This window comes from Mesorhizobium sp. WSM4815 (assembly GCF_055811575.1).
The window spans coordinates 417,661-473,994 of the sequence record NZ_JBVVQS010000102.1; the positions used below are offsets into that span (position 1 = coordinate 417,661).

At 62.5% G+C, this 56,334-nt stretch carries 54 protein-coding genes, 1 tRNA gene and 1 pseudogene (1 of these 56 only partly in view); 28 read left to right on the forward strand and 28 right to left on the reverse strand.

Translation table 11 applies throughout. The features are described 5' to 3' along the window. A protein-coding gene (locus AC0L2B_RS30775) for a MarR family winged helix-turn-helix transcriptional regulator (RefSeq protein ID WP_473748047.1) crosses the window boundary here: on the forward strand, positions 1-22 show its 3' portion. The gene continues 449 nt to the left of window position 1, outside the view; the window shows 22 of its 471 coding nt (coding positions 450-471); its start codon lies beyond the left edge, outside the window; the stop codon is at positions 20-22. A gap of 16 nt (positions 23-38) precedes the next feature. Here AC0L2B_RS30775 and AC0L2B_RS30780 read toward each other — a convergent pair whose 3' ends face one another. Then, entirely contained in the window at positions 39-917 is an 879-nt protein-coding gene (locus AC0L2B_RS30780; protein ID WP_473748048.1) for an AraC family transcriptional regulator, read from the reverse strand. Positions 918-952: 35 nt separating this feature from the next. Between AC0L2B_RS30780 and AC0L2B_RS30785 the strand changes: the two genes are divergently transcribed. The 5 genes and pseudogenes from AC0L2B_RS30785 (at position 953) to AC0L2B_RS30805 (ending at position 4,121) form a co-directional block, all read left to right on the forward strand. Beyond that, positions 953-1,360, forward strand: coding sequence for a DUF2000 family protein (locus AC0L2B_RS30785; protein ID WP_128168385.1), 408 nt, complete (start codon positions 953-955; stop codon positions 1,358-1,360). 50 nt (positions 1,361-1,410) lie between these two features. After that, a pseudogene (locus AC0L2B_RS30790) lies at positions 1,411-1,518 on the forward strand (EamA/RhaT family transporter); the annotation flags it as partial. Between the two features lie 122 nt (positions 1,519-1,640). Continuing rightward, a complete protein-coding gene (locus AC0L2B_RS30795) occupies positions 1,641-2,663 on the forward strand; it encodes a LacI family DNA-binding transcriptional regulator (protein ID WP_077375012.1) in 1,023 nt (340 codons plus the stop codon). Further along, positions 2,660-3,643, forward strand: a complete 984-nt coding sequence (locus tag AC0L2B_RS30800) for a 2-hydroxyacid dehydrogenase (RefSeq protein WP_473748049.1) — start codon at positions 2,660-2,662, stop codon at positions 3,641-3,643. Before AC0L2B_RS30795 ends, AC0L2B_RS30800 begins: the two co-directional genes overlap by 4 nt. A gap of 82 nt (positions 3,644-3,725) precedes the next feature. Then, positions 3,726-4,121, forward strand: coding sequence for a hypothetical protein (locus AC0L2B_RS30805; RefSeq protein ID WP_473748050.1), 396 nt, complete (start codon positions 3,726-3,728; stop codon positions 4,119-4,121). A gap of 17 nt (positions 4,122-4,138) precedes the next feature. Here AC0L2B_RS30805 and AC0L2B_RS30810 read toward each other — a convergent pair whose 3' ends face one another. After that, positions 4,139-4,912, reverse strand: a complete 774-nt coding sequence (locus tag AC0L2B_RS30810) for a gamma-glutamyl-gamma-aminobutyrate hydrolase family protein (RefSeq protein ID WP_473748051.1) — start codon at positions 4,910-4,912, stop codon at positions 4,139-4,141. Between the two features lie 288 nt (positions 4,913-5,200). Here AC0L2B_RS30810 and AC0L2B_RS30815 point away from each other — a divergent pair, with 288 nt between their 5' ends. After that, the gene (locus tag AC0L2B_RS30815; RefSeq protein ID WP_287239040.1) at positions 5,201-6,310 is read left to right on the forward strand and encodes a TRAP transporter substrate-binding protein; all 1,110 of its coding nucleotides are present in this window, start codon (positions 5,201-5,203) and stop codon (positions 6,308-6,310) included. A gap of 60 nt (positions 6,311-6,370) precedes the next feature. Here AC0L2B_RS30815 and AC0L2B_RS30820 read toward each other — a convergent pair whose 3' ends face one another. The 4 genes from AC0L2B_RS30820 to AC0L2B_RS30835 form a co-directional block, all read right to left on the reverse strand. Further along, positions 6,371-7,393 (reverse strand): zinc-dependent alcohol dehydrogenase family protein, encoded by a 1,023-nt coding sequence (locus AC0L2B_RS30820; protein ID WP_473748052.1) that lies wholly within the window; start codon positions 7,391-7,393, stop codon positions 6,371-6,373. 19 nt (positions 7,394-7,412) lie between these two features. Next, entirely contained in the window at positions 7,413-9,182 is a 1,770-nt protein-coding gene (locus tag AC0L2B_RS30825) for a TRAP transporter large permease (RefSeq protein WP_473748267.1), read from the reverse strand. Beyond that, positions 9,182-9,766, reverse strand: coding sequence for a TRAP transporter small permease subunit (locus tag AC0L2B_RS30830; protein ID WP_287239047.1), 585 nt, complete (start codon positions 9,764-9,766; stop codon positions 9,182-9,184). The genes AC0L2B_RS30825 and AC0L2B_RS30830 overlap by 1 nt, the downstream gene beginning before the upstream one ends. A 273-nt stretch (positions 9,767-10,039) precedes the next feature. After that, entirely contained in the window at positions 10,040-10,945 is a 906-nt protein-coding gene (locus AC0L2B_RS30835; RefSeq protein WP_473748053.1) for a branched-chain amino acid ABC transporter permease, read from the reverse strand. A 100-nt stretch (positions 10,946-11,045) separates the two neighbouring features. Here AC0L2B_RS30835 and AC0L2B_RS30840 point away from each other — a divergent pair, with 100 nt between their 5' ends. The 10 genes from AC0L2B_RS30840 to AC0L2B_RS30885 all read left to right on the forward strand — a co-directional run bounded on the left by AC0L2B_RS30840 (position 11,046) and on the right by AC0L2B_RS30885 (position 23,130). Then, the gene (locus tag AC0L2B_RS30840) at positions 11,046-11,654 is read left to right on the forward strand and encodes a CGNR zinc finger domain-containing protein (protein ID WP_473521348.1); all 609 of its coding nucleotides are present in this window, start codon (positions 11,046-11,048) and stop codon (positions 11,652-11,654) included. Beyond that, positions 11,647-12,186 carry a hypothetical protein gene (locus tag AC0L2B_RS30845; protein ID WP_473521349.1) on the forward strand — a complete coding sequence of 180 codons (540 nt, stop codon included), beginning with the start codon at positions 11,647-11,649 and terminating at the stop codon, positions 12,184-12,186. Before AC0L2B_RS30840 ends, AC0L2B_RS30845 begins: the two co-directional genes overlap by 8 nt. 220 nt (positions 12,187-12,406) lie before the next feature. Continuing rightward, positions 12,407-15,886, forward strand: coding sequence for an indolepyruvate ferredoxin oxidoreductase family protein (locus AC0L2B_RS30850; RefSeq protein ID WP_473748054.1), 3,480 nt, complete (start codon positions 12,407-12,409; stop codon positions 15,884-15,886). A gap of 119 nt (positions 15,887-16,005) precedes the next feature. Then, positions 16,006-18,315 carry a putative bifunctional diguanylate cyclase/phosphodiesterase gene (locus tag AC0L2B_RS30855; protein ID WP_473748055.1) on the forward strand — a complete coding sequence of 770 codons (2,310 nt, stop codon included), beginning with the start codon at positions 16,006-16,008 and terminating at the stop codon, positions 18,313-18,315. Between the two features lie 154 nt (positions 18,316-18,469). Beyond that, positions 18,470-19,240, forward strand: coding sequence for an N-acyl amino acid synthase FeeM domain-containing protein (locus tag AC0L2B_RS30860; protein WP_236473769.1), 771 nt, complete (start codon positions 18,470-18,472; stop codon positions 19,238-19,240). Positions 19,241-19,368: 128 nt separating this feature from the next. After that, entirely contained in the window at positions 19,369-19,518 is a 150-nt protein-coding gene (locus tag AC0L2B_RS30865) for a DUF3096 domain-containing protein (protein ID WP_023796799.1), read from the forward strand. Between the two features lie 200 nt (positions 19,519-19,718). Beyond that, complete coding sequence (locus AC0L2B_RS30870; protein ID WP_023796798.1) at positions 19,719-19,943, forward strand: aa3-type cytochrome c oxidase subunit IV; 225 nt, start codon at positions 19,719-19,721, stop codon at positions 19,941-19,943. Positions 19,944-20,029: 86 nt separating this feature from the next. After that, positions 20,030-21,301, forward strand: a complete 1,272-nt coding sequence (locus AC0L2B_RS30875) for a Re/Si-specific NAD(P)(+) transhydrogenase subunit alpha (protein ID WP_473748056.1) — start codon at positions 20,030-20,032, stop codon at positions 21,299-21,301. Next, positions 21,301-21,726, forward strand: coding sequence for an NAD(P) transhydrogenase subunit alpha part 2 (locus AC0L2B_RS30880; protein ID WP_029347614.1), 426 nt, complete (start codon positions 21,301-21,303; stop codon positions 21,724-21,726). Before AC0L2B_RS30875 ends, AC0L2B_RS30880 begins: the two co-directional genes overlap by 1 nt. 6 nt (positions 21,727-21,732) lie before the next feature. Next, on the forward strand, positions 21,733-23,130 hold the full coding sequence (locus AC0L2B_RS30885) for an NAD(P)(+) transhydrogenase (Re/Si-specific) subunit beta (RefSeq protein WP_473521352.1): 1,398 nt from the start codon (positions 21,733-21,735) through the stop codon (positions 23,128-23,130). A 45-nt stretch (positions 23,131-23,175) separates the two neighbouring features. On the opposite strand, the gene AC0L2B_RS30890 is transcribed toward AC0L2B_RS30885, so the two are convergent. Then, positions 23,176-23,595: a DUF1284 domain-containing protein gene (locus AC0L2B_RS30890; RefSeq protein ID WP_473748057.1), complete on the reverse strand. Its 420-nt coding sequence runs from the start codon at positions 23,593-23,595 to the stop codon at positions 23,176-23,178. Then, positions 23,592-24,170 carry a biotin transporter BioY gene (locus AC0L2B_RS30895; RefSeq protein WP_473748058.1) on the reverse strand — a complete coding sequence of 193 codons (579 nt, stop codon included), beginning with the start codon at positions 24,168-24,170 and terminating at the stop codon, positions 23,592-23,594. Before AC0L2B_RS30895 ends, AC0L2B_RS30890 begins: the two co-directional genes overlap by 4 nt. Before the next feature lie 351 nt (positions 24,171-24,521). On the opposite strand from AC0L2B_RS30895, the gene AC0L2B_RS30900 reads away from it, so the two are divergent. After that, positions 24,522-26,021 (forward strand): hypothetical protein, encoded by a 1,500-nt coding sequence (locus tag AC0L2B_RS30900; protein WP_473748059.1) that lies wholly within the window; start codon positions 24,522-24,524, stop codon positions 26,019-26,021. 193 nt (positions 26,022-26,214) lie between these two features. Continuing rightward, positions 26,215-27,870, forward strand: coding sequence for a DUF4166 domain-containing protein (locus AC0L2B_RS30905; protein ID WP_473748060.1), 1,656 nt, complete (start codon positions 26,215-26,217; stop codon positions 27,868-27,870). A gap of 310 nt (positions 27,871-28,180) precedes the next feature. Here the strand turns inward: AC0L2B_RS30905 and AC0L2B_RS30910 are convergent, their stop codons facing one another. Both AC0L2B_RS30910 and gyrB read right to left on the reverse strand, forming a co-directional pair. After that, the gene (locus AC0L2B_RS30910; RefSeq protein WP_473748061.1) at positions 28,181-29,095 is read right to left on the reverse strand and encodes a hypothetical protein; all 915 of its coding nucleotides are present in this window, start codon (positions 29,093-29,095) and stop codon (positions 28,181-28,183) included. A 246-nt stretch (positions 29,096-29,341) separates the two neighbouring features. Next, complete coding sequence (gene gyrB, locus AC0L2B_RS30915; RefSeq protein WP_091592734.1) at positions 29,342-31,813, reverse strand: DNA topoisomerase (ATP-hydrolyzing) subunit B; 2,472 nt, start codon at positions 31,811-31,813, stop codon at positions 29,342-29,344. 346 nt (positions 31,814-32,159) lie between these two features. Between gyrB and AC0L2B_RS30920 the strand changes: the two genes are divergently transcribed. Next, a complete protein-coding gene (locus tag AC0L2B_RS30920) occupies positions 32,160-33,530 on the forward strand; it encodes a cytochrome P450 (protein WP_128172918.1) in 1,371 nt (456 codons plus the stop codon). Positions 33,531-33,543: 13 nt separating this feature from the next. Here the strand turns inward: AC0L2B_RS30920 and AC0L2B_RS30925 are convergent, their stop codons facing one another. The 7 genes from AC0L2B_RS30925 to AC0L2B_RS30955 all read right to left on the reverse strand — a co-directional run bounded on the left by AC0L2B_RS30925 (position 33,544) and on the right by AC0L2B_RS30955 (position 39,771). Continuing rightward, entirely contained in the window at positions 33,544-34,518 is a 975-nt protein-coding gene (locus AC0L2B_RS30925) for a complex I NDUFA9 subunit family protein (protein ID WP_473748062.1), read from the reverse strand. A gap of 117 nt (positions 34,519-34,635) precedes the next feature. Beyond that, positions 34,636-35,088, reverse strand: coding sequence for a DoxX family protein (locus AC0L2B_RS30930; protein WP_473748063.1), 453 nt, complete (start codon positions 35,086-35,088; stop codon positions 34,636-34,638). Positions 35,089-35,320: 232 nt separating this feature from the next. Further along, positions 35,321-36,322, reverse strand: coding sequence for an Ldh family oxidoreductase (locus AC0L2B_RS30935; RefSeq protein ID WP_473748064.1), 1,002 nt, complete (start codon positions 36,320-36,322; stop codon positions 35,321-35,323). A 108-nt stretch (positions 36,323-36,430) separates the two neighbouring features. After that, on the reverse strand, positions 36,431-37,240 hold the full coding sequence (locus tag AC0L2B_RS30940; protein ID WP_023796783.1) for an ABC transporter permease: 810 nt from the start codon (positions 37,238-37,240) through the stop codon (positions 36,431-36,433). Beyond that, complete coding sequence (locus AC0L2B_RS30945; protein ID WP_473748065.1) at positions 37,240-37,962, reverse strand: ABC transporter permease; 723 nt, start codon at positions 37,960-37,962, stop codon at positions 37,240-37,242. Before AC0L2B_RS30945 ends, AC0L2B_RS30940 begins: the two co-directional genes overlap by 1 nt. A 154-nt stretch (positions 37,963-38,116) precedes the next feature. Next, a complete protein-coding gene (locus AC0L2B_RS30950; RefSeq protein WP_128188052.1) occupies positions 38,117-38,911 on the reverse strand; it encodes a transporter substrate-binding domain-containing protein in 795 nt (264 codons plus the stop codon). 47 nt (positions 38,912-38,958) lie between these two features. After that, positions 38,959-39,771: an ABC transporter ATP-binding protein gene (locus AC0L2B_RS30955; RefSeq protein ID WP_473748268.1), complete on the reverse strand. Its 813-nt coding sequence runs from the start codon at positions 39,769-39,771 to the stop codon at positions 38,959-38,961. Positions 39,772-39,989: 218 nt separating this feature from the next. Here AC0L2B_RS30955 and AC0L2B_RS30960 point away from each other — a divergent pair, with 218 nt between their 5' ends. The 3 genes from AC0L2B_RS30960 to AC0L2B_RS30970 all read left to right on the forward strand — a co-directional run bounded on the left by AC0L2B_RS30960 (position 39,990) and on the right by AC0L2B_RS30970 (position 43,289). Beyond that, a complete protein-coding gene (locus AC0L2B_RS30960) occupies positions 39,990-40,838 on the forward strand; it encodes a dimethylarginine dimethylaminohydrolase family protein (RefSeq protein WP_473748269.1) in 849 nt (282 codons plus the stop codon). Next, positions 40,835-42,415: a 5-guanidino-2-oxopentanoate decarboxylase gene (locus AC0L2B_RS30965; RefSeq protein WP_473748066.1), complete on the forward strand. Its 1,581-nt coding sequence runs from the start codon at positions 40,835-40,837 to the stop codon at positions 42,413-42,415. The genes AC0L2B_RS30960 and AC0L2B_RS30965 overlap by 4 nt, the downstream gene beginning before the upstream one ends. Positions 42,416-42,581: 166 nt before the next feature. Further along, complete coding sequence (locus AC0L2B_RS30970) at positions 42,582-43,289, forward strand: SDR family NAD(P)-dependent oxidoreductase (RefSeq protein WP_091592748.1); 708 nt, start codon at positions 42,582-42,584, stop codon at positions 43,287-43,289. A gap of 147 nt (positions 43,290-43,436) precedes the next feature. Here AC0L2B_RS30970 and rpsA read toward each other — a convergent pair whose 3' ends face one another. From rpsA to aroA, 4 genes are all read right to left on the reverse strand, one after another. Then, on the reverse strand, positions 43,437-45,134 hold the full coding sequence (gene rpsA, locus AC0L2B_RS30975; RefSeq protein ID WP_473748067.1) for a 30S ribosomal protein S1: 1,698 nt from the start codon (positions 45,132-45,134) through the stop codon (positions 43,437-43,439). 205 nt (positions 45,135-45,339) lie between these two features. Continuing rightward, the gene (gene cmk / locus AC0L2B_RS30980) at positions 45,340-45,990 is read right to left on the reverse strand and encodes a (d)CMP kinase (RefSeq protein ID WP_473748068.1); all 651 of its coding nucleotides are present in this window, start codon (positions 45,988-45,990) and stop codon (positions 45,340-45,342) included. Next, positions 45,987-46,313, reverse strand: coding sequence for a hypothetical protein (locus AC0L2B_RS30985; protein ID WP_473748069.1), 327 nt, complete (start codon positions 46,311-46,313; stop codon positions 45,987-45,989). Before AC0L2B_RS30985 ends, cmk begins: the two co-directional genes overlap by 4 nt. A gap of 3 nt (positions 46,314-46,316) precedes the next feature. Continuing rightward, positions 46,317-47,675 carry a 3-phosphoshikimate 1-carboxyvinyltransferase gene (gene aroA, locus AC0L2B_RS30990; RefSeq protein ID WP_473748070.1) on the reverse strand — a complete coding sequence of 453 codons (1,359 nt, stop codon included), beginning with the start codon at positions 47,673-47,675 and terminating at the stop codon, positions 46,317-46,319. Between the two features lie 196 nt (positions 47,676-47,871). Here aroA and AC0L2B_RS30995 point away from each other — a divergent pair, with 196 nt between their 5' ends. The 3 genes from AC0L2B_RS30995 (at position 47,872) to AC0L2B_RS31005 (ending at position 49,246) form a co-directional block, all read left to right on the forward strand. Next, a complete protein-coding gene (locus AC0L2B_RS30995; RefSeq protein ID WP_023796772.1) occupies positions 47,872-48,258 on the forward strand; it encodes a TIGR02300 family protein in 387 nt (128 codons plus the stop codon). A gap of 170 nt (positions 48,259-48,428) precedes the next feature. Beyond that, positions 48,429-48,504 (forward strand) — tRNA-Ala (locus AC0L2B_RS31000). A gap of 652 nt (positions 48,505-49,156) precedes the next feature. Next, the gene (locus AC0L2B_RS31005; RefSeq protein WP_128181921.1) at positions 49,157-49,246 is read left to right on the forward strand and encodes an excalibur calcium-binding domain-containing protein; all 90 of its coding nucleotides are present in this window, start codon (positions 49,157-49,159) and stop codon (positions 49,244-49,246) included. Positions 49,247-49,402: 156 nt separating this feature from the next. On the opposite strand, the gene AC0L2B_RS31010 is transcribed toward AC0L2B_RS31005, so the two are convergent. From AC0L2B_RS31010 to AC0L2B_RS31030, 5 genes are all read right to left on the reverse strand, one after another. Continuing rightward, positions 49,403-49,753: a Crp/Fnr family transcriptional regulator gene (locus AC0L2B_RS31010; RefSeq protein ID WP_473748071.1), complete on the reverse strand. Its 351-nt coding sequence runs from the start codon at positions 49,751-49,753 to the stop codon at positions 49,403-49,405. A 793-nt stretch (positions 49,754-50,546) separates the two neighbouring features. Then, positions 50,547-50,993: a potassium channel family protein gene (locus tag AC0L2B_RS31015; protein WP_287220681.1), complete on the reverse strand. Its 447-nt coding sequence runs from the start codon at positions 50,991-50,993 to the stop codon at positions 50,547-50,549. Between the two features lie 625 nt (positions 50,994-51,618). After that, positions 51,619-52,086, reverse strand: a complete 468-nt coding sequence (locus AC0L2B_RS31020) for a hypothetical protein (RefSeq protein ID WP_473748072.1) — start codon at positions 52,084-52,086, stop codon at positions 51,619-51,621. Further along, positions 52,083-52,316 (reverse strand): hypothetical protein, encoded by a 234-nt coding sequence (locus AC0L2B_RS31025; RefSeq protein ID WP_473584624.1) that lies wholly within the window; start codon positions 52,314-52,316, stop codon positions 52,083-52,085. The genes AC0L2B_RS31020 and AC0L2B_RS31025 overlap by 4 nt, the downstream gene beginning before the upstream one ends. Before the next feature lie 398 nt (positions 52,317-52,714). Further along, the gene (locus AC0L2B_RS31030; RefSeq protein WP_128171165.1) at positions 52,715-52,966 is read right to left on the reverse strand and encodes a hypothetical protein; all 252 of its coding nucleotides are present in this window, start codon (positions 52,964-52,966) and stop codon (positions 52,715-52,717) included. A 219-nt stretch (positions 52,967-53,185) separates the two neighbouring features. Here AC0L2B_RS31030 and AC0L2B_RS31035 point away from each other — a divergent pair, with 219 nt between their 5' ends. After that, positions 53,186-53,599: a hypothetical protein gene (locus tag AC0L2B_RS31035; protein WP_473748073.1), complete on the forward strand. Its 414-nt coding sequence runs from the start codon at positions 53,186-53,188 to the stop codon at positions 53,597-53,599. Between the two features lie 292 nt (positions 53,600-53,891). Here AC0L2B_RS31035 and AC0L2B_RS31040 read toward each other — a convergent pair whose 3' ends face one another. After that, positions 53,892-54,365: a hypothetical protein gene (locus AC0L2B_RS31040; protein ID WP_473748074.1), complete on the reverse strand. Its 474-nt coding sequence runs from the start codon at positions 54,363-54,365 to the stop codon at positions 53,892-53,894. A gap of 452 nt (positions 54,366-54,817) precedes the next feature. Further along, positions 54,818-55,039, reverse strand: a complete 222-nt coding sequence (locus AC0L2B_RS31045) for a KTSC domain-containing protein (RefSeq protein WP_473748075.1) — start codon at positions 55,037-55,039, stop codon at positions 54,818-54,820. Positions 55,040-55,369: 330 nt separating this feature from the next. Between AC0L2B_RS31045 and AC0L2B_RS31050 the strand changes: the two genes are divergently transcribed. After that, a complete protein-coding gene (locus AC0L2B_RS31050) occupies positions 55,370-55,924 on the forward strand; it encodes a DNA-3-methyladenine glycosylase (RefSeq protein WP_473748270.1) in 555 nt (184 codons plus the stop codon). Positions 55,925-56,334 lie beyond the last annotated feature (410 nt).

Sequence of the window (56,334 nt, forward strand, 5' to 3'; positions counted from 1 at the left end):
CGAGATCGACGCCGACGAATGATCCGCGGCTGACGCCATCAGGCAGCGGCTGCCGACGATCCATGCACCAATGCCGACCAGCGGCCCGGCGTGACACCGAACGCCTTCTTGAAGTGCCTGCTGAAATGACTTTGGTCGTTGAAACCGGCCGTTATTGCGATCTGCGCCAATGACTCGCTCGCCTCTATCATGCGGCGTGCTCGTTGAAGCCGGCGCATCAAGAGAAAGCGGTGCGGACTGGTGGAGAAAGCGGCACGGAAATGCCGCGATAGGGCGTAGCGATCGAGCCCGGTGATCGCCTCCAGCTCCTCGGAACGGACGGTACGGAAAACATTTTCTTCCAGATAGTCGCGTGCCAGGCTGACAGCCCGCCACGCTGTCCTTGGGATCGGTTTCGCCGGCCGGCCCGAATGTCGTGTCAGGCTTTGCATCAATTGCGCAACGAAGTCGGCGACAAACAGATCGTCCAGCTTCTGGTCCAACGGCCCGAGCGCCGCAAGCAGCCGCGTGCGGAAAACAGGATCCGTCACCACGGCATTCCTGACGAAAGGCAGCGACGCGCCTGTCTGATCGAGGCAGTCCAGCACGATGGACGGCTCCAGATAAAGCATCCTGTAACGCAAACCGTCTTCAGTGCCGGCGCCGCCATCGTGCAATTCGTCGGGATGGAGCACGATAATCTGGCCGGGCAGGCTGTGATGCATCGCGCCGCGATACCGGAAAGTCTGGACGCCATGCAGCGTCACGCCGATGGCGTAGGTATCGTGACGATGGAGATCGAAGGCGCTGCCGTGGAACCGGGCCTCGATACGCTCCATTCCGACGCAATCGGGCGCCGAGATGACGCAGTTCTCAGCCGCGTCAACGCACAAACGTCCAAGACCCTGAAAGGCCTCGCCATCTAGACCGTGTGACATCGCTTCATTCACAAACCTCGAATGGCAAATGTCTCATGTTCGACACGAAATTTGCAATCGTGCTGCAGGATAACCTTCCCGTCTGGCAAAAGCTCAACGTAACCGCGTTCCTGACCAGCGGCATCGTCGCGCAGTATAGCGACATCATCGGCGAACCCTATCGCGACCGCGCCGGCAATATCTATAATCCGCTCTCGATCCAGCCGATCATCGTGCTTTCGGCCGATCGCTCGACGCTAAGTGCGATCCACCGGCGGGCGCTGGAGCGCGGTGTGACGACCTCGCTCTACGTCGACGAAATGTTTTCGACCGGCCACGACGCGGCGAACCGCGCCGTCTTTGCCGAATTCGCACCCGACGATGCGAAGGTCGTCGGAATCGCGCTGCGCGCCGAAAAGAAGCTTGTCGACAAGATCACCAAAGGTGCCCGCATGCATCCCTGATGCATATCGACACTGGTTCATCCTGCTGACGCTCGGTGTCCTCGGTGCTCGTCATCGTCGCCAGCGGCTTTTATATCGTTCATCGCGAGCACCGGCTTCGCGTGCGCAACCGCGCTACCCTCGACGTCGAGGTGGATGCGCTGGCAAAAAAACTTTGATTTGTTTCGGAAGGGTGGCATAAGGCCGCGTTTAAACTGTTTAGACCATGATCCCGAAAACGGGCACCCGGTTTCGCTGGAGATCATGGATCAGCTCTGGATCGTCGGGGGAGCGCAAGGCGCTGGCACAGAAGATCAAGCTTTCGACGATCGCGGATGCGCTCGGTGTGTCCACGGCCACGGTGTCGCTGGCCCTGCGCGACAGCCCGCTGGTTGCTGGAATCACCCGCGACCGCATCAAGGAACATGCCCGCGCCATCGGCTATATCTACAATCGCCGCGCCGCCAGCCTGCGCACCTCGCGTTCGGGCATCGTCGGCGTCGTCGTCCACGACATCATGAATCCCTTTTTCGCCGAGATCCTGCGCTCGATCGAAAGCGAGCTCGACCGCAGCCGGCAGACCTTCATCCTGTCGAACCATTACGACCAGCTCGAAAAGCAGCGCACCTTCATAGACACGCTTCTGCAGCTTGGCGCCGACGGCGTCATCATGTCGCCGGCCATCGGCACGCCGCCCGAAGACATCTTCATGGCCGAGGAAAACGGCCTGCCGGCGGTGCTGATCGCACGCACCGTCGAAGGCGCTGACGTGCCGGTGTTTCGCGGCGACGATGCCTATGGCACCGGGCTAGCCACCAACCATCTGATCTCGCTCGGCCATAAACGCATCGCCATGATCGGCGGCACCGACCAGACCTCGACCGGCCGCGACCGCTACCAGGGCTATCTCAACGCCATGGAGGCGGCAGGGCTGGAGGTCAGGCCGTCCTGGCGCATCCCCGGCCCGCGCACCAAACAGGCTGGCTTCGAGGCCGCCGGGCAGTTCCTGGCGCTGAAGGACAAGCCGACCGCGGCCTGCTGCTGGAACGACCTCGTCGCCATCGGCCTGATGAACGGCATTGCACGCGCCGGGCTGGTGCCGGGCATTGACATATCCGTGACCGGCTATGACGATCTCGAGGAAGCGGCGATCGCGACGCCGGCGCTGACCACCGTGTGGAACGGCCAGCGTGAAGTCGGCCGCCGCGCCGCCAGCGCGCTGCTCGACAAGCTCAATGGGCAGATGGTGCGGCCGTCGCAGGAACTGATCAAGCCGGAACTGCATGTGCGCCAGTCGACCGGCAAACCAGTGGAACGTGCATGACAAAAGCCGAACAGCAGCAAGCAGTCGCCATTCTGGTGCCGGGCCAATTCAACGACCACGCGGTCGGCCGCATCGACCGGACGTTCAGCCGCGCCTGGATCGAACGGCCGGATGCGTCGCTGGTCACCGACGAGATGCGCCGGACGGTGCGCGGCATTGCCGCCTTTGGCGGGATCAACGCAGCCCTCATCGACGCGCTGCCGAATCTCGAGATCATCGCCAATTTCGGCGTCGGCTATGATTCGGTCGATGCCCGTCACGCAGCGCAGCGCGGCGTCATGGTCACCAACACGCCGGATGTGCTGACCGAGGAGGTCGCCGATACGGCGATCGGGCTTTTGATCAACACCGTTCGCGAGCTGCCGCGCGCCGAGACCTGGCTGCGCGACGGCAGTTGGGCACGCGATGGCAACTATCCGCTGAGCCGGCTGACCTTGCGCGGCCGTCGTGTCGGTATTTTCGGCATGGGCCGCATCGGTCTCGCCATTGCGCGCCGGCTGGAGGCCTTTGGGCTGCCGATCGCCTATCACAACCGGCGCCAGGTCGAAGGCTTGCCCTACGAATACCACGGCACGCTGAAAGGCCTTGCCGAGGCGGTCGATACGCTGATCTCGGTGGCGCCCGGCGGCGCCTCGACGGAAAAGGCGGTCAACGCCGAGATCCTGTCGGCGCTCGGCCCGAATGGCGTCTTCGTCAACATCGGTCGCGGCAGCACGGTCGACGAGGCAGCACTTGCCGCGGCGCTTGCCGGCGGCACCATCGCCGCTGCCGGGCTCGACGTCTTCGCTGACGAGCCGAACGTGCCGCCGGCGCTGCTCGCCGCCCCCAACACTTCACTTTTGCCGCATGTCGGCTCGGCTTCGGAACATACCCGCCGCGCCATGGCCGATCTGTGCGTCGACAATCTGATTTCCTGGTTTTCGAAAGGGAGGGCGTTGACGCCGGTGCCGGAAACGGAAAAGCTCAAGGCGCGCAGCTGAGCGGCACGCTTTCCTATTTGTTAACCACGGTTTAACGCTTTGAAATCATCTTTATCTATCGCCAAACACCCGGAGAACGCAGATGAAAGCACTTGCTGCATTGATAGCGGTGGTCGCGCTGTTCGGCAGCGTTCAGCTGTTTCACAGCGGCGCAGGCGAAGGCCGCACAGCCGATGAGTCATCGCAGTCGCCCGGCGACTACCGGCTGGTGGCCAATGGTGACGAAGCGTCCTGCGCGGTCAAGCGCGGCACTGAGGTTGCGCATGGCCTGTCGCTGTTGACAGTCACTGCGAATTGCCACCGGGTCTTGCCCGGCATCGAGCGCGCGAAATTCTGGCGCGAGCAGGATGACGGCACGGTCACCTTCAGCGCGAACGGCATCGACCCGATCGTCACTTTCGGCGTCGCCGACGGCGACGGTTATGAATCCTACGCACCAGCCCTGCCGCTGCTGTCGCTGGCGGCCAGCAGCGATTGACGTTGACGTCCGACGAACTATTCCGCGGCGGCCCACGCGCCGGATTTCGCCGCGGCGTGCAGGCGCACCGCGTCGCCAAAGGCGCGGAATATCCTTGCTGAGACGCTGTCCGACTTGACCCAGTATTCGGGATGCCACTGGACGCCGACTGCGAACGCGCGGGCGTCGCGCACCGAAACCGCCTCGACCGTGCCGTCGCTGGCTACCGCCTCTATCTGCAGCTTCGGGCCGAGCCGGTCGATGGCCTGGCGGTGCACCGAATTGACCATGATGTCGCCTGCCCCGAACACGCCGGCGAGGCAGCTTCCGGGCTTGATTGAAATGGTCTGGCGGATGGCGAAGCGTTCGTCCTGATTGTCGCTCGCCGGTGCGCGATGGTCCAGCGACCCCTCGCGCTCCTGGATTTCTGCGGCCAGCGTGCCGCCCAGCGCCACATTCATCTCCTGGATGCCGCGGCAGATGGCGAGCAGCGGCACGCCGCGCTCGACTGCCTTGCGGATCAGCGGCAGCGTCGTGGCGTCGCGGGCCGGATCGTAGGGGCCGTTGGCCTCGCTGGCATCGCCGCCATAGTGCGAGGGATGAACATTGGACTTCGAGCCGGTGATCATGACGCCGTCGACCGATGACAGGAGTTCATCGAAATCGAGCCGGTCGCCGAAGGACGGCACCAGCACCGGGAACACGCCGGCCGCCGAAAGCGCCGCCTCCAGATATTGCTGCGGAGCGGCATGCCAGGTGTAGTTGTCGAACTGGCGGACGTCGGTCGATATGGCGACTAGCGGCTGCTGCATTTTTGATCCGGGTCCATTCAGTGCAAGGATATGTTCTGCCTTTAAAATAGGCGATCCGACGGCGCTTTGCCATGACAAGTTCGGCATGTCGCATGGGCCACGGAAGGGCGTTAGACTTAAGTTGCAGTAGGTGTGTTCGCGCCCGCGTTTTTCGCGAAAACGCCGCCGGCAAAACCGGCTCCCATGGCTGGACTCGACTTCTTGCCCGTGTATTGTTTGCCGCGAAGCCGATCCGGGGCACAGAGCATCTCCCGAACGTCGGTCTGTTGATCCAATAGGGAGGACTTCATGGATCGTCGATCATTCATCCGCAAGGCCGGTGTGACCGGTGTCGGCGCTGCGGCGGCTACGGCGGCGCTTGCCGCGCCGGCTATCGCCCAAACCAACCCGAAAGTGACATGGCGCCTGGCGTCGTCCTTCCCGAAGTCCCTCGATACGATCTATGGCGGCGCCGAGGTCTTTTCCAAGATGCTCTCAGAGGCGACCGACGGCAACTTCCAGGTGCAGGTCTTCGCTGCCGGTGAACTGGTGCCCGGCCTGCAGGTCGCGGATGCCACCACCGCCGGCACCGTCGAGGCCTGCCATACGGTGGCATATTATTATTGGGGCAAGGACCCGACCTGGGCTTTGGGTGCCGCGGTTCCGTTCTCGCTCAACGCGCGCGGCATCAATGCCTGGCACTACCACGGCGGCGGCATCGACCTGTTCAACGAGTTTCTCGCCACGCAGGGCCTTTTTGGCTTGCCCGGTGGCAATACCGGCGTGCAGATGGGCGGCTGGTTCCGCAAGGAAATCAACACCGTCGCTGACCTTTCGGGCCTCAAGATGCGCATCGGTGGCTTTGCCGGCAAAGTGGTGCAAAGGCTCGGCGTCGTGCCGCAGCAGATCGCCGGCGGCGACATCTATCCAGCGCTGGAAAAAGGCACCATCGACGCCGCCGAATGGGTCGGCCCTTATGACGATGAGAAGCTCGGCTTCTACAAGGTCGCTCCCAATTATTATTATCCTGGCTGGTGGGAAGGCGGGCCGACCGTCCATCTGATGTTCAACAAGGCGAAATACGAGGAGCTTTCGCCGGCCTACAAGGCGCTGGTGCGCACCGCCGCGCAGGCCGCCGACGCCAACATGCTGCAGAAATACGACTTTCTGAATCCGGCGGCCGTCAGGCGGCTGGTGTCAGCGGGCGCCAAATTGCGTCCGTTCAGCCCGGAAATCCTGGCAGCCTGCTTCGAAAAGGCAAACGAGGTCTATGCCGAGATGGAAGCCTCAAACGCGCCGTTCAAGAAGATATGGGACTCGATCAAGGCGTTCCGCAAGGAGCACTATCTCTGGGCGCAGGTGGCCGAGTACAATTACGATACCTTCATGATGGTCCAGCAGCGCTCCGCCAAACTCTGACGACAGTTCGGCGCCACGCGTTCTTCGGACGCGTGGCGCCGAAGCGCTTCTATTTGCTGATCAGCGCGGCAGCACCAGCACCTTGACCTCGCCTGGCGCAGGCGGATTGGCGATCACCGCAGCCGCCTCCTCAAGCGTCACCTGCCGGGAGATAAGCTTGTCGATCTCGATCGCACCCGAGGCTATGAGATCGGCAGCTCGGCGATGCGTAAACGGATTGAGGAAAGAGCCCAATACCCTCAATTCCCGGAACAACAGGTCGAAAGGTTCGAATTCTGCTTTCATGCCTTGAGGCATCACGCCGACAACGACAACCGTGCCACCGGCCCTGGCGAGCCGCATCGATTGCTCGACCGTCTCTCTTACGCCAGCACATTCGAACACCACATCGACGCCGCCCGGCATGAGGCCCGACGGACCGACGACCGTGTCGATGATATCGCAAGCGATTGGATCGACCGTTGCCGTCGCGCCCAATTCTTTGGCAAGGGCACGCCGCGAGGCCTGACGCGTCGACAGGATGATTGTCGTCGCGCCGGCAAGCCTCGCCAGTTGCACGGTGAGCAGGCCGATCACGCCGCCGCCCAGCACGGCGACCGAGGAGCCGGGTCTGACCTGCGCCAGGTCCACGCCATGCAGGCAGCAGCCAAGCGGCTCGCAGAACGCGCCATGCGTCGGCCTCAGGTCGTTCGGGAGGAGGAAGGCCTGCTTGTGAGGCAGCACGACATATTCGGCGAAGCCGCCATCGCGGCGGATGCCGATGGCAACCAGATTATGACAGAGATTGATGCGACCGGCGTGGCAGTGCGGACAGCGCCCGCAGGCGATGTTGGGATCGCCGGTGACGCGATCGCCGACCGAAAAGCCGGACACGGCGGTACCAATCGCCTCGACGATCCCGGAGAATTCATGTCCGAGCGTCACCGGCGGCGTACAGGGAAATTCGCCATGGAAAAGATGCCGGTCTGTGCCGCAGACGCCGCATGCCTCGATCCGCACCAGGAGATCGTCCGGCCCGGCCACCGGCTTGTCGACCTCCCGAAGGGCGATGCTGCCGACGCCCTCCAGCCGCACCGCTTTCATGTCTGTAGAGCCTCCGGCGTCAATTGAAACTCGGTGGTTGCGACAGATCGGGCGCTGGCGCTGCCGGCTTGGCAGCCGGCGTTTCACCGAAATTCGGCGGCTGCGACAGATCCGGTGCAGGCGCAGTCGGCGCCGTGCCGCCATCCGCAGGCGGAACGCCGAGCGGCGACAGGCTCGGCGTTTCCGGCACCTGGTAGTCGATCGTGCCCGGGTCCGCTGCCGTGCCCTTGTAGTGCATCACCATTTGCGGGAAGGCGATGGTCAAGCCGATCATGATCACCTGGATGCAAACGAAGGGCACCGCCCCCCAATAGATCTGGCCGGTGGTTACCGGCGCGATCTTTTTGCCGGTGAGGCGATCGAGATAGGGCACCCGGGCGGCGACCGAACGCAGGTAGAACAGCGCGAAGCCGAACGGCGGGTGCATGAAGCTGGTCTGCATGTTGACGCCGAGCAGCACGCCGAACCAGATCAGGTCGATACCGAGCTTGTCGGCGGCCGGCGCCAAGAGCGGCACGATGATGAAGGCGAGCTCGAAGAAATCGAGGAAGAAGGCGAGCAGGAAGACGAGGATGTTGACGCCGATCAGGAAGCCGATCTCGCCGCCCGGCAGCGATGTCAGGAGGTGTTCGACCCAGATATGGCCGTTGACGCCGTAGAAAGTGAGCGAGAACACGCGCGCGCCGATCAGGATGAACAGCACGAAGGAGGATAGCCGCGTCGTCGACGCCAGCGCCTGCTTGATCACGTCCAGCGACAGCCGCCCCTTCATCGCCGCCATGATCAGCGCGCCGACAGCGCCCATGGCGCCGCCTTCGGTCGGCGTGGCGATGCCGAGGAAGATGGTGCCCAACACCAGGAAGATGAGCGCCAGTGGCGGGATCAGCACGATGATCACCTGCTGCGCCAGCCGCGACATCATGTTGATCTTCAGGCGCTGGTCGGCGATTGCCACGACATAGATGAGGATCACGCCGATGGTGGCGCCGAGGATGTCGGCGTTTTGGCCCTGCGAGGGCGCCAGATAGCGATAGGCCGCGTAGGAAACCACGACTGCCGCCAGCACCGCGACCAGCAGCGACAGGACACCGTGGCCGAGGGTGCGGGCCTCCAGCGGCAGGGCCGGCATCGAGTTCGGCCTAATGATCGACATGATCACGATATACGTCGTGTAAAGGCCGGTCAGAACCATCCCCGGGATCAGCGCACCCGCATACATGTCGCCGACCGAGCGACCGAGCTGGTCGGCCAGAACGATCAGCACCAGCGACGGCGGAATGATCTGGGCGAGCGTGCCCGACGCGGCAATGACGCCGGACGCCACTCGGCGGTCATAGCCGTAGCGCAGCATGATCGGCAGCGAGATCAGGCCCATGGCGATGACGGAGGCAGCCACCACGCCCGTGGTTGCGGCAAGCAGCGCGCCGACGAAGATCACGGCATAGGCGAGGCCACCGCGGATCGGTCCGAACAATTGGCCGATCGTGTCGAGAAGGTCCTCGGCCATGCCCGATCGTTCGAGCACGATGCCCATGAAAGTGAAGAACGGGATGGCCAGCAGCGTGTCGTTCGACATTACCCGGCTGCCGTAGAAATTATCCGGCAGCGCGTGCAGCAGCGGCCAGGCGAGATTGATCGATCCGCCCGAATAGGGTGACAGCACAACACCGATGAAGAAGAACAGCAGGCCGTTGGCGGCGAGTGAGAAGGCGACCGGGTAGCCGATCAGCAGGAAGATGACCAGCGAGGCGAACATGATCGGCGCCATGTTCTGGGCGATGAACTCGATCACGAGCGCACCTCTTCGGCGAGCGCCTTCGCTTCGAGCTCGGCCTGTTCATGCACCGATATGAACGGTGTGGGATCGTCCATGTCGCCGCGCATGATGGCGATCTTCTTGATGATCTCCGAGATGCCCTGCAGCGCGAGCAGGAAAAAGCCGGCCAGCAGAATCGCCTTCGCCGGCCAGATGATCAGCCCGCCGGAATTGTTCGACATTTCGCCGCTGTGAAACGACAGTGACACATAGGGGACGAAATAGATCACCATCAGCGTCACGAACGGCATCAGGAAGAAGAGATGGCCGAAAAGGTCGATCCAGTGCTGCACGCGGCGCGAGAACATGCCGTAGACGATGTCGATGCGGATATGGTCGTTCTGCTTAAGCGTGTAGGCAGCGGCCAGCATGAAGGCGGCGCCGAACAAATACCACTGCAATTCCAGCCACGCGTTCGACGACATGTCGAACGTCTTTCGGATGACTGCATTGGCGGCACTGACCAGGATTGCCAGCAGGATCAGCCACGACACCCATTTGCCGATGAACTCGTTCACACGGTCAATCGTTCTGGATAGAGTGAGAAGCCCTGCCATACATTCCTCCCTTTACGCTTCGGCCCGAAAATCGGTGTCGATTTTCGGAAGGCACGATGCGTGACTCAAAGTATTAGCGACGCGCCGATTCCCGCTTGTTTTCCGCCGCTTCGATGTGGCCCAACGGTATGCCGTGCGTGGACCGGCGGGTCAACACAGGGCAGACCGAGTAAAACAATCTTGTGGCATGGGGAAGGGGCGAAACAGCCGCGGGAGGATCATGCGCAAAAATCAAAGTGGCGTCTGCGGCTAGCGCTACCCAGGTTGGCGCAGTCAGACGATCTTGCTCTGGTCTCGCCCGGCGCCGATCAGCACCAGCATGGCGACGAGCAACAGATACATCCAGGCGTCGCGCCACTCGACCGGGAAGTAGCCGGCCCACAGCGATTCGGCCATGCCGAAAGCGGCAGCGCCAAGTGCTGCCCGCAACGGCGAGAGATAGCCGCCCACCGCCGTCACGAACAGGATTTTCAGCCCGTAGACCAGGCCGGAGCCGAAGCTGATGTTGCCATAGTAGAGGCCGGCGAGGACACCGGCCAGCGCCGCGCAAAGGCCGCCGGCGAGCACCGCGTGCCGAAACACCGCGCGCACGTCGACGCCGCACATGGCGGCGGCGTTGGGGTCGTCGGACACGGCGCGCCAGCGCCGGCCGAAACTCGAGCGGGCGAACGCCCAGGAGGCGAGCACAATGGTTGCCACGACGATCCCGCAGTCGAGCAATTGGATAAGCGTCAGGGTGGCATTGAAGTTGGCCCCGTTCGCAAAAATGATGGGCTGGGCCAGCATTGGCGGCAGCCACAAATCATGCGTGTCAGCGGCGATGCGGCTTGCCTCCGACAGCAGCAGCAATATGCCCAGCGTCGTCACCACGATCGCATTGGGCGTGCGATCGGCCAGCGGCTCGAAGATGCTGCGCGACAGGACATGGCTGATCAGCCCCGCATACAGGAACGCCGCGACAATACCGAGCGCGACGGCCGCGAACAGGGTCAGCCACAGGGCCTGATAGCCGAAGGCCGCGGTGAGGATCATCGTCTGTCCGCAAAAGGCGAACAGCGCCCCATAGGCGAGGTTCGTCCGGTGCAGGATGCCGTTGGTCAGCACATAGCCGAAGGCGAGCAGGGCATAGAGCGCGCCGGAATGCAGCCCGTTCAGCACCTGCTGGAAGAAATAGAGCATGCCAATGTCCTTGGATCGCGGAGAACCGCGTCCGTGCGGAGCAGATTTGCATCGGCAATCTAACTTGTCAAACGCAGCTTATCGGTTAGAAATGGCGCCCATGACGGTTTCCTGGATCCCGCACCGCTTCACTGGCGGCCTTCTTGCGCTCGACACGGCGAACACCGTCGTGCTGCGCGGCGATCCCCGGAGAACCTTCGACCGGTTCAAGGATCCGGCAGAGATCGCCCGTTTCGCCGACGCGGCGAGCGTCTTTCGCGCCGCCGAGCTTGGCGGCAGGCGGCTCGAAGCGCCGTTCCCGGACAAGATCGCGCCGGTCGTGCTGGCGATCCGCGAGACGACCGACCGGCTGTTTCGTCGTGCGGTGTCGAAGGGCGCGGTCACTACAGGCGATCTGCCTGGCTTCCTGAAGGCCTGCGCCGACGGTCTCGCGGACGGCCGCACCGAGATCGGTGCGCCGGGACGGCCGTTCGGCGAGCCGGCGACGCCCATCGCCTTCGAGGCGGCACTGGCGGTTTCCGCACTGTCGCTGCTGCAGGCTGACACCGTCGCAAGGCTGAGGATCTGCCCCAATTGCAGCTGGTTGTTTCTCGACCGAAGCCGCAATTCCAGCCGTCGTTGGTGCGACATGGCGGTGTGCGGCAACCGCCAGAAGGCAAGTCGCCACTATCGCCGCCGAACGGCAGCCGAAGGGACCGCCAATGTCTAGGAAAATCTTGCGCCTGGCCGTTGTCGGCGCCATGCTCGTGGCAGCGGCAACGCTCGGCGCCTGCCGCGATACCGGCAAGGACGGCGAAGGCAGATTGTTCGAGATTTCCGGCAGGCTGGTCGTCTTCAATTATCGCCTCGCAAGGGCAACCTTTGTCGTCACATTGAGGCCGCTGCAGCCTATGGACGAAGGACAGGTTGCCGTTGCCAGCTTCCAGAACCCAGCAGGCGGCGAGCCGCTGATCGTCGAACAGAAAATCTGGCCGAAGCTCGGCAAGGTGTCGCTGGAGAGCCCGGCGCTTTCCTGCATCGCTAAGGACAGGCCCTATGCGATATCGATCAGCATCAAGGATACCCAAGGTGCAGTCCTCCAGAAGATCGACACCACGCTGATGTCGACTCAGGACCAATCGGTCCTGCCCGACCGGCCGCTTGTCATCGATCAGCTCTATACGCCCAATCCAGAGCTTGCCGGTCATCCGGACGGCAAGCTGCCGGGCGCGCCCAAGCCCGACTGCTCGAAGGCCGGCTGACGCAACATCGCCGGTATCGGTCGCGGCCGGAATTTTCTTGGCGCTGACGGACCAATTGGTGAGCGTTTCTTACAGCATCGGGCGTGGACCGGATCGTTTGTTGCGCTTCGCCTGGCATCTTCGATTTTGTTTGACCTGCCCGGCAAGGGGAGAAACACTGCAGCCTCCAACTCCGACGTTGGCTGCGCTCGAACTGCGGCCTCCGCAGAGGAAATGCCTGATGACGCTGCATGATGTCGCGCTCGACGACAAGTTCGACCTGAGAAAGGAGCGCATCTTCCTTTCCGGCGCGCAGGCGGTCATCCGCATGCTTTTGATGCAGCGCGAGCGCGACCGCCAGGCTGGCCTGAACACCGCTGGCTTCGTCTCCGGCTATCGCGGCTCGCCGCTCGGCGGCCTCGACATGCAGCTTTGGAAGGCCAGGAAGCAGCTCGCCCAGTCGGACATCGTCTTCCAGCCCGGCCTCAACGAGGAACTCGCGGCCACCGCCTGCTGGGGATCGCAGCAGGCCGAATTGCTGGGCGAGGGCACGCATGACGGCGTCTTTTCGGTCTGGTACGGCAAGGGACCGGGCGTCGACCGCTCCGGCGACGTCTTCCGCCATGCCAATCTTGCCGGCTCGTCAAGACATGGCGGCGTGCTCGCCCTGATGGGCGACGACCACATGGCCGAATCCTCGACCAACGCGCACGCGACCGAGTTCCTGTTTGTCGACACCATGGTGCCGATCCTCAATCCGGCCGGGGTCCAGGAGATCATCGACTATGGGCTCTATGGCATTGCCATGTCGCGCTTCGCCGGCACCTGGGCGGCGATCAAATGCGTCAAGGACAACATCGAATCGACGGCTTCGGTCGATGCCGCGCTCGAACGGCTTGATATCGTCGTCCCGGACTTCGAGATGCCGCCCGGCGGCCTCAACATCCGCAACGAGATCGACATGCTCGGCCAGGAGGAGCGACTGCATGAATACAAGCGCGCCGCTGCTTCAGCCTTTATCCACGCCAACAGGCTGAACCGGATTGTCTATTCCGGCGGCAGTGGCCCGAAGCTTGGCATCGTCACCGTCGGTAAGAGCTATCTCGACGTACGCCAGGCGCTGGAAGACATCGGTGTCGATGAGGCCGCCGCCAACCGCATCGGCATCAGACTGTTCAAGGTTGGCTGCCCGTGGCCGCTCGACCTGCAGCACATCGCCGACTTCGCTCGCGGACTCGACACCATCGTCGTCGTCGAGGAGAAACGCTCGCTGATCGAGGTGCAACTGCGCGAGAACCTTTACGGCACGGCCATGCTGCCGATCATCGTCGGCAAGAAGGACGAGCGCGGCGACGGGCTGTTCCCTGCCAAGGGCGCGCTCGATCCCAACGACATCGCCATCGCGCTCGGCGAGAGAATCTTGCGGACGATCGGTCCGTCGGACGAGATCGCCGCGCGGGTGGCGAGACTTCGCCAGTTCCAGGCGATGCTCGCCGAGACAACAGACATCGCCTCGCGCACGCCCTTCTTCTGCTCCGGCTGCCCGCACAATTCCTCGACCAAGGTGCCCGACGGCTCGCTCGCCGCCGCTGGCATCGGCTGCCATTTCATGGCGCTGTGGATGGATCGCGACACCGTAGGTTTCACCGCCATGGGCGGTGAGGGTGCGCAATGGGTCGGCCAGGCGCCGTTCTCGAAGCGCGACCACATCTTCCAGAATCTCGGCGACGGCACCTACAACCACTCCGGCGCGCTGGCGATCCGCTTCGCGCTGTCGACCGACGCCAACATCACCTACAAGATCCTCTACAACGACGCCGTCGCCATGACCGGCGGCCAGCCGCACGAGGGTGGCCTGACCGTGGACATGATTGCCAGGCAGGTGCGGGCCGAGGGCGTCGGGCGGATCGCCATCGTCACCGACGAGCCGGCCAAATATACCGGCAAGGTCGAATTCCCCGCCGGCGCCACCATCCATCACCGCGACGACCTCGACCTCGTGCAGCGCGAATTGCGCGCGGTCAGAGGCACATCCGTGCTGATCTACGACCAGACCTGCGCCGCCGAAAAGCGCCGCCGCCGCAAGCGCGGCACCTTCCCCGATCCCGACAAGCGCGTCTTCATCAACGAACTGGTCTGCGAAGGCTGCGGCGATTGTGGGGTGCAGTCGAATTGTGTGTCGATCCAGCCGGTCGAGACCGAATTCGGCCGCAAGCGCAAGATCGATCAGTCGAGCTGCAACAAGGATTTCTCCTGCATCAACGGCTTCTGTCCGTCCTTCGTCACCGTGCATGGCGCCAAGATCAGGAAGGCCGAGGGTATGGCCGGCACCACCGATCCGCTCGACGGCGTTCCCACGCCCGCGGAATTCCCTCTCGGTGACCAAGGCTGGGCGGCGATCATCGACGGCGTCGGCGGCACCGGCGTCGTCACCATCGGCGCGGTGCTTGGCATGGCGGCTCATCTCGAAGACAAAGGCTGCGGCATGATCGACATGGCCGGCCTTGCCCAGAAGGGCGGCTCGGTGTTCACCCATGTCCGCATCGCGCGCAGCCCAGGCGATATCCATGCCATCCGCGTTTCGGCCGGCAAGGCAGATCTTGTGCTTGGCTGCGACCTCGTCGTGTCGGGCGCCCAAAAGGTGCTCGCCGCGGTGCGCGAAGGCCACACGATCTTCCTCGCCAACACCGCGGAGATCATGCCCGGCGAGTTTACCCGGTCGGCCGATTTCTCGCTGCCGGTTGAGCGGCTGAAAAAGGCGATCCGCACTGCCGCCGGCGACGACAAGGCGCATTTTTTTGATGCCACCCGCACCGCCACCGCGCTGTTCGGCAGCTCGCTCGGCGCCAACATGTTCATGCTCGGCTTCGCCTTTCAGCACGGCGGCTTGCCGCTGTCTGCCGAGGCAGTCGAAAAGGCGATCGAGCTCAACGGCCAGTCGGTGGCGATGAACGTCTCAGCCTTCCGCTGGGGCCGCCGCGCCGCCCACCAGCCGGATTTCGTGCGCACCCTCGTCGTCCAGCCGGGCGCGGCTGCACAGAACACTGCTGTCGCCGAAACGCTCGATGACGTCATCACCCGCCGCGTCGCCTTCCTCACCGCCTATCAGAACGTCGCCTATGGCAAGCGCTATGCCGACAGAGTGGCCGTGCTGCGCAAGGCCGAAGCCAGCGTGGCGCCCGGTTCGACTGATGTGACCGAGGCCGCCGCGAGGAACCTGTTCAAGCTGATGGCGATCAAGGACGAATACGAGGTGGCAAGGCTCTACACCGATGGCTCCTTTGCCGCTGAACTGGGCAAGCAGTTCCAGAGCTACGACAAACTCGAATTCCATCTCGCCCCGCCGATCGGGGCCAGGCGCGGCAAGGACGGCAAGCCGAGGAAGTCGAGCTTCGGTCCCTGGATGATGAAGGGGTTCCGCCTGCTGGCAGCGATGAAAGGCTTGCGCGGCACGGTCTTTGATGTGTTCGGCTACAGCTTCGAAAGGCGTATGGAACGGCAGCTTCTTGCGCAGTACGAGGCCGACCTGGAGCTTGTCGCCGGCGCGCTGGCGCCAGGCAAGGTCGAGGCCGCGGCAGCGCTTGCCTCGGTGCCGGCACTCATTCGCGGCTATGGTCACGTCAGGCGGGCCAGCGCCGAAAAGGCCGCTGGCGAGCGCCTGAGGCTGCTCGATCGCCTGGCGAAGACACCGGCTCGGCCGGAACTCCAGGCCGCCGAGTGATCGATATGCCCTATCTGAAGAAGCTCAACAGGCTTGACGCAGGCCCCGAGATGGGCCCCCTCTAAACCTTTCTTAATGCGGTTATGACATGACTGCGGTTCGCGCGACACCGCAAGGTCATGAACATAGATCGACCCGACGACATATCCGAAGACGTATACGTTGGCTTCGTTCGCTCGCTATTTCGCGACGCAGGCATCTTGCTCGTTGGTGCCTTCACGCAAGGCGCTATGGCCCTGCTCGTGTACTGGAAAACGTCTGCGGCAATCTATCTCGCGCTCGCCATCCTGATGGTTGCCGCTAGCATCGGCCGTTATCTTGCGATCCGGAGGGTCAGTCCCGACACCATCGTCACCTACCAATCCGCGCTTGCCTGGGAACGCTACTACATTGTTGCCGGGACGATTCATGGGGCCGCGGTCGGACTTTTCGCGTTCGTATGCCTCTACGTGGTTCCGGACCTGTTTGGCGAGATTGCAGCGGTGTCGCTGGTGTTGGCAAGCACCATCACCATCGCCGGCCGCAATTTCGGCTCCCGAAAGATGGTTGCCATCCTGTCCGTGTCCGTGGTCGCGCCGATTGCGGTCGGCCTGATGCTGAAGGGCGACGTGTACAACGTCATTTTGGGCCTCTTTGTCATCCCCTTCATGTTCACCATCAACAAGATGGCGCATCTTGTTCGAAAGGTGCTGTTTACAGCAATCAGCGAAGAGAAGAAGGCGAACCGCCTCGCCCAGCGCTTCAATCGGGCGCTGAACACCATGTCGCACGGGCTTGTCATGCTCGGCCCTGATGGCCGGGTGGTGGTGGCCAACGCCGAAGCCGCGCACCTGATGTCGCTCAAGTCGCCCGACGCGCTGCTCGGGCGATCGATCCACGGCCTGCTGATGCGCGGCGTTGCCGGCGGCATGTTGGCGTCGAAGGACTGCCGCTACATCGAAGCCCAGCTTACGCGCGCCCTGCGCGAGGGCCGCGACCGCAGGGTTCTCGTTTCGCTCGCGAATGGGCAGCACTATGAGTTCTCGGCGCGTGAGGGCAGCCAGGAACTGGGCGTCATCACATTCGAGGATGTGACGGCCCGCGTCGAGGCAGAAAGCAAGATCCGCTTCATGGCGCGCTACGACAGCCTCACCGGCCTGCCTAACCGCGCCTATTTCCAGGAGTTGATCGGAGAGGCGATGGCATCCGGCGATCTCGAGCGTCTCTGCGGGCTCGCCGTGCTCGACCTCGACGACTTCAAGAACGTCAACGACACGCTTGGCCACCCGGTCGGCGACGGATTGATCTACGCCGTCGCGGAGCGGCTGGCAGCGATCGCCGGACCAGGCGTCACCGTCAGCCGTTTCGGCGGCGACGAGTTCATGATCTTTTTCGATCGCGTTGAGGATGAGAGCCACCTGACCAGCCAAATCGACGGGATTTTCGATGAACTGCAGGGCGAGGTCGACGTCGCCGGCCATGGGTTGCGCATCCAGGCCAGCGGTGGCGCGGTGCTTTCGCGGGTCAGGGACACCGATGTCGACGCCATGATCGTCAAGGCGGACCTCGCGCTCTACAAGGCCAAGGAACTCGGCAAGAACACTTGGCGGTTGTTCCAGGCCTCGATGGATGCGGCATTTCGCGATCGTCAGCTGATGAAGGCGGATCTGCGCACCGCAGTGGAAAGCAAGGCGCTGCGGGTGGTCTATCAGCCGATCGTCGCGATGAGCACGATGCGGATCGCCAGTTGCGAGGCGCTGTGTCGTTGGGATCACCCCGATCTCGGACCGATCTCGCCCAGCATCTTCATTCCGCTGGCCGAAGAAATGGGCATCATTTCCGAGATCAGCACATTTGTCCTGCAGGCGGCATGTGCCGAATGCGTTAAATGGCCCGACCCGACCAGCGTCTCGGTCAACCTTTCGGCCAAGGATTTCCGCAGCAGTGGCATCGTCCAGAAAGTCCGTGATGCGCTCGCCAACTCCGGCCTCGCCGCTGGCCGCTTGGAAATCGAGGTCACCGAGACCGCGCTTCTCGACGACAAATCGCTGACGCGTCAGTATATCGAGGAGTTGAAACGGCTTGGCGTGCGCATTGCGCTAGACGACTTCGGCACGGGCTATTCGAGCTTGAGCTATCTCCACAAGCTGCCGCTCGACAAGGTCAAGATTGACCGCTCGTTCCTGATGGACGTCACCCACAACCCGAGTTCGCTCGCGCTGTTGAAGGGCGTGGTCGAACTCATCAGAGTTCTCGGTCTCAACGTGACTATCGAGGGCGTTGAGACATACGAGCAGCTCAACATTCTGACGCATTCTATCAAACCGGATATGGTCCAGGGCTTTTTGTTTGGTTCAGCGCTGACAGCGTCCGGCATCGGAACGATGGCTACCACGGTCTGGCCATTCGCCATCGATAAAAAGCCGGCGGGCAAACGTGCGCTTAGCTGATTTCCGCGCTTCATTTTCGACCAACTTGACCAGACGTGCCGCGGCGGCAAGTTAAGGTTAATATTAGGTAAACGACTTCGATTGGATTTCCATCTTTTATGCCACGACCGCACACGATAGGTTTTCAGGGAAGATGGCAGAAGGGAATTGTATTGTGGCGGTATCCGATGGGGTTGTTCATGTGGATGACCGACCGACCGACCTCAGCGGGATGTCTTCCTTCTCGCGCAATGTTTCGACCCTTCTTGAGCGCGTGGAATACAGGCGCTGCGAAAGCGGTGAAGACATGGAGGCGATTTACCGGCTTCGCTACAAGGCTTACCGGCTGAACGGCTTTCTGCCTGAATCCAGCGACCAGATGATGATGGATGTGCTCGACGACACGCCGAACTGTTATCGCTTTGGTGTCTTCGTCGACAATTCCCTCGTGTGTACGCTCCGTCTTCATCATCTGACACCGAGCGAACCTTACGCGCCCGCAATGACCAGATTTGGCGATCTGCTTCATCCGCGGCTGCTTCGCGGCGAATCCTTCGTCAATCCGACGCTCTTGGCAGCCGACCCGGACTTCATATCGATGCATCGTGCCCTGCCTTACGTTACGTTGCGGCTAGCACTAATTGCCAGCGTCCACTTCCAGGTGACGGCCTGTCTCGGCGTGATCCGCAAGGAACACACGGCTTTCTACCAGCGGACTTTCGGTGCCGTGCAAGTGGGGCAACCGAGAGACTATCCTCCATTCACCGTTCCCGTGGTGCTCTATGACGCGAACTACGAGATCAATTTGGAGCGGGTACTCCAGCGTTTCCCATTCTTTCGGTCGACGCCGATGGAGCAGCGCATGCTGTTTGAGACACCCAGTGCCGGTGAACTCGCGCCGCTGACCATTCTGCCGACCGCCAAATACTACCGCGAAGCCGCCTGACAATTGGCAAATTGAGAGCGCGGCTGGAGCTTTCAGGCCGCTTCGGCGTTCTGGGAGGCGCGCCGGTGGTGCGCGGACGATGTCAATCTGCATCGCTTCGGCGGAAATTCTACCGAAAGGAACCCGACATGACCATTCCCACGCTCGCGCTCACTCCGTTGATCTCGCTGATTGCCGGCGTGCTGATCCTGGTGATGCCGCGACTCCTCAACTACATCGTCGCGCTCTACCTGATCGTCGTCGGCCTGCTTGGGCTGTTTCCGCAACTCGCCGGCTGAAAATGTCGGCAGGCGCGGCGCGTTAGCTGGAAAGCAAGCGCGAGGGCGGCAGCCGCGAGCGCCTCCGAAACGACATCCTGCATCTGGCGGCTCCAATTTTCTTTTGAGGCTGTTGTCTCCAGCGATGCGGCAATAGCGCCATTGCCCTCGGCCTGGCTTTTCGCTATGTGCCTGAAAGATGTCTTCGAAGGGGTATTCCTATGGCTGATCACTCGCCGACCGGTCCTGTCGAACTAGGCGCGAAGATGGACTATGCCGAGCACGACCGCACCTATGCCGGCTTTATCATGCTCGCCAAATACGGGTCGCTGTTTTGCGCCGCCGTGCTTCTGGCAATGGCTTTCGGCTTCTTTGCGGGCGGCTTCTTCTCGGGCTTTGTCCTGTTCGTTCTGATCCTCGCCGTCGGCGCTTTCATTCTCCGGTAAATTCTTCAAAACCCCCTTGCCCGCGACATCGCCGGAAGTTCGGTCGGCGTCCTGCGCAGACAGGTTCCAGCCGAAAGGATCATGCGGTGGGACAGACGGTTTTCATCCCTCGTGAGCTCGATGCGAACGAGCCGCGCGTTGCTGCCTCGCCCGACACGGTGAAGCGGCTGGCGGGGCTGGGGTTTGACGTCATCGTCGAAAGCGGCGCCGGCACGGCATCGCGCATTCCCGACGAGGAGTTCGCCAAGGCCGGCGCTGCGATCGGTAAGGCCGGCGATGTCGCCAAGGCCGATGTGGTGCTGAAGGTGCGCCGGCCTGATGAGGCGGAGCTGAAGGCCTATCGCCCGGGCAGTGCCGTCATCGCCATCATCGATCCCTATGGCAACGATGCTGCCGTCGATGCTCTGGCAAGGGCCGGCGTCACCGCCTTCTCGATGGAGTTCATGCCGCGCATCACGCGCGCCCAATCGATGGATGTCCTGTCCAGCCAGGCCAACCTCGCCGGCTATCAGGCGGTGATCGACGCGGCTGCCGAATATGACCGGGCGCTGCCGATGATGATGACGGCGGCGGGCACGGTGCCGGCGGCGAAAGCTTTCGTCATGGGCGTCGGCGTCGCCGGCCTGCAGGCGATCGCTACTGCGCGTCGTCTCGGTGCCGTGGTCACCGCCACCGACGTGCGTCCCGCCGCCAAGGAACAGGTCGCCTCGCTGGGGGCAAAGTTCCTGGCGGTCGAGGATGAGGAGTTCAAGGCGGCCGAGACGGCTGGCGGCTACGCCAAGGAAATGTCCAGGGAATACCAGGCCAAGCAGGCCGCGCTGACTGCCGAGCACATCGCCAAGCAAGACATCGTCATCACCACGGCGCTGATCCCGGGCCGTCCGGCGCCGAAGCTGGTTTCGGCCGCGATGGTCGCCTCGATGAAGCCGGGCTCGGTGATCGTCGACCTGGCGGTCGAGCGCGGCGGCAATGTCGAGGGCGCCGTGCCCGGGCAGGTGGTGACCACGGCCAACGGCGTGAAAATCGTCGGCCATCTCAACGTGCCGGGCCGCGTCGCTGCCTCCGCCTCGCTGCTCTATGCCAGGAACCTCTTTGCGTTCCTCGAGACGCTGGTCGACAAGACCACCAAGACGCTTGCCATCAACCGCGACGACGAATTGGCCAAGGCGACGATGCTGACCGATGGCGGCCAGGTCGTGCATCCGGCCTTCGCCGGCAAGCCGGCGGTGATGATCGCCTCGGCCGAGCGTGCGAAGCCCGCCGCTGCAAAAAATCCAGCCCTGCCAAAGAAAGCTGCCGCATCCAGGAAAGCTGCCGCACCCAAATCGCCCGCTAATAAGTCGAAAGGGATCGCGTGATGGACCAGACCTTGCAGAAAGCCCTCGACCAGCTCGACCAGGCTACCGCCGCCGTCCGGCTCGCTGTGCAGGATCTGGCCACAGCTCCAGGCGGCACCGATGCGGCGGGCGACGCCGCGCACGCGCTGTCCGGCGGGGCGATCGATCCGTTCGTCTTCCGCTTCGCCATTTTCGTGCTGGCGATCTTTGTCGGCTATTACGTCGTCTGGTCGGTCACGCCGGCGCTGCACACGCCGCTGATGGCCGTCACCAACGCCATTTCCTCGGTCATCGTCGTCGGCGCGCTGCTTGCCGTCGGCATCTCGGCGTCCGGCATCGCCACCGGCTTCGGTTTCGTTGCGCTGATGCTGGTCTCGGTCAATATCTTCGGCGGCTTTCTCGTCACCCAGCGCATGCTGGCGATGTACAAGAAGAAGGACAAGTAGAGCGCCATGAACGCCAACTTCGCCTCCTTCCTCTATCTGGTCTCCGGCATCCTGTTCATCCTGGCATTGCGCGGCCTGTCGCACCCGACCACCAGCCGCCAGGGCAACATGTACGGCATGATCGGCATGGGCATCGCCATTGTCACCACGCTGGCGCTGGCGACCCCTTCGGCCGGAGGCTTCGGCCTCATCGTGCTCGGTCTTTTGATCGGCGGCTCGGTCGGCGCGGTCACTGCACGGCGCATCGCCATGACCTCGATGCCGCAGCTGGTCGCCGCCTTCCATTCGCTGGTTGGGCTTGCCGCCGTCATGGTGGCGGCTGCCGCCGTCTATGCGCCGGAAAGTTTTGACATCGGCACGGTCGCCGACATCCACGCCCAGGCGCTGATCGAGATGAGCATCGGCGTCGCCATCGGCGCCATCACCTTCACCGGCTCGGTCATCGCTTTCCTCAAGCTCGACGGCCGCATGTCGGGCAAGCCGATCATGATCGGCGGCCGCCACTTCATCAACGCCGCCCTCGGCATCGGGCTGGTCGTGCTGATCGTGCTGCTCGTCACCACTGAGTCCAAGCTGGTGTTCTGGCTGATCGTGGCGGCATCGCTTGTCCTTGGCGTCCTGCTCATCATCCCGATCGGCGGCGCCGACATGCCGGTGGTCGTCTCGATGCTGAATTCCTATTCAGGCTGGGCGGCTGCGGCACTCGGCTTCACGCTCGGCAATCTGGCGCTGATCATCACCGGCGCGCTGGTCGGCTCGTCCGGCGCGATCCTGTCCTACATCATGTGCAAGGGCATGAACCGGTCGTTCATCTCGGTCATCCTCGGCGGCTTCGGCGGCGAGACGTCCGCCACTGCCGACGACGGCATCGAGCGCACGGTCAAGCAGGGTTCGGCCGACGATGCCGCCTATCTGATGATGAACGCGCAGAAGGTCGTCATCGTGCCTGGTTACGGCATGGCGGTCGCCCAAGCGCAGCACGCGCTGCGTGAGATGGCCGACAAGCTCAAGGCCAATGGCGTCGACGTGAAGTACGCCATTCATCCGGTCGCCGGCCGCATGCCCGGCCACATGAACGTGCTCCTGGCCGAAGCCAACGTGCCTTACGACGAAGTGTTCGAGCTCGAGGACATCAACTCCGAATTCGCGCAGGCCGACGTCGCCTATGTCATCGGCGCCAACGACGTCACCAACCCGTCCGCCCGCGACGACAAATCGTCGCCGATCTACGGCATGCCGATCCTCGATGTCGACAAGGCTCGCACCTGTCTGTTCGTCAAGCGCTCGCTCGGCTCCGGCTATGCCGGCATCGACAACACGCTGTTCTACAAGGACGGCACCATGATGCTGCTCGGCGACGCCAAGAAGATGACCGAAGAAATCGTCAAGGCGATGGATCACTGATCCGGGTTGGCGACCCCGACAATCGTCCCACTGCGAGCGTTGCCTTCACCGGAGTGCCACCGTTCCATAGTCTGAAGCGGCGATTGAACTGCAAAGGTCAAACCACTCGCACCCGCCGCAAGCACCCCGGGTGCGGCCCGAAGAGAACGCATCGCGCATAGTTCGCAGAAGCGAGGGATGGAGCTGAAGTTCCATGTCCTCGGCAATCGAGTACCCCAGAAGCGTACCAACACTGGCCGCCGCCTGACGGTCGCGCTCCGTCACGCTGTCGCGAAGGCAGTGCGGCTCCGCCTCACCGAGCAGGGGCGCGCAAATATCGTCAGGCCCGAAGACGATCAGCATGTGTTCGCCTGCGGAGAGCCGAGCCGCGATCGCGTCGAAATTGGCGACGAACGCAGCGCTGTAACCTTTGCCTGCGTAAGTCAGCAGGCAAAGGAGATGGTGCGGCCGCAGCCGGATGGTCATTTTTGCGCGCGTGTCATGAGCTTGAGCGTCATCGCGGCCAATGCCGACTTGAGCGCCCCGCCGATCAGGAACGGCGTGACGCCGTGGACAATTGCCTGTTCGATGCCAATGGCGATGGAAAGCCATGCTGCGCCCAGCACGAGGCAAAGCGCGTTTCCCAGGAGCATGGAGACGAACGCCAGCCAGGGGCGGTTGCCGTTCCAGCCGCGCTCCGCCAGCCATCCGGTGAGCGCGCCGACCACGGGGAAGGCAAAGAGGTATCCGGCGGTCGGGCCGACAAAGTGATGCGCACCGGCAGCGCCCCCAGATAAAACCGGCAACCCGATCGCGCCTTCGACCAACCATGCAACGATCGTGGCTGCGCCGAGTCTCCAGCCGTAGACCGCACCGATCAGGGTGACCGCAAAGGTCTGCATGGTCACGGGCACCGGAACCATAGGCACGTCGATGTAAGACGCCAGCGCCAGAAATACGGTTCCCAGGACGACCGCCCCGATCTGCCAGGACAGCGACCAGTCGCGGATGCGCGGCGCGCTTGAAGCCGCGTGGCTGGCGGAGGTGGGGTTATGAGGCATATGTGTTCTCTTTCGTACTGGCTGTGAAGCAGGCGCTATGCCTGACCTTGCGGGATTGAACGACGTGCTGCCCCGGGAGGACGGAGTAGCGGATCAGGCGGCTGTCGGCAACGGCGGCTTGCCGATGCTTCATGGCGGCGCGACAAACGGCGCCGGAAGTCACAGTCCTAAGTTTCGTGACAAAATCGCCAGCGTTGAACTCTTCAACAAATTCCTGTCGCAAAACCCTCCCGCAAAAAGTCGGCGATTTGCGACAGATATCTGCGACGCTTTTTGCACTTGCTTCGGATTCAGCTCTACGATGTGCAAGTTCTGTTCCGATGGACGGATTTGTCACCAACGGAGGCACCGGTGTCTGGCCCCCAGCCTGTCGCTTCGCCGACCAAGTCCGGCTCGCCCGCGAAGGCCAGCCTGCCGGCCCCCGGAAAGGCGCCGCGCAAGCTCAGCCAGGCCGTGGTCATCGTGCATGGCATGGGCGAACAGCGACCGATGGGCACGCTGAGGGAATTTGTTCAGGCTGTTTGGAGCCATGATCCCGCCCGCGCGCCGTTTTATGCCCAAGTCGCGGATCCGGCCAACCCAGGCGGCGAGAAGATCAACCAGAGCTGGATCACGCCCGACAGCCGGACGAACTCGCACGAGCTTCGCCGGATCACCACCCCTTATGATGTCGATGGCCGCCGCACTGATTTCTACGAGCTTTACTGGGCCGACATCACGCAAGGCACGACGCGGGGCCGGCTTGCCGCCTGGGTGACGAATCTGCTCTGGCGCAAGCCCGCCGACATTCCGCGCGACGCCCGCGGGCTCTACGTCGTTACGCTTCTGGCAGTCATAACAGTCTTGGGCGCGGCGTTCGTGCTCGCGACGTCGGCCTTGCAAGGGCATATTTCCTGGACCACGGGCATGCTCGTCACGATCCTGGCCTCGTTGGTCGTCTGGTCGGTGGACCGGTTTGGTCTTCCTTATTTCGGTGACGTGGCCGCCTACGTGCGTGCTGAAGCGGCGACGGTCGAGAAGCGCGCGCTTGTCCGCGACCGTGGCCTGAAGCTGTTGGGGCGTCTCATGATGGACGATGGCTACGACCGCATCGTGCTGGTCTCGCACAGCCTGGGGTCAATCATCGCCTATGATCTGCTGCAGATATTATGGGCCGATTTCAGGCCACGAAAGCTGGAAGCCGCCCGCGACAAGGCGAGACTGAAAGCGATCCGCGCCGTCGACAAGGCTACGCTCAAGTCAGATGGTTCTGCGTGGCCCGACAAATTGGATGATTTTTCCGGATTCCGGCGCGCCCAATGGGAGCTCTACCGCCACCTCCGCGCCGGCGACGCCGATCATCCATTGCCTTGGAAGATCAGCGATTTCGTCACGCTCGGCAGTCCGCTGACCCACAGCGAATTTCTGGTGACCTACAATCTCGCCGAATTCAGGCGCGGCATAGCTGAGCGGCTGTTCTCGGCATGTCCGCCGATCGCCGAGACGGCGGCCGGTGGAACCGTCCTCTATCAGGAAGGGCGCAGCCGTTCGGGCAAGCCGCAGCGGGCGGTGCATCATGGTGCGGTGTTTGCCGCGACGCGCTGGACCAACATCTTCGACAGGGGTAATGGCTGGCTGACCGGCGACCCGATCTCAGGACCGATGGCCGAAAATTTCGGCCCCGGCGTGGAGAACATTCAGGTCGAACTGCGCAGTTCGCTTGGCCGCATCTTCACGCACAGGCTCTACTGGTCGCTGGAGGCGACCGGCGTCGAGGTCGCGGCAGCCGCCGGCACCCCGCCGCGCTCGCCTATCGGCGTGCTGCGTGACGCCGTCGATCTCGGCCGAAAACTGGAACGACCCGAAGCATAAAGCGGATTGGCTCGCCGGAGCATGCCAATACCGCAAATATCCGGTGCGCAGTCTCACAAAAAACCGAAAGAGTTCTCAATAACCTCGATAAGTTGGTGCGATCAATGTCAAGCGGCTTTCGAAAATTGCCCTGCCGCAAACCGAAAATTGCGACGGTTCTGTCGCTGAAAAGCGGAAACGTTTGAAAGCACGCATGAGAATCCTGATCCTGGGCGGATACGGCGTTTTCGGCGGGCGCCTGGTGGAGCTCCTATCCGACATACCGGAGATTGAACTCATCATCTGCGGCCGCGACTTCTCTCGTGCCGAGGCGTTCTGCGCGCGTTACAGAGGGCAGGCCCGGGTTCGGCCGCTTGCGCTTGATCGCGTAGAAATTGTGGCCGGCCTGCGCGCGCAACGGCCCAATCTGGTCGTCGACGCGTCCGGGCCGTTCCAAGATTATGGGACCAATCGCTATCGTGTGATTTCGGCCTGCATCGACGCTGGCATCGACTATCTCGACTTTGCCGACGCCGCCGACTTTGTGTTCGGCGTGCCTCAGTTCGACGCGCAAGCAAAGGACGCAGGCATATTCATTCTATCGGGCATCAGCAGCTTTCCTGTGCTGACCGCCGCCGTCCTGCGCGAGATGGCGAAGACGATGGACATCGTCTCTGTGAAAGGCGGCATCGCCCCTTCGCCCTATGCCGGAATCGGCCTCAACGTCATGCGTGCGGTGGTGGGCTATGCCGGCGCCCCGGTGAAGCTGCGACGACATGGGGTGCAATCGCATGGCATCGGTCTGGCTGAAAGCATGCGCTTCACCATCGCGGTGCCGGGCCGGCTGCCGCTCCGGAACATCCGTTTCTCGCTGGTGGACGTGCCGGGCTTGCAGGTCATTCCGCCCGAGCATCCCTCAATGACCGATATCTGGATGGGAGCCGGGCCAGTCCCGGAAATCTTGCACCGGACACTCAACCTCCTGGCGAAGGCGCGCGCGAGGCTCAGGCTCTCGTCGCTGGAACCTTTCTCGCGTCTCTTCTACGCGGTGCTCAACCGAATGCGTTTTGGCGAGCATCGCGGCGGTATGATCGTCAGCGCGTACGGCACCACGGATGGGCAGGACGCCGAACGGAGCTGGCATCTTTTGGCCGAAGGGGATGACGGGCCATACATCCCATCGATGGCCATCGAAGCGATCATCCGTAAATTGCTGACGGGCACTCGTCCGGAGGCCGGAGCACGGTCCGGGGTCCGCGCCCTTGAGCTTGCCGACTATGAGGCGCTGTTCCAAAGCCGGAAGATATTCACCGGGTTTCGGGGACACGAGAATGTTGCGCCCCTGTACTGCGGGATTCTCGGATCCGCCTTCTCCTCACTTGCTCCGCGACTTCAGGATCTGCATGGCAGCACCGCCACCCGCCAATGGACGGGCTTCGCCGAGGTACGACGCGGTCGCCGCCCGGCGGCCGCGTTCGTGGCGGCGCTTGTCGGCTTCCCGAAAGCTGCGCCACGGGTGCCGGTCACGGTGACATTTTCGCCCGAGAACGGCTCTGAACACTGGATGCGTAGTTTCGACGGCAAGTGTTTTTCTTCGATTCAGTCGGCCGGCACTGGGAGGGACCAGCATCTTCTGATGGAACGGTTTGGGATCGCGTCCTTCGCGTTGGCTCTGGTGGTGGACGGCGATCGTCTGACCCTGATTCCGAGACGATGGTCGCTGCTGGGTATTCCAATGCCCGGCTTCCTCCTTCCCAAAGGCTCGAGCTTCGAAACGGAACGGGACGGGCAATTCTGCTTCGATGTGGAAATTTCGATGCCGCTGATCGGCCTGATCGTGGCGTATCGGGGGACGCTCAGCCCAACCTGAATAGGTTGAGCCAAAGACAGGTAACGGTAACGGTGTGCCACCCGCACCTGGGCAAAAAATCCTGGATTCGGTGTGGAGGACCAGCAGCCTGCCGCCGGCACCCCGCCGCGCTCGCATATCGAGGCGCTGCGTGACGCCGTCGATCTCGGCCGCAAACTGGAGCCAAGCCAGCCGGCACCGACGACTTCTGCCGGAAGATAGGGCACGCTCGTTTGGGCGAATCAGCGCGCAGTTCATGGCGATGACGTCGTCAAAACAACCGGTCGATGCCGGGGAAAGTCTCGGCGTCGATAGAACCCTCAAGCACCGATCAACGGTCGGTCAGGAAGACCGCCTCCTCGTCGTCGCGCTGCCTGCCCCCAAGTGCTGCCGCGGCGCTTGCGATGAAAGCGCCGACGACCAGGGACAGAGCGCCAAGCAGCGCGAAGGTGGCACCGGCTTTCCTGGCGGTATCGGCAGCCTGCTGGGCCTGGACCTTCGCCTCTTCGACCCTGGCAAGCACGGCATCGACACGGGCCCTGGCATCGGGTTCCGACAGCCCGGTGCGGGCGGCTACCAACTGCGACAGATAGGTCTTGTCGTCGGCTGACACTTCCCCTGCTGCGCTCGCGATCAAAATGCGCGAGGCCTGCGCCGTCGCCGCCGCATCGCTCTCCGGGTTGGCGGCAGCAAGCCTGGCCGCATCGGCCGGGCGGAACAACGCATCGACGAAGTACGACGTTGCGTTGTCGGTCGCGGCGCCTCCGGCGTTTGCGGTAGCACCTGCCGAAGCGCCCATTGCCGCGCCCGACGCGACTGTCGAAGCGGCGTGGACGCCGGTTCCGACAGCTGCGGAGAGCGCCGAGCCGAGCACACCGGCGACGAGCAACGTTGCAAGCGCCCAGGCGAGGAAGCCGTGTGCGGTATCGCGGAAAAAGACCTCATCGGTGTGGACGCCGACCCATTTGGTGCGTAGGCGCCCGGCAAGATAACCGCCTACGGCCGACGACAGCCACTGCACGATGATCAGCCACGCAGCCGTGGAGGCCGCGAAAGTTGTGACTGAGGTGCTCAAGCCGGACCACGGCGAAACCATCGTCAGCCCGAGCCCGGAGCCGAGCAGCATCAGGATCAATGTTAGCGTCGAGGCAGCAAAGGCGCCGGCCACGATTGGCCCCCAGCTGACAGCGGTAGAAGAGGATTCCGTCGGTGCGGAAACGTCGACAGCCGTTAGGGTGGACTGCATGTCAGCCCCCTAACGTGCGAAAAGCATGATGAGAATAATGATCGGAATCGGGACTCCGAGAAGCCAGAGCAAAATGCCACGTCCCATGAGTGCCTCCTGCGGCGATTGTGATCGATTACAATGCCTTGGATGCTCTTCCGTTCCGACCGGCCCTCATGATCCTTTTGTTGCGACGCAGCAGGGATCGTTGTTGGGCCTAGGCCTACCAATGCCTCAAGTGTCCGAAGCTGAGCAGCTGCTTGGGCTTTAAATGTCCAGGTTGGCGACCGACAGCGCGTTTTCCTGGATGAACTCGCGCCTGGGCTCGACCTCGTCGCCCATCAGCCGCGAAAACAGCGAGTCGGCGTCAGTTGCGTCATTGACCTTGACCTGCAAGAGCGAGCGCACATTCGGGTCGAGCGTGGTCTCCCAGAGCTGCTCGGCGTTCATTTCGCCGAGGCCCTTGTAGCGCTGCATGGTCAGGCCCTTGCGGCCGGTGGCAAACACGGCATTGAGCAGCGCCAGCGGTCCCGAGATGGTTTCGGACACATCCTTGCGGCGCAGCACCGGCGGCTCGCCATAGACTTCTGCTAGGCGCGGCGCATAGCGGTCGAGTTGGCGGGCGTCGGCCGAATTGATCAGCGCGAGATCGAGATGCGCGAACTCCTTGACGCTGCGCACCGTGCGCTCGAACACATAACCGCCGACCCCTTCGTTTGAGGTCGACATGCGGCCGGTCCAGCCGCGTTCGGTGTCCTCGGCGATGATGTCGAGGCGCCGGGCGACACGCTCGGCCATGGCGTTGGCCCGGCCGAGATCGACGAAGACGTCCGGATTGAGCGCGCCGGCGATCGCCGCCTGCTCGACCACGCCCCTGTTATAGCGGGTGTGCAATCCGTTGATGAGCTGACGCACCGCCAGCGCATCGTCGATGGCGCTGCGCAGGTCCTGCCCGGCCCGCACCTCGCCGGTGCTGAGCGCAAGCGACGCCTCTTCCAGCCCTGAGCCGATCAGGAATTCCTCGAAGGCGCTTTCGTCCTTGATGTACTGCGAGCTCTTGCCGCGGGTCACTTTGTAGAGCGGCGGCTGGGCGATGTAGAGATGCCCGCGCTCGATCAGCTCCGGCATCTGCCGGAAGAAGAAGGTCAGCAGCAAGGTGCGGATGTGGGCGCCGTCGACGTCGGCGTCGGTCATCAGGATGATCTTGTGATAGCGCAATTTGTCTGCGTTGAACTCGTCCTTGCCGATCGAGGTGCCGAGCGCGGTGATCAGCGTGCCGATCATGTCGGAGCCGAGCATACGGTCGAATCGGGCCCGCTCGACGTTGAGGATCTTGCCGCGCAGCGGAAGAATGGCCTGGTTCTGGCGCGAACGGCCGCCCTTGGCCGAGCCGCCGGCGCTGTCGCCCTCGACGATGAAGATTTCGGACTTCGCCGGGTCGCGTTCCTGGCAGTCGGCCAGCTTGCCGGGCAGCGAAGTGACGCCGAGCGAGCTCTTGCGGGTGATGTCGCGCGCCTTGCGCGCGGCTTCGCGCGCCGCTGCCGCCTGGATGACCTTCTCGATGACCACCTTGCCCTCGGTCGGGTGCTCTTCGAGCCAGGTGCCGAGCGCCTCGTTGACGAGCCCTTCCACCACCGGACGGACTTCGGACGAGACCAGCTTGTCCTTGGTCTGCGAGGAGAATTTCGGGTCGGGAACCTTGACCGACAGCACAGCCGTCAGTCCTTCGCGGCAATCGTCGCCGATCAGCGCCACCTTCTCCTTTTTGGTGAGGCCCGTGGATTCGCCATAGCCGGTAATCTGGCGCGTCAGCGCGCCGCGGAAACCGGCAAGATGCGTTCCGCCGTCGCGCTGCGGAATGTTGTTGGTGAAGGCCAGCACGTTCTCGTGGTAGCTGTCGTTCCACCACATGGCGACTTCGACGGTGATACCGTCGCGCTCGGCCTTGATAGCAATCGGCTTGTCGATCAGCGGCTTCTTGACGCGGTCGAGATATCTGACGAACTCCTCGAGCCCGCCATCATAATGCAGCTCATGGCGCACGACGTCGGCATGACGGGCATCGGTCAAAATGATGCGCACGCCGGAATTCAGGAAGGCGAGTTCGCGCAGCCGGTGCTCCAGCGTGCCGAAGTCGAACTCGACCATGGTGAAGGTCTCGGTCGACGGAAAGAAAGTGATCTCGCTGCCGCTGCGCCCCTCATAGGTGCCGGCAACCTTGCGCTGCTCATAGCTGCCGGTGACCCTCAGCGGTCCGTCGGCATTGCCATGCGAGAAGCTCATCTCGTAGATCTGGCCGTTGCGGCGGATTTTCAGCTTCAGCCAAGCCGACAGCGCGTTGACGACGGAGACGCCGACGCCGTGGAGGCCACCAGACACCTTGTAGGAGTTCTGGTCGAACTTGCCGCCGGCATGCAGCTGCGTCATGATCACTTCGGCCGCCGAAATGCCTTCGCCGGTGTGGATATCGGTCGGAATGCCGCGGCCGTTGTCGATGACCGTCACCGAACCGTCGGGATTGAGCGTCACCGTGACGAGGTCGGCATGGCCGGCCAGCGCCTCGTCGATAGCGTTGTCGACGACCTCATAGACCATGTGATGCAGGCCCGAGCCGTCGTCGGTATCGCCGATATACATGCCGGGCCGCTTGCGGACGGCGTCCAAGCCCTTCAAAACCTTGATGGAATCGGCGCCGTACTCGGCCTCAGCGCCGTTGGCGTTGTCGATCTGATCGCTCATGAAAACCTGTCTGATTGATGCCGCACATCCAGCGCAAAAAATCGGCTCCGAATCGCGCGTCCTTGATGGCCCAGATATAGGTGCAAAAGGCGGTTTTTCCAAGGTTTGCAAGCATTTCCGAATGGAAGAAGAGCACGCCTGGCGGGCCACGGCATCGGACCCAAAAGTGGAACCGGTTTTGGGAACAGAGCGGCCGCACAAAAGCGGGCCGACCTGTTCCCGACGATCATCTACTCTCCTGTGCCCCGGTGACATTTCCGGAGAGCGGGCGCTTCGCCCTTGCCGTTCAGCAACATGGACGCTTGGCTTGCCAGCCACTACATTGAGGTCACCAGCGGAGCACGCCATGGACAGTCAGCCCGCCCCCTTTGTCCCGCCGGCGCCGAAGCCGCGCACGTCGCCGCCTTCGACGCTGGAGATGATCCGCATCGTCTATCGCAATCCGCTCGAACTGTGGGGCGAGCCGACCTACAACCAGCCTTGGATTTCGGTGACCGGCATCGGCGGGCCGCTGGTCATCGCCAACGATCCCGGCCTCATTCGCCACGTGCTGGTCGACAATGCCAAAAACTACAAGATGGCGACGGTGCGCCAGATGATCCTGCGGCCGATCCTGCGCGACGGCCTGCTGACCGCCGAGGGTGAGGTCTGGCGGCGTTCACGCAAGGCGATGGCGCCGGTGTTTACGCCGCGCCACATCTTCGGTTTTGCCGAGCCGATGCTGAGGCGTACGCGGGAGTTCGTCACCCGCTACGAGGGCGGCGGCACGTCAGACATCGCCCACGACATGACGCTGCTTACCTTTGACATCCTGGCCGAGACGCTGTTTTCCGGTGAGATATCGGGTGAGCCGGGCAGCTTCGCCAAGGAGATCGACCGGCTGTTCGAAACCATGGGCCGCGTCGATCCGCTCGACCTGTTGCGGGCGCCAGACTGGCTGCCGCGCCTGACCCGCATCCGCGGCCGCAAAACCATGGCCTACTTCCGCAAGATCGTCACCGACACCGTCAAGATGCGCGAAGAGCGGGTCAAGCACGATCCGGACAAGGTGCCGCAGGATTTCCTCACGCTTTTGCTCAAGGCGGAGGGACCGGACGGGCTGACGCGCGCCGAGGTCGAGGACAACATCATCACCTTCATCGGCGCCGGTCACGAGACCACGGCGCGTGCGCTCGGCTGGACGCTCTATTGCCTGGCCGAAGCGCCTTGGGAGCGCGAAAAGGTCGAGCGCGAGATCGACGCCGTGCTGGCGCGCGAGCCCGACCCGACAAAGTGGCTCGACGCCATGCCGTTCACCCGCGCCGCCTTCGACGAGGCGCTCAGGCTCTATCCGCCGGCGCCGTCGATCAACCGCGAGCCGATCGAGCCCGAAACCTGGAACGGCCTCTACATACCGAGGCGTGCCGCGGTGCTGGTCATGCCCTGGGTCGTCCACCGCCATCGCAAGTTGTGGGACAGGCCCGACGCCTTCATGCCCGAACGTTTCCATCCGGGAAATCGCGAGAAGATCGACCGTTTTCAGTATTTGCCGTTCGGCGCCGGTCCTCGCGTCTGCATCGGCGCCAGCTTTGCCATGCAGGAGGCGATCATCGCTCTGGCGATCATGCTGTCGCGCTTCCGCTTTGATACCACTGCCGAAACCAAACCGTGGCCGGTGCAGAAACTGACGACGCAACCACAGGGCGGCTTGCCGATGCAGGTCACGCGCCGCCTTTGAGCCGCCTGATCGGCTATTCCGCTGTCTTGCGCTGGAACTGGCCGGCGGGCCGGTAGCGCCAGAGATAGCTTGGCAGGATGCTGCCGATCGACTGTGGCTGGATATCGAGACCGGCGAGCGTCCGGTTTTCCCTGATGGCCGCTTCCGAGACGATGTTGTCCCCGCGCAGCTGCAGGACCTGATCCTTGGTCAGCAGCGGATTGGGCAAAAGCCCGAGGATCGATGCCTGCATGTTCGCCACCCACCACGGCACCGACACCAGCAGCCGCTTGCGGTCGATCATGGCAAGCATTTCCTGCATGCATTGCTTGAAGGTGAGCACCTGAGGTCCGCCAAGCTCGTAGATCCGGCCACCCTGGACTTTGCCGTCGACCGAGCGCGCCACCGCTTCGGCGACATCGCCGACATAGACCGGCTGGAATTTGGTCCGCCCGCCGCCGATCAGAGGCAGGACCGGCGAATAGCGCGCCATGCTGGCGAAGCGGTTGAAGAAGCTGTCCTCGGGGCCGAAATTGATTGAGGGCCGCAAGATGACCGCATCCTCGATCGTCTCCAGGACCGCTTTTTCACCGAGCGCCTTGGTGCGCGCATACTCGGATTGCGCGTTCAGATCGGTGCCCAGCGCCGAGATATGGGTGAGTCCGGCGCCGACGGCGTGCGCCGCTTCGGCGACCGCGCGAGCGCCGAACTCGTGGACGGGCGTGAATTTCTGCCGGCCGCTCTCATGCAGGATGGCTACCAAATTGACGACATGGTCGGCGCCCTGCACGGCGCGGTCGATCGACCAGCGCACGCGAATATTGGCCTGCACCGGCTGGATCTGGCCGACATTGCCGAGCGGCTGCAGATGGCCGGCGAGATCGGGCCGGCGGCAGGCGACCCTGATGCGATAGCCACGCCGGGCCAGCGCCCGCACCACATGGCGGCCGACAAAGCCGGAGCCGCCGAACACGACGACGAGCTTTGGGGTCTGCAGGATTTCGGTCATGGCTGGCTCCGGCGCGCTTTCCAGATTTACTGGGCTTGGCTGAAGCCGTTCATAATCCGTTTCGCGCCGAAGGCAAAGGGCGATCCTTTGTCGCCGTTTGCCGCGGTGTCGGCTGGCTCAGAACGCCCTGCCGATGCGCGCGTCGACCGATTGGCTGTTGCCGCCGCGGATGACGAAGAAGAACAGTATCGCCGCCCACAGCAGCGATTTTTCGGCACCCGAAAAGCCCTCGCCCAGGGTGACCCAGTGGAACCAGACGGTGACCAGGAGCACGAACATTCCGGCGAAGGCGGCCGGGCGGGTCAAGAGACCGATGGCGATGAAAATGCCGCCGAAGAACTCGGTGCAGGCCAGCAGCACCGACCAGAACGCGCCAGGATAGAAGCCGAGGCCTTCGACCATCTCAGCGGCGCCGAGCGGGTCGGTGATCTTGCCAGAGCCATGGATGGTGAGGAAGATGCCGGCCACGGCGCGCAGGATGGTTTCAGAGGTGGTGTTCAGCGCAGCATAGAGGCTGCCAAGGGCCGGAACGACAAGATTGGTGCTGGGATTGTGGGTGCTTGCGGCCATTGGGGTTCCTCTTCTGCTGCTCCGCGCAAACAGCCGCCACCCCAGCCAAAGTCAAATGAACAAAAGTTGACCGGGAAATGCATGTTACGGGTCAGATGCTGAGAGCCCGGAAAAACCCAGCCGACGCGAGGGTTTCCGGCTGTTTCCGAAACGTGGTTCGACGAGGCAGCCTGGGCGTAACGGCAAGTACGCCCGCTGTCGCGCGATCAACTATCCGAAGGTGTGGCCGTCTTCAGGAAGAATACCGGGCGGCGAATTCGGAGATGCGCTGCACCACGGCTTTCGGAGCCGTTATGCCCCGTGCCGTTGCCTTCTCCGCCGCTTCGGCCCGGGCACGGCCGGGGACATGCACGCCGTAGCGGCGGCGCAACCGGTCGAGTTGATCTTTCATGCGCTTCTCGAAATTTGGATCGAGCAGCTTGGGCTCGACGGCCAGCACGAAGAGGCCGGTTCCGGGACTGTCCGGTCCGTCGGTGAACCATGGCGCATCGAGTGACCAGTTGGCGCCCGACAGGCCCGCCGCCAGCACTTCGACCATCAGCGCGATGTTGGCGCCACGCTGGCCGCCGAAGGCAACCATCGCGCCTTTCATGGCGGCGGCGGGATCGGTGGTCGGGTTGCCGCTCGCGTCCAGTGCCCAGCCTTCTGGAATTCTCTTGCCGTCGTCAGCCGCCTTGCGGATGTTGACAAAGGCGGTGGCGCTCGACGACTGGTCGATCACCAGCGGCGCACCGTCGGCGGCGGGCGCAGCGAAGGACATCGGGTTGGTGCAATAGACCGGCTTGACCGAGCCGGAGCCGGCAAGCACGGCCGGTCCATTGGTTGCGGCGAAGGACACCAGCCCCTGCGCGGCCAGCCGTCCTGTGAAATAGCCGAGCGCGCCGCATGTATAGGCGTTCTTCTGCGAAAAGATGGCAACGCCGAACAGGCGCGCCGCCTTGGCGAGATCGTCGATGGTGCGGTCGAAGCCGGTATGCGCCAGACCGCCGCGCGCGTCGGAGAGATAGATCGCCAAAGCCGGCCTGGTGATGACCGGCTCGGCCTTGCCATCGATGCGGCCGGCCTCCAGCGCTTCGAGATAGTCGATGAAATGCGATAGTCCGACCGTCGACAGACCTTCTGCCTCGGCCGCCACGACGGAGGCTGCAAGCGACTGCGCCGCTTCCTCATTGGCGCCGGCGCCGAGCGCCGCCATCCGGCACAGCCCTGTCGCCTGGTCGAGACTGAGTTGCATCTTAGCGATCCTAGGGAAGTAGGGGAGTAAGGGAATAGGGAATAGTGAGCAGTGAATGCGAATAGGATGGAAATGTGTATGTGAATAGTGGCTGACCCTACTCCCCTATCAGCCAATCTTGTTCGGGATCCGCGCCTCGATCTTGCCGAGGGCGAAGACCAGGATGCCGGTGATCGCCATATAGATCAACGCCAGGAGCAGCAAGGGTTCATAGGTGAGGAAAGTGCTCTGCCGCACCTTTGACGAGACGGCGAATATGTCGATCACGCTGATGGTCGCCACCAGCGGCGTCGATTTCAGTTGCAGCACGGTTTCGCCGGTCAGCGTCGGCAGCGCCCGGTAGAAGGCTTGTGGCAGCCAGATCCGCCGCAGGATCTTCCAGCGGCTCATGCCGAAGGCGCGCGCCGCTTCCAACTGTCCTTTCGGCACGCCGGCGAAGGCACCCCGCATGACTTCCCCCTCGTAACCGGCGAAGGACAAGGTCAGCGCCAGGACGCCATAGGGCCATGCTTGCCTGAGATACGGCCACATCCAGGACTCGCGTACCCATGGGTACTGTGGAAACAGCGAGCCGAGCCCATAGTAGAGCAGCCAGAGCTGCAGCAGCAGTGGCGTTCCCCTGATGACGGTGCAGAAGGCCTTTGCAGGCGCCGCGAGCCAGAACGGGCCGGCAGCCTGCGCCAATCCGAGCGGCACGGCGAGCAGGAAGCCCAGTGTGCAGGTGACGGCGAGGATCCAGAGCGTACGCCAGAGGCCGACAAGCGCCATTTCGTAATATTGCGGCAGCCAGTCCCAGCGCATGAAAAAAGCGGCCGCGAAAACCAGCGCCAGTCCAGTCACAATCAGCACGATACGGTGCGGCTGCAACCACAGCGACGCGCGGGCGGCTACGTTGACGATGGTCGTTTCGACAGCCATCAACGCGCCTCCTTGAGCGAGGGCATGCCGCGCCGAGCCCAGACCTCGATGCGGCCGATGACTAGATTGGAGACCAGCGTCAACAGAAGATAGATCACGCCCGCGGCGAGGAAGAAGGTAAGATAGGCCTTGGTTACACCCGCCGCTTGCCGCGTCGCCAATGTCAGTTCGAAGAAGCCGACGACCGCCAGCAGGGCGGTGTCCTTGGTGGCGATCAGCCAGAGATTGGCTAGGCCCGGTATGGCGAAAGGCAGCATCGCCGGCAGCGTGATGCGTCGCAGCAGCAGGCCGGGAGACATGCCATAGGCGCGCGCGGCTTCGATCTGTCCCTGCGGGATGGCAAGGATCGCGCCGCGCATCACCTCTGTCGAATAAGCGCCCTGGACGAAGCCGAGCACGGCAATGCCGGCCACCAGCCCGCTGATATCGATGCGCTGATATCCCATTGCCGTCAGCAACTGGTTGATCAAATCGGTGCCGGCATAATAGAGCAGCAGGATCAGCACTAGCTCCGGCACGGCGCGGACGATCGTCGTATAGACTGCCAGCAGATCGCGCACCACAGGCCCGCCATAGAGCTTGCCATACGCACCGCAAATGCCGATGGCGAGGCCGAGACCGAACGCACCGGCAGCGATCTCGACCGAGTGGAGCAGTCCGACCAGAAGCGTTCCGCCCCAGCCAGGTGGCGTCGGCGAAAGCAGTTCGATGATGCGGGCCACAGAGGCCGGAAGAAATGCGTCGATCAGCGTCGCCCCGAATTGCTGGCGCCAAAACCGTCGGCAATGCCGTCAGCGGAAAGCTTGCGTGGGTGGATTTCGACGAAGCCACACGGCGCGCTATCCGCGCCGCATGGTTATTCGCTCAGGGATGCCGTCAATTCGCCTGCGGATCGTCGCCGTAGATGTCGAAATCGAAATATTTCTTGCTGATTTCGTCATATTTGCCGTTGGCCCGGATAGCCTTGATGCCGGCATTGATCTTCTCCTTCAACTCGGTATCTTCCTTGCGGACACCAGCGCCGATGCCGGGCCCGAGAACGGCCAAATCCGGCGCGACCATGCCCTTCAGGTCGCAGCATTGCTTGCCCTGATCCGATTTCAGGAATGCGTCGAGCGCGATGGAATCAGCCTGCACCGCATCGAGGCGACCGGCGGCAAGATCCTGATTGGCTTCGTCCTGCGTCTGGTATTCCTTGATTTCCGCTGCTTCGGTGAAGTGCTTCTTGACGTAGTCGGCATGCACGGTCGAAACCTGGACGCCGATGATCTTGCCCTTGAGATCTTCCGGTGTAGCGCCGAACTTCTGGTCCTTTGGACCGATGATGGCGGTCGGGGTGTTGTAATATTTGTCGGAGAAATCGATCGTCTTCTTGCGTTCGTCGGTGATCGTCATCGAACTGGCGATGACGTCGATCTTCTTGGTCGTCAGCGCCGGGATGATACCGTCCCAGGCGACGGGGGTGATGACGCAATCGAGTTTCTGCTCGGCGCAGACGGCGTCGATGAATTCGATCTCCCAGCCAACCCATTTGCCGGAAGCATCCGGCGAGGTGAACGGCGGATAGGGTTCGGCAGCGACGCCGATCTTGACGGGCTCGGCCTTTGCCATGCCCATCGCGGCGACGCCGAGCAGAAGCGCTGCGGCAAATGTCTTCAGAACCGTCTTCATATCAATACTCCCAGTTTGTTGTTGTTCCCGTTTTCATCCGCCTCGGCTTAACCGATGTTGCGGATGAATTGCTTCAGCCTTTCGGATTTCGGCGCGCCAAAAATCTGCTCCGGCGGCCCTTCTTCCTCGACCAGTCCGTTGTAGAGATAGACGACATGTGTCGCGACCTCGCGAGCGAACTTCATCTCATGGGTGACCAGCACCATGGTGCGGCCTTCGCGTGCCAGGTCGCCGATCACCTTCAGCACCTCGCCGATCAGTTCCGGGTCGAGCGCCGAGGTCGGCTCGTCGAACAGCATGACGCGCGGATTGATGGCCAGCGCCCGGGCGATGGCCGCACGCTGCTGCTGGCCGCCTGACAGATAGGCCGGATAGACATCGCGCTTTTCGGCCAGGCCGACGCGGGCAAGCAGCTTTTCCGCATCGGGGATGGCCACATCGCGCTTGACGCCCAGAACATGCACCGGAACCTCGATGACGTTCTCGATCAGCGTCATGTGGCTCCACAGATTGAAATTCTGGAAGACCATGCCGAGCTTGGAGCGGATGCGCTCGATCTGCTTGCGGTCGGCGGGAACGGTGTGGCCGTGGCTGTCGGCCTTCATCCGGATCTCCTCGCCATTGACGCGAACGATGCCGCTGGTCGGGTTCTCCAGGCAATTGATGCAGCGCAGCAGGGTCGATTTGCCCGAGCCGCTGCCGCCGATGATGGCGATGACCTCACCGTCGCGCGCCGACAGCGAAACACCCTTCAGCACATGCAGTTCGCCGAATCTTTTATGCAGGTTCTCGACATGGATGGCTTCGGCAGCGTCGTTCTGCGCCGTGTGCTTCAGGGCGGGGGCCGTGCCTTGCGCTATCACCTTTGGGGTGCCTCACGAAGTGGCTGGACCCGTCGCTGCTGGAATTTTTTACCCATTACCATCACTGGACAGACTTCTCATTTTCAAGATGTACCGTTCCGCTTGCCTCCGTCAACCATGCTTTTTGGACCATTGATCACGGCTCGCTGAGTGGCTATTGGCTGGGATGGGCGTTTAAGGAGCACTTGTTGGCAAAAGAATACGGGTCGCAGTCCATGGCCGGGCCCCTGCAGCGCGTGCTGATGCGGTCCGCCGCAAGCGCTATGGCCCGCGCCAAAGCATCGGAATGGCACTATGGTGCGGGCTTCGATCCGCAAAAGGCCGCCGCCCAGCATGAGGCGCTGACGACGCTGGTTCTTGCGTCCGGCGCCGCGATCGAATGGCTGACCGACGCCGATGACGGGCTTGCCGATTCGGTCTTCACGCATGATCCATCGTTGATGACCGACCACGGCGCCATCATCCTCGCCATGGGCAAGGCGCTGCGCCGTGCCGAGCCCGGCCTGCACGAGGCGGCCTACAAACGCATGGGCGTACCAATCCTCGGCCGCATCGAGCCTCCCGGACAGGTCGAGGGCGGTGATTGCGTCTGGTTGGATTCAGGGACCCTGGCCGTCGGCCGCGGTGTGCGCACCAACCAGGACGGCATCCAGCAACTCGCCAACCTGCTCACCCCCAAGGGTATCCAGGTCTATGGCTACGACCTGCCGCTCTGGCATGGCGAGGACGCCTGCCTGCATCTGATGTCGGTGATCAGTCCGCTGGCCGACGATCTGGCGCTGGTCTATGCACCGCTTTTGCCGGCTGCCTTCTACCAGATGCTGCGGGCGCGAGGCATTCGCCTGGTCGAAGGCGACGCCGGGGAGTTCTTCGCCTCCAACGGCCTCAGCCTGAATGTGCTGCCGACCGCGCCGCGCGAGGTGATCGCCGTTGCCGGCTTCCCGAAGACGGCGGCGGCCATGGCGGCCGCCGGCTGCAGGGTTTCAACCTTCGAGGCGGACGCACTGTGCATCGCCTGCGAGGGCGGACCGACCTGCCTCACACGTCCGGTGCTCAGGCAATGACGACAGTCGGCGAAGCGCTCATCACTTTGCTCGAAGCCCATGATGTCGATACAGTCTTCGGCATTCCGGGTGTGCATACGGTCGAACTCTATCGCGGCTTGGCGCGCTCGAAGATTCGCCACGTCACCCCGCGTCATGAACAGGGCGCCGGGTTCATGGCCGACGGCTATGCGCGCGCCGGCGGCAGGCCCGGCATCGCCTTCGTCATCACCGGACCGGGGCTGACCAACACCATCACCGCCATGGGCCAGGCCCGTGCCGATTCGGTTCCGATGCTGGTGATCTCGGGCGTCAACGCCACGCCGACACTGGGCAAGGGCCTTGGCCATCTGCACGAACTGCCCGACCAGCGCGGCATGATGGAAAAGGTCGCGCTGTTTTCGCACCGTGTCACCGACGCCGACGAACTGCCGGGCGTTCTTGCCCGCGCCTTCGCCCTGTTCTCGTCGTCGCGTCCGGGCCCGGTGCATATCGAGATCCCGACCGATATCATGGTCAAGCCGGCCGGCGGCATTACCGCTTTGCTGACGAATGTCGCGCCGCCCGAGCCGAATCCGGCTGATATAGCAGAGGCGGCAAAACTTTGCGCGGCTGCCCGCCGCCCGCTGGTCCTTGCCGGCGGCGGCGCCAAGAGAGCCGAAGCGCCGTTACAGCGCCTTGCCGAAAGGCTGGGAGCGCCGGTTGTCCAGACGGCCAATGCCCGCGGCCTGCTGCACCGCCATCCGCTCGGCGTGCCGGCCAGCCCCAGTCTGAAGGCGGTGCGTGCATTGATGGCCGAGGCCGATCTGGTCATTGCCGCCGGCACCGAATTCGGCCCGACCGACTACGACGGATATGGCGACGGTGGTTTTGTCCTGCCGTCCAATCTGATCCGCATCGACATCGGCGCCGACCAGCTTGCCCGCCGGCCCGCCCGGATTTCGATCCATGCCGATTGCGGCGCAGCACTCGAGGCGCTGCTTGTCGAGATTGGTACGGACCAGCCGCCATCGGGCGACGGCCAGTCTCGCGCCGCTGCGACGAGGCAAGCAGCCTTTGCCGAAATGGCCCCGGCCCTCCAGGCGCAAACCCGCGCCGTCGAGATGATCCGCGATGCATTGCCGGGCTCGATCATCGTCGGCGATTCGACCCAGCCGGTCTATGCCGCCAACCTCTATTACGATCACGACCGTCCGGGCGGCTGGTTCAACGCCGCCACCGGCTTCGGCGCGCTGGGCTATGGTCCGCCGGCGGCGATCGGCGCAGCCCTTGCCGTGCCTGATGCGCCGGTCGTTTGTCTCACCGGCGACGGCGGTTTCCAGTTCACGCTGCCGGAACTGGGCGCCGCGCTCGACGCTGCGGCGCCGGTGATCTTCGTCGTCTGGAACAATCTCGGCTATCGCGAAATCGAAACCTCGATGCTCGATGTCGGCGTCGAGCCGGTCGGCGTCTCGCCGGCGCCGCCTGATTTCTGCAAGCTGGCTGAGGCCTACGGCATTGCCGCCGAGCGGCTCGCCGGCATCGGCCATCTGGCAGACGCACTCAAGCGCGCGCGGGCGACCGGACTGCCGTATCTCATCGAGATCACCATCGATTGAGTGCTGTGGCAGCGTCTGCCTGGGGATGCGATCCGCGTCGGATGGCCGACGTTCTGACGCGCACAAGCGGCGCTGCGTCATCAAGATTTCGGTTGAGTGATCGCGCGAAAGGCGCGACCTTCGGCGGCGGCGAGCAGCGGCATATGAGTGACAGGAGCGGTCGTAGATGACGGATACACTGGACGGCAGGCATGTTGTGGTGACCGGCGGCACCGGAGCGCTCGGTGGCGCGGTTGTCGGCAAACTGCTGGAGCAGGGCGCGATCTGCCATGTGCCGAACGCCCATGCCGCCGCGCCCGCGCATTTTCCCTTCCCGGCACATGAGCGTGTCAGGCTGGCGCACAATGTCGATCTCGCCGACCCCGCCAAGGTCGATGCGTTCTTCGCCAGCGTTACGGATTTGTGGGCATCCATCCATCTGGCCGGCGGCTTTACCGCCGCGCCGGTCGAGAAGATCGAGCCCGCGTCTTTTGCCGAAATGATGGACACCAACGCCCGCACCACCTTCCTGTGCTGCCGCGCGGCGATCCGCTCAATGCTGGAATCTTCCGTGTCGGGCCGCATCGTCAATATCACGGCGCGTGCCGGGCTCGACCTGCGGCGCGGTTCCGGCATGATCGCCTATGCCGCCAGCAAGGCAGCGGTCGCGGCAATGACGGTGGCGATGGCGGAAGAACTCAAGGGCAAGGGCATTCTGGTCAATGCGGTCGCGCCCTCGACCCTCGATACGCCGGCCAACCGGGCTGACATGCCGGCCGCCGATTTCGGCAAATGGGTCAGCCTCGAAGCGGCGGCGGAAGCGATCGCCTACCTCGCTTCGCCGGCCAATCTGGCGATGAGCGGCACACTGGTGCCGCTCTACGGCAGGGCCTGATCTATCTCTTTGTTTGAGCGCGGATTTCCCAAAATCGGTTTGCCACGTTTGGGGTTACGATGCTCTGACCATGGTCAAACAAAAACCCCGCCGGATCGCTCCGGCGGGGTTTTTTAACAGGCCGCGCGAGGCGCGGCGTTAGTGGACCTAGCTACCCTGCTTCTTCAGCGCGGCGCCCAGGATGTCGCCCAGCGAAGCGCCGGAGTCGGTCGAGCCGTACTGGGCGACCGCTTCCTTCTCTTCGGCGATTTCCAGCGCCTTGATCGAGACCTGCAGCTTGCGGGTCTTCTTGTCGAAGGCGATGACGCGGGCATCGACCTTCTGGCCGACCGTGAAGCGCTCGGGGCGCTGCTCGTCGCGGTCACGGCTGAGGTCGGAGCGCTTGATGAAGGTCTCGATGCCGCTGTCGACCAGCCGCACTTCCAGTCCGCCATCCTTGACGCCGGTGACCTCGCAGGTGACGACCGCGTTCTTGCGCAGTTCGCCCGAAGTCGCCGCCTCGCCGGCCGTATCCTTGGCCAGCTGCTTGATGCCGAGCGAGATGCGCTCCTTGTCGATGTCGACGTCGAGCACCTGCGCCTTGACGATGTCGCCGCGATTGTACTCCTCGATCACCTGCTCGCCCGGACGGGTCCAGTCGAGGTCGGAAAGATGGACCATGCCGTCGACATCGCCTTCGAGGCCGATGAACAGGCCGAACTCGGTCTTGTTCTTGACCTCGCCCTCGACCTGGCTGCCGACCGGATGGCTGCTGGCGAAAGCCTGCCACGGGTTCTCGAGCGTCTGCTTGAGGCCGAGCGAGATGCGGCGCTTGGCCGGATCGACCTCGAGCACCACCACGTCGACTTCCTGCGTCGTCGACAGGATCTTGCCGGGATGCACATTCTTCTTCGTCCACGACATTTCCGAAACGTGGATGAGACCCTCGATGCCCGGCTCCAGCTCGACGAACGCGCCGTAGTCGGTGATGTTGGTGACGGTGCCCTTGATCTTCTTGCCGATCGGGAATTTCGTTCCGATCTCGGACCACGGATCGCTCTCGAGCTGCTTCATGCCGAGCGAGATGCGGTGGGTTTCCTGGTTGATGCGGATGATCTGCACCTTGACCGTCTGGCCGATGTTGAGGATTTCGGTCGGATGGTTGACGCGGCGCCATGCCATATCGGTGACATGCAACAGGCCGTCGATGCCGCCGAGGTCGACGAACGCACCATAGTCGGTGATGTTCTTGACGACGCCTTCGACCACCTGGCCCTCTTCGAGGTTCTGCACGATTTCCGAACGCTGTTCGGCGCGGCTCTCCTCGAGCACGGTGCGGCGCGACACCACGATGTTGCCGCGGCGGCGATCCATCTTGAGGATCTCGAAAGGCTGCGGATTGTGCATCAGCGGCGAGACGTCGCGGATCGGACGGATGTCGACCTGGCTGCGCGGCAGGAAGGCCACGGCGCCGTCGAGATCGACGGTGAAGCCGCCCTTGACCTGGTTGAAGATGACGCCTTCGACGCGCTCGCCCTTGGTGAACTTCTCTTCGAGACGGACCCAGCTCTCTTCGCGGCGGGCCTTCTCACGCGAAAGCATCGCTTCGCCAAGCGCGTTCTCGATGCGCTCGACATAGACCTCGACCGTGTCGCCGACCTTAAGCGTCGTATCCTTGCCCTTGACGCCGAATTCCTTCAGCGGCACGCGACCCTCGACCTTGAGGCCGACGTCGATGATTGCCATGTCCTTTTCGATCGCAGTGATCGTGCCCTTGACGACTTGGCCTTCGCCGGAATGGCCGGCGGAAAAAGATTCTTCGAGCAGGCTCGCGAAATCATCGCGAGTGGGATTTGCAACTGACATAGTTTCTCCTGGAATGCCCCGCATCTCAAGCGGGGCGGGCGCCGTGGGTTAGCGTTGCGTTGGCCTGCCGGCGTTCCGGGCCTCAAAAAAGCCCTTGGCCGCCTAAGCGGCAATTCCGGCGCATGAAGAATGCTGGCAGGCTGGTTCGTGCCCGATATGGGTAATCTTTTCGCCGCCGGCAATCGGCAACGGCAGGAAACCCGGCTCAGGCTTTGTTTCTCTTGGCCAGAACGTCGTCGATGATCGCCTTGGCCGCCAGGAACGCGGCTTCTATAGCCATTTCCGACGTGTCGAGCAAGTGCGCGTCGGCGGCCGGCTTCAGCGGCGAGTCGGCGCGACCCATGTCGCGCTCGTCGCGGCGCAGGATATCGGCGAGGATATCGTCGCAATCGGCGGTGCCGCCGATGCTCTCGATCTCGGCCAGCCTGCGTTGTGCCCGCACCTCGGCGCTCGCCATCACATAGAGTTTTATGTCGGCGTCGGGACAGACCACGGTGCCGATGTCGCGGCCGTCGAGCACGGCGCCCGGCGGCGCCTTGGCGAATTCGCGCTGCTTTTCGACCAGTATGCGCCGCACCGAAGGGATGACAGCCACTTTCGAAGCCGCTTCGCCGACCGCATGCGCCGTCAGCACCGACCGGTCGAGCTTGGCCAGGTCGACCTGCCGGGCAGCGGTCTCGGCGGCCGAGACATTGTCGAGCGGCAGGCCGAGCCGAAGCAGCGCGTGCGCCACCGCGCGATATGTGAGGCCGGTGTCGAGCAGGTTCAGCCGGTAATGGTCGGCCAGTCGGCGCGCCAGGGTGCCTTTGCCCGCGCCTGCTGGGCCGTCGATGGCGATGGTGAAGGTTGGACTCATCTAGCTTGCCTAAACAGACGGAACGCCAGTACCGCCAAGGCGATCAAAACCGATAATGGCAACGCAATTAAAGGTATTACGCCGATTGTCATAAAGGCCATTGCACCAAACGCTTTGAAAAGCCCCGCAAGAAAGATCCAGTCGTTATTCCCAAGAAATGTGGCTGCATAAAATGACAGGTAGATGGTCGTGAATTGAAGGGCCAAAAGCCAGAAAAGAAAAGCGAAAATGCCAAATCGTTCTTTAAAAACGAGGCGTTCGATCAGATACGGGATCAGCGCAGCTCCCAGGCAAGCTGCTAGGATTGGCCAATCCTGCAACATCGGCTAATCGATCTCCGCCCCCAGCCCCCTCATAAGCCCCATGAACTCCGGAAAGCTGGTCGCGATCATCGCCTGGTCGTCGATGGTGACAGGCTTTTCCGTTGCCAGTCCCATGACGAGAAAGCTCATGGCAATGCGGTGGTCGAGATGGGTCTGGACGATGGTGCTCTTTCCGTTCGGATGTTGGCCAAGCCCCTTGCCGCCGGGTTTTCCACGCACGGCCAGTGTGGCTTCGCCCTCGGTACAGTCGACGCCATTGAGCTTCAGCCCTTCGGCGACCGCCGACAGCCGGTCCGATTCTTTCACCCGCAGCTCTTCCAGTCCCTGCATCAGCGTCTCGCCCTCGGCAAAGCTCGCCGCGACAGCAAGCACCGGATATTCATCGATCATCGTCGGCGCCCGTTCGGGCGGCACGGTGACGCCCTTCAGCTCGGAGTAGCGCACCCGCAGATCGGCGACATCCTCGCCGCCTTCATTGCGCGGCTCGAGAACGTCGATCCGGGCGCCCATTTCCTGTAGCGTCAACAAAAGACCGGTGCGGGTCGGGTTCATCAGCACGTTTTCGATTGTAATGTCCGAGCCCGGCACGATCAGCGCCGCCACCAGCGGGAATCCGGCCGATGACGGGTCGCCCGGCACAGCGATTGTCTGGCCGGTGAGCTTGCCCTGGCCCTCGATGAAGATGTGGCGCACGCCGCGCTCGTCGGTCTCGACCGACAGATTGGCGCCGAATCCCTGCAGCATCTTTTCGGTGTGGTCGCGCGTCATCACCGGCTCGATGACGGTGGTGATGCCGGGCGTGTTCAGCCCGGCGAGCAGCACCGCCGACTTCACCTGGGCCGAGGCCATCGGCACGCGGTAGGTGATCGGCGCGGCGTGTTTGGGGCCGCGCAGCGTGATCGGCATGCGGTCGCCGGGCGTCGCCTTCAGCACCTGCACGCCCATCTGACGCAGCGGCTCGAGGACGCGGCCCATCGGCCGGCCGGACAGCGAGGCGTCGCCGATGAAGGTCGTCTCCATGTCGTAGGTGCCGACCAGGCCCATGGTGAGGCGCGAGCCGGTACCGGCGTTGCCGAAATCGAGCGGGCCTTCCGGCTGCAGCAGCGCGCCGTTGCCGGTGCCGCGGATCACCCATTCAGCGCCGCGCTTCTCTATATGCGCGCCCATTGCCTTCATCGCGGCGCCCGTGCGCATCACGTCCTCGCCTTCCAGCAGGCCGGTGATGCGGGTTTCGCCGGAGGCGAGGCCGCCGAACATGAATGAGCGGTGCGAGATCGACTTGTCGCCGGGCACCCGTGCTGTGCCTGAAAGCGCTGGCGATTTGCGGGCGGTGGCCGGTTTCGGGGCGGCAGTATGCGACATCGGTTTTCCTTGGGCGAAAAACGCCGGTGGCCGGCCTTTTTCTTCTGGTTTGCGCGGTCTCGTATCACGGCGGGCGGAAATGGTCATCCCCTTGCAAGAGGTCGCTCAACGCGGGGATTTGTGACGCTGGCTTTAGGCTTTGACAGCGCCGTAAACTGTGGTTATGGGGACCAAACTTTCATCGACGAGGCTTGCTGTGGCAAAACCCGAACTTGGCACCAAACGCATCGACCCCGAGACGGGTCAAAAATTCTACGATCTGAACAAGGATCCGATCGTCTCGCCCTATACCGGCAAGAACTACCCCCGCTCTTATTTCGAGGAAGGCAAGATTGCCGCCCTTGAGGAGGAAGAGGAAGTTGCCGAGAAGGAAGTCGACGCCGAGGAGGAAGAGGGCGTCGAGGTCGTCTCGCTCGAAGAGGCGGACGAGGATACGAAGCCCGACGATCTTCCCGATCTCGGCGATGACGAGGACGATGTGGACCTCGGCGACGACGACGATACCTTCCTCGCCGACGAAGAGGAAGAGGACGACGATGTCGCCGACATGATCGGCGTCGGCGATGACGACGACGAAGTCTGATCCGGCCTCTCACACAGCGCCCGCCGACTTTCGCGGGTTCTTGATAAAAAGCGGCTGTTAAAGGCTTGATATTGACGGAAGGCGGGGTTAGAAGCCGCCTGCACTAACGGCGCGGTCTCAACCCGCGCCGGATCTCTTCGCCGGCAACGGCGCCGGTTGACTGCCGGAGTGGGGCCATAGCTCAGTTGGGAGAGCGCTTGAATGGCATTCAAGAGGTCGTCGGTTCGATTCCGATTGGCTCCACCAAAATTTCTATAATGATTTCAGTTGATTAGCATTCTCCCCCTCGGGGGCCTGTTGCCCTGAAATCGTTCGGGGCACCGCCGCGGCACCCCGAGGCGCTTTTTGGGGGTCGCAAAATTTGCCTAGTCTCCGTTTTCCGCCAGATTTGCCGAAAGGCGAGGGGATGGGAAATGTTCGGACTTTTTAGCGCAGGCCTAGGTCAGGTCCCTCGAAGTTAGATTGGCTTGAGGCACGATACGCTTGCATGTTCCGTATGCCGACGAGCGCAGGCCGTTGTGTCGCCGTAGCGTCAACCGGCTGAAGCCCGGCGGTGCTTCCTCAGCCGAGTGATTGCCGACCTGTCGACCGTAATCACGCCGCCGCAGTCAATCCGCACGGTGAGTTTGTCTGCTCCGCGATCGATGCGGGTGACGTCCCCAACAAGAACTACTCGGTCGCCGGCCCGGGCTTTGGGTGGCGGCTCTAGCGTGTAAGGATGGTCATAGGATGGAATGCTCACTCTGGCTCGGCCGCTAGGGAGAATGGTGATGACGGTACCTGCTAGCGCAACCTCATCGCCGACCTCAAATTCGCCAGGCATGTTAAGGTGCAGCATGGTCTTCCTCCCGATGCTTTCCTATTTGATGCTTTGCTAAATTAATGCCCGGCCACCGCGTTGGTTGCGTGCAATCCGCTTCGTACGGTTCCGCACATTTCCAAGCTGGATCGCGATGGCGACGGGACCCCGTGCGAAACGCTGTGTTAGCGGAGCCAGCAACCAGCGGGTCTTCCGATCAAACTTCGCGGAATAATGATGGACCTGAGACGCCGGCAAGAGTCGGACAGCGAGCCCCCTGGCCGACCAGACGTTGCGGGGCCGGCTCGCGTCCGCCGGTCTTCTGTCCAGCAATCTACTCACCATCTATTTTAGACACCCCTGAGAGCTTCCATAGGCGGTGCAGACGACGCTGGCCAGCTTCGACATTCGGGGCGAGGCAAAGTCTGGCCGACTGCTCGAATGAAATTCAGGCTGCGGCGTGCACTCCCCGAAAATGTCACCCGGCTCGACATCGCGATACGCTATCTCCCTGCCGTCCGCTGAAACCAGTGTCACGCGAGCCCGTCCTTCCAGCAGGAAGAAGACATCGCGACCAGTGTCGCCGTGGGAAATGATCAGCTCGTTGTGTCGATAGCTGCGCTCGTGCCACCGTTTGGTCAGCGCGGCGAGGTCGGCATCGCAAAGTCTTGAGATGAAGGCCGGAGAGCCTGTCACAACAGCCTCTTGAGCCTCTTGTTCAATCAGGTGTACTTCACCTTACGCCCTATCCAAGGAAATTTGATGGCCGCAGGCCCCGCTTTCCGGGATGCAAACTGGGAGCGGATTTCGCCAATGTTTTCCCCGGTGTGGGAATTCCCACAGCCGAGCTGGTCCGACTGGCATATCCTTGTTGCAACATCGAGGCCTGCGCAGAAGCCATAAGGTGTCTCGCGATGGGTCAATAAGTCTGGCACGGCAGTTGCATAGTCAGGTATGGGGGATTGGGGCGGAGGCCCGTCGCTTCGCAAATGTAGCGGCGGGTCTTCTGCATAGAGGTCGCGTCCCAGTCTACGCGCTGCCGTCCGTCTCGCTTTCCTCGTCTATCGCCCGGACCGGCAGTAAGCAGCTGTAGGTATCGGCGAAGTGAGATCGAGGAAGACATATAGGAGTGTCTACGAAGTGGTCCTCGATGCGCTGCGGCCAAGCGACCTATTAACCGGAAACCTGTTAACTAAATTGGCCTAAGCCATTGATCCTCAATAGGGACTTTTGAACTAACTTCCCCTCGCGAGCATGCGCGTACCGGTCCCGAAATTACCCTCCCCAATAGGGGTTAATGGCCTCGATTACCACGCTATAGCAACGGGCCGTTCTGATAGCGGTGCAGTTGCGAATTTTGAACAAACCCCTATGGGGAACATTCAGGTAAACGGTTACAAGGCTCCTAGGCGCCCGAACGGAAAAAGCCCGCCGCACCTTTTCGGCGCGAACAGGCTATGACGTAGGAACACGACCCCTGCAACGCGCGTCAGTCTTGCTTCCGCTTCCACAGATCCGAAGTCGATGCGTATGCGAACGATGCTGACCAAGCGATCAGGACGAGTCCGTTGAGACCCTCCAAGGCAGCAACGATTCGCATCGGCCCAGTGGCATAGACTTCGCCAAAGCCGATCGTCGTGTAACAGGTAACCGAGAAATAGAAGAAATCCGCTGCGCTTCCGGAAAACAAGCCTGCGAGACCTCCAAGGTCTGGATGGTGGTGCATCCAGGCGTAGGCGAGCGCGAAAAGACAGATCCCCACCACGTGAGCAATGATTGCTGCGACGACCAAGAGCAGCAGATCAACCCGCATCGGAAGTGAAAAACGACGCCTCATCGTTCCGGCGATATTTAGTACTTCATAGTGCATCAGAACCGTTACCAGTGCGAGACCTACAGATATGGCGAACGCGATGAGCAATTGCGGTACCTTCAAGTAGGACTCAGATCCTCAACCGCTTATCACCGCGCGAGCGGTTCGAACAGCGTCGACCTGACGCGACGCGATGCGACGCCGAACACGCGAATGGGGAGGACGAACGCGAGCACCCGGTGGTGCCATCTTCCCGGGTCCTTGGCAAAATCGTCGGAACCGAACCGCTCCCAAAGGCTTTCGTAATCAGGGGCAGCATCAAAGAGGAGACTGTTATGGATCGGCAAGAAAATAGCGTTTTGGAGGCGGGCTGGCTTTTGGCGGTCCCGCTTTCTATCGGATTTGCCGTTTTGATTGCAGGCTTAGTGCTGGGCTAGTGTGCTATGGGAACCGGAACTCGATCACTCGCCCCTCGGCCTTCCATGATTGCCGGGCGTCAACGGAACCAAAGTCGCGCAATAGCTGCGGGACAGGAGCAAGGCGGACGCCACCGTCGCGCTTTTCGCCAGCCGGCCGCTCGGGCTTCTGCCTCGCTGCAAAACCAGCGCTCCCCCTTGCCGGTCGAGGTTACGGTTCGGTCATGACGGGGCGAGGGAGAAATGCCGCTAGGTGTCAATCCTAATTGGAGGTTCACGCAAAGAAAAGCCCGCCACCGTGAGGCAGCGGGCTATGATAGTTTTTGTCCGGTTCAGTGATGGTCGCTCTTTCTACGGGGTTGCTTCGTGATCGGATGCGCTGCAAGAAACGCCTCGTCCGCCGCGATGAGCTTGGCGACTTCGTCCTCGCCGATCGGCAGACAGCGGTCCTTTGCGGCTTCTCGCTTCCACTGGACCGCCAGGAGATCGGGTGCTGGAACTCGGATTTGATCCGCCACAGCTTGCCGGCTCCTGTCGACGCTGAGCGTCCGTTTGTGAGAATAGACGCTAGATCGATCCTCGTCCTCTAGGACGTACATCGCGTGAATGCTTTTCGCGCACCAGTAATCCGTTTCCGCTCTTGTCAGGCTGGTGACAGCATCAGCCTTGCGCCAAGGGAGGCGGCGCGCCTGACGCATGAGCTGGTTGTGGTGCGTGTCGATGAGGACGGCATCGGGCAGCGGATCAAGGCACTGTTGCACAAATGCAGTCAGCGCCTTCGTCTTGATGCTGGCGCTCATGCTGATGCGTCCCCTGTGGAAGCCAACTGGAGAACCGACGCTGCCAACTGTTCAGCCCAACGCTCGCCGTCCAAGTAGAACTTGCTCGCAATCGACTTATTGAAGGTGGTGACCGCCTGCGCCTTGATCAGCATCCCCTCCATGGTCGTTCCGGGCTGCTCCATGATAGCGGTCACCAGATCTGAAAGTGACTTCTTCGCAGCCGCCGCCCTCGCCTTCGCCTGGTCCATCCGTGAAGTCTTGCGAAGGCGGGCGGTTTGAACCTGATAGAGCTTGCCAATCTTGAGCTCTCTCTTTGCTCTTGCGAGCCAGGCCGCTCGCCTAGCTCGCATAGCCTCACTCGCGTTGCTTCGCAGCGGGCGGTCCCAGGCCACTATGGCGGCGAGGTTTCGGATATCACGGACACAACGGACGTGCTCTTCTCCTGGGCGTTTAAGGAACCGCCCGGAGATATCACGCTCGCCATCTATGTAGTCCCCGCGCGGAGGTGATTTCGTCGGGCGCGAGCGGCCAGCGGTGTTTCCATTCCGCAGCGATCCACGCGATTTCCTCGAGCGCGGCAAGGTATTCGGCGGAAGCGGCCGGCAGCGGCTGAAGAAGGATTGACGCGCCGCCCGTGCCCGCCCGATCAGGACGCTTCCTGCACTTCCTCCACTTGTGGCGTCACGGGTGCAGGGTTAATGACGTAGGTGTTCGAGGTCAGGTCGCTAGTAGATCGGATGATGATGCCGTCGTCTCTTAATCGGACAAACGTTGCCCTTGCGATACGCATGGGCTTGCCTTTGGCATCTGCGGCTGTGACTTTGTTCGACCAGGGAACGTGAGTGATGGTATCAACGCGCTTGAGAAAGCGCTTTTCCGTCTCGGTCAACTCGATCACGCGCGTTCCTCCTATCGTTGGCAGCGTTTGGCTGGCCGGTAACGCCGATGATGCGACTCCGTTCCAAGGACCCAAAGGCAGACAGGCGCATGGTCGCTGCCTATGTCGAGAAACTCACTGGACGACCTTGAAGCTAAGGGCTTCCTGCCGAAAGGCGCAGCAGAATAGCTATGCTCGTCACCGTCAGCCGGGAGGAGTGTAGAGCGGCTCTCTGCATCGATGAACCAAGCACTGGCCATCGAGCGTCGGCACAAACCCTACCGCTGGGATTTCCGACCAGTCGCACGCATTGCTGTACCGGCGGACGTAGAGGGCATAGGTGTTCGGGCCGGTGGTCAGCACCGCCGAGCCTTGGCTCTGGATCAGCGCCTGCGTCTATTGGCAGGTCATGGCGCGGGTGTCCGGCCTGGCCTGGGCGAGGGTTGTGAAGGCAAGCCTGACCGCTGCAGCTATGCAATGGCGGCCTCCAAATCGGAATTCCGGACTGGAGCAAACCGCCCGCCGCGTGCGAGTGCCGGGGTGTCTGGCCGGTCGGAACTCGTTCTGATCGTGTTGCGCGAATGGCTGGAAGCGAACACCTATCTGCCGGTCCGGAGGATCGATGAGGAAAGCGAGACGGACGGCAGCGCTTAGGACTTTTCGCTACTACCGCCCGCGCCCAACTCTGGTAGTTGTTCGTGCGGCGGACCCCAAACGCCCGGCCGGCGCCTAAATCCCCAACGCTCCCGCCCAAATGGGCGCCGGCCACCCTCTGCCCCTTCGTTCGAAGGTTGGCTTTCAATCGCGATTGCGCGCCCGCTGCGGGCCTTCGTAGTCAGGAATGATTGTGAAGAAGGATGGCGTTGGACCGGCTGACGATCAGTCTTCGAAGCAACGGCGGAAAGCGCCACGACGGGTTTGAAATGGATGGACTGTTTAACGGTTCTCAGCAACCTTCCGCCTTCAGGGATCGCACCATTCGCACCACAATCGGATCGTACGGGATTTTTTCATCGCTGCTGTAATTTATGACAAAGAGCGCGGCACGGTCGTTGCAGACCGCAATGGCGCGGACATATCGGATCTGTTCGTTTTTGATACCCGAGTAGCTGGCCCATCTCGGCGTGACGCGCCTATAAGTCAGTTTCCAGCCCTCCTTTTCATCCTCGACCATGCGGTGCTCGATCTCGGCGCGAAAACTGTGCTCGCCGAGCCTTGCGCCCCACACGGTAAGAACGGCATCGTTTTCGCCCCGAAATTCCGCGCCCTGGTCCGAACGCTGTGTCAGGACAAAGCCAGGGGGAACATCGAATATGAAGCCAAACTGCCTGACGCCGAAAAGCTGCCACGCTTGCGCTTGGAGATGCGTGCAGCAAAATAAAATCGAAACGAGGCTCAACAGAAAACGTGCCATCGGCATCAAATTAGCGTCGCGTCATATACTGTCCAGACCGGACAAGATTGGCGACAGAGAAAAGTAGCAGAGATGCGCGCTGCGCTCAGTTGCGCGAAAATCGCTTGAGGCAGAGAACTAGCCTTGGGGAAAATTCTCAGTCGCCCCTTGCTGAGCCAATAGGAATATGGGTCCTGCCGCCTTATACTGGCATCCCGTAAGCTGTTGGATCGCATTGCCGCAGACGATACGTGAGCAAGTAATCAAACGCCTAAAATCCCGCACCGCCAAACCGCACAGCTATTCCACGCTCGACCTTTGCACATCGGCCGTCGATTCGATTGGACCAAGGACCGCGGCTGATTGGATGGCGCCAGGTGCAGCGTGCCTACTACGACTTCTTGCAGCGTGGGCGGGGATCGTAAGAAAATCCTACGCGCGCCGGCTGCGCTGCGTCCACCAATCGGCCGTTGGAATGTTCAACAGCTTGCATCATTGCCGGCCGCAAACTGACGGTACCGGAAGCGATTGCGGATGTGCTCGTTGAAAAAGCGGCCTTTCGCAAAGGCGGCTTTGAACGCGGCGAAGGTCGCCGGCGGCACTTCCTCAAACTCGTAACGCTTGTCGCTGGCGACGAACCACACCGAGAGGATTCTGCTGTCGGGATCGTAGGCCATTTTTCGTATCGAGGTCGATGGCATGATATGGCTCGATCAAAAGCCTTCAACGATCGCAGAGCCTATCACATTCCTTCGTGGTATTGCTCCTGAGCAGCGCGCGAAGATTTTCTCCGGGCCACCTAACCCAGGCGGTATCGCAAACGCGCCAGGCACGGTCTTCTGGGTCTCTAGGCGCTGTTGAATAGCCAATCGACCCTCATACATTGGCGATCAGACCTATCCGAGTTCAGCAGGAAGCGCCGCGATGCTGATGATCGCGAGTTTGGCCTTGGTGGATTGGCCTTTTGCAGCCAGAGCGGGAACGTTCTTGATGGCCCCACGTTTCGGCGCGGTCGTGATCTGGTGCAGGCGTTGATCACGAACCGTCAGTTCTTTGCCCGGGACGCCTGCGTTGTCGCTCGCGATATGATCGGCGCGACGCTTCTTGTGCACGGCGTGGGCGGGATCGTCGTCGAAACGGAAGCCTATCGCGCCGATGACCCAGCCTCACACAGTTTTTGTGGGCGGACTTCGCGAAACAGCGCAATGTTCGGCGCCCCAGGGAGCGCATACGTCTATCGCTCCTATGGTCTGCATTGGTGCCTGAATGCCGTCTGCCTTCCCGGTAGTGCTGTCCTTGTGCGCGCGATCGAACCGCAATCAAAGCTCGACCTGATGCGGGCCAATCGCGGCGTTGATGACCTTCGATTTCTTTGTTCGGGACCCGGTCGCCTTTGCCAGGCGCTTGCTGTCGATGCATCATATGACGGGCTGCCATTGGACGAGCTCCCGTTCCAGTTGAAGCTATCGACGGAAGGCAGAGCCAGCTCCATCTTGACGGGACGCCGGATCGGCATCTCCAAGGCTGTGGATGTCGAGTGGCGGTTCGGGCTGGCAGGCTCGTCGCATTTGAGCCGCAAGTTCTGAGTTGCCTCTGCACGACTAATTGCCTGGCGGCGAGTTCGGGTACCTGGCCATGTGCAGGGTCTCTACGCCATGCAAGTTTGGCCCGCGATTTCGCCCAGCTTCGACTGTCAGGAGGCGATGGCCTGATGCCAAGCAATGGTCGGTTGCATGCTGGAGGCGGCTGGACGCCGAGAGGCACAGCTCTCGATCGCCCACGCCAGAATCCCCGCCGGCCGGCCGCGTCATTGTTAAAAGGCAATCAGCCGACCACCGCGATTCGCTGAGATGGTGGAAGCTGGCTATTCTCGGTGGTCGCTCCAACAAGCCACTGAGGTCCTGGGCAGGGCAGTATCGCTATCACATCGACTCGTCGCATGGGGACGTCGCAGTATTTCTGCAGGCGGCGGATTTTTATTTGTGAGCGCAGGTCT

Bases quoted from the DNA above. Each gene is read 5' to 3' on its own strand.
- AC0L2B_RS30780 (WP_473748048.1), bottom strand. From the start codon at position 917: ATGTCACACGGTCTAGATGGCGAGGCCTTTCAGGGTCTTGGACGTTTG.
- AC0L2B_RS30785 (WP_128168385.1), top strand. From the start codon at position 953: ATGTTCGACACGAAATTTGCAATCGTGCTGCAGGATAACCTTCCCGTC.
- AC0L2B_RS30800 (WP_473748049.1), top strand. From the start codon at position 2,660: ATGACAAAAGCCGAACAGCAGCAAGCAGTCGCCATTCTGGTGCCGGGC.
- AC0L2B_RS30805 (WP_473748050.1), top strand. From the start codon at position 3,726: ATGAAAGCACTTGCTGCATTGATAGCGGTGGTCGCGCTGTTCGGCAGC.
- AC0L2B_RS30810 (WP_473748051.1), bottom strand. From the start codon at position 4,912: ATGCAGCAGCCGCTAGTCGCCATATCGACCGACGTCCGCCAGTTCGAC.
- AC0L2B_RS30815 (WP_287239040.1), top strand. From the start codon at position 5,201: ATGGATCGTCGATCATTCATCCGCAAGGCCGGTGTGACCGGTGTCGGC.
- AC0L2B_RS30820 (WP_473748052.1), bottom strand. From the start codon at position 7,393: ATGAAAGCGGTGCGGCTGGAGGGCGTCGGCAGCATCGCCCTTCGGGAG.
- AC0L2B_RS30830 (WP_287239047.1), bottom strand. From the start codon at position 9,766: ATGGCAGGGCTTCTCACTCTATCCAGAACGATTGACCGTGTGAACGAG.
- AC0L2B_RS30835 (WP_473748053.1), bottom strand. From the start codon at position 10,945: ATGCTCTATTTCTTCCAGCAGGTGCTGAACGGGCTGCATTCCGGCGCG.
- AC0L2B_RS30840 (WP_473521348.1), top strand. From the start codon at position 11,046: ATGACGGTTTCCTGGATCCCGCACCGCTTCACTGGCGGCCTTCTTGCG.
- AC0L2B_RS30845 (WP_473521349.1), top strand. From the start codon at position 11,647: ATGTCTAGGAAAATCTTGCGCCTGGCCGTTGTCGGCGCCATGCTCGTG.
- AC0L2B_RS30850 (WP_473748054.1), top strand. From the start codon at position 12,407: ATGACGCTGCATGATGTCGCGCTCGACGACAAGTTCGACCTGAGAAAG.
- AC0L2B_RS30855 (WP_473748055.1), top strand. From the start codon at position 16,006: ATGAACATAGATCGACCCGACGACATATCCGAAGACGTATACGTTGGC.
- AC0L2B_RS30865 (WP_023796799.1), top strand. From the start codon at position 19,369: ATGACCATTCCCACGCTCGCGCTCACTCCGTTGATCTCGCTGATTGCC.
- AC0L2B_RS30870 (WP_023796798.1), top strand. From the start codon at position 19,719: ATGGCTGATCACTCGCCGACCGGTCCTGTCGAACTAGGCGCGAAGATG.
- AC0L2B_RS30880 (WP_029347614.1), top strand. From the start codon at position 21,301: ATGGACCAGACCTTGCAGAAAGCCCTCGACCAGCTCGACCAGGCTACC.
- AC0L2B_RS30885 (WP_473521352.1), top strand. From the start codon at position 21,733: ATGAACGCCAACTTCGCCTCCTTCCTCTATCTGGTCTCCGGCATCCTG.
- AC0L2B_RS30890 (WP_473748057.1), bottom strand. From the start codon at position 23,595: ATGACCATCCGGCTGCGGCCGCACCATCTCCTTTGCCTGCTGACTTAC.
- AC0L2B_RS30895 (WP_473748058.1), bottom strand. From the start codon at position 24,170: ATGCCTCATAACCCCACCTCCGCCAGCCACGCGGCTTCAAGCGCGCCG.
- AC0L2B_RS30905 (WP_473748060.1), top strand. From the start codon at position 26,215: ATGAGAATCCTGATCCTGGGCGGATACGGCGTTTTCGGCGGGCGCCTG.
- AC0L2B_RS30910 (WP_473748061.1), bottom strand. From the start codon at position 29,095: ATGCAGTCCACCCTAACGGCTGTCGACGTTTCCGCACCGACGGAATCC.
- gyrB (WP_091592734.1), bottom strand. From the start codon at position 31,813: ATGAGCGATCAGATCGACAACGCCAACGGCGCTGAGGCCGAGTACGGC.
- AC0L2B_RS30920 (WP_128172918.1), top strand. From the start codon at position 32,160: ATGGACAGTCAGCCCGCCCCCTTTGTCCCGCCGGCGCCGAAGCCGCGC.
- AC0L2B_RS30925 (WP_473748062.1), bottom strand. From the start codon at position 34,518: ATGACCGAAATCCTGCAGACCCCAAAGCTCGTCGTCGTGTTCGGCGGC.
- AC0L2B_RS30930 (WP_473748063.1), bottom strand. From the start codon at position 35,088: ATGGCCGCAAGCACCCACAATCCCAGCACCAATCTTGTCGTTCCGGCC.
- AC0L2B_RS30935 (WP_473748064.1), bottom strand. From the start codon at position 36,322: ATGCAACTCAGTCTCGACCAGGCGACAGGGCTGTGCCGGATGGCGGCG.
- AC0L2B_RS30940 (WP_023796783.1), bottom strand. From the start codon at position 37,240: ATGGCTGTCGAAACGACCATCGTCAACGTAGCCGCCCGCGCGTCGCTG.
- AC0L2B_RS30950 (WP_128188052.1), bottom strand. From the start codon at position 38,911: ATGAAGACGGTTCTGAAGACATTTGCCGCAGCGCTTCTGCTCGGCGTC.
- AC0L2B_RS30960 (WP_473748269.1), top strand. From the start codon at position 39,990: ATGGCCGGGCCCCTGCAGCGCGTGCTGATGCGGTCCGCCGCAAGCGCT.
- AC0L2B_RS30965 (WP_473748066.1), top strand. From the start codon at position 40,835: ATGACGACAGTCGGCGAAGCGCTCATCACTTTGCTCGAAGCCCATGAT.
- AC0L2B_RS30970 (WP_091592748.1), top strand. From the start codon at position 42,582: ATGACGGATACACTGGACGGCAGGCATGTTGTGGTGACCGGCGGCACC.
- rpsA (WP_473748067.1), bottom strand. From the start codon at position 45,134: ATGTCAGTTGCAAATCCCACTCGCGATGATTTCGCGAGCCTGCTCGAA.
- cmk (WP_473748068.1), bottom strand. From the start codon at position 45,990: ATGAGTCCAACCTTCACCATCGCCATCGACGGCCCAGCAGGCGCGGGC.
- AC0L2B_RS30985 (WP_473748069.1), bottom strand. From the start codon at position 46,313: ATGTTGCAGGATTGGCCAATCCTAGCAGCTTGCCTGGGAGCTGCGCTG.
- aroA (WP_473748070.1), bottom strand. From the start codon at position 47,675: ATGTCGCATACTGCCGCCCCGAAACCGGCCACCGCCCGCAAATCGCCA.
- AC0L2B_RS31020 (WP_473748072.1), bottom strand. From the start codon at position 52,086: ATGAGCGCCAGCATCAAGACGAAGGCGCTGACTGCATTTGTGCAACAG.
- AC0L2B_RS31025 (WP_473584624.1), bottom strand. From the start codon at position 52,316: ATGGACCAGGCGAAGGCGAGGGCGGCGGCTGCGAAGAAGTCACTTTCA.
- AC0L2B_RS31035 (WP_473748073.1), top strand. From the start codon at position 53,186: ATGAACCAAGCACTGGCCATCGAGCGTCGGCACAAACCCTACCGCTGG.
- AC0L2B_RS31040 (WP_473748074.1), bottom strand. From the start codon at position 54,365: ATGCCGATGGCACGTTTTCTGTTGAGCCTCGTTTCGATTTTATTTTGC.
- AC0L2B_RS31045 (WP_473748075.1), bottom strand. From the start codon at position 55,039: ATGCCATCGACCTCGATACGAAAAATGGCCTACGATCCCGACAGCAGA.